This is a genomic window from Buttiauxella agrestis (assembly GCF_900446255.1).
In the GTDB taxonomy this organism is placed as follows: domain Bacteria; phylum Pseudomonadota; class Gammaproteobacteria; order Enterobacterales; family Enterobacteriaceae; genus Buttiauxella; species Buttiauxella agrestis.
On record NZ_UIGI01000001.1, the window covers coordinates 975,795 to 1,033,465 of the forward strand.

Annotated in this window: 43 protein-coding genes and 3 pseudogenes (2 of these 46 cut by a window edge); 37 read left to right on the forward strand and 9 right to left on the reverse strand. The window is 51.6% G+C overall.

What is annotated here, in order from left to right; genetic code table 11:
* The 3 genes in view from DY231_RS04695 to DY231_RS04705 are tightly spaced (each overlapping or abutting the next) and all read left to right on the forward strand, a layout consistent with a single transcriptional unit that may run on beyond the window.
* Positions 1-163: the 3' end of a toxin-activating lysine-acyltransferase gene (locus DY231_RS04695; RefSeq protein ID WP_115627459.1), read on the forward strand. Its footprint begins 383 nt before the window's first position; the window shows 163 of its 546 coding nt (coding positions 384-546); the start codon falls outside the window, past its left edge; its stop codon occupies positions 161-163.
* The gene (locus DY231_RS04700) at positions 160-9,765 is read left to right on the forward strand and encodes a hemagglutinin repeat-containing protein (RefSeq protein WP_115627460.1); all 9,606 of its coding nucleotides are present in this window, start codon (positions 160-162) and stop codon (positions 9,763-9,765) included. The genes DY231_RS04695 and DY231_RS04700 overlap by 4 nt, the downstream gene beginning before the upstream one ends.
* Complete coding sequence (locus tag DY231_RS04705) at positions 9,762-10,067, forward strand: hypothetical protein (RefSeq protein ID WP_115627461.1); 306 nt, start codon at positions 9,762-9,764, stop codon at positions 10,065-10,067. The genes DY231_RS04700 and DY231_RS04705 overlap by 4 nt, the downstream gene beginning before the upstream one ends.
* Here the strand turns inward: DY231_RS04705 and DY231_RS25305 are convergent.
* Positions 10,053-10,238, reverse strand: a pseudogene (locus DY231_RS25305) (hypothetical protein); the annotation flags it as partial. The gene DY231_RS04705 and the pseudogene DY231_RS25305 sit on opposite strands and share 15 nt — an antisense overlap.
* 145 nt (positions 10,239-10,383) lie before the next feature.
* Here DY231_RS25305 and DY231_RS25585 point away from each other — a divergent pair.
* The 4 genes and pseudogenes from DY231_RS25585 to DY231_RS04730 all read left to right on the forward strand — a co-directional run.
* Positions 10,384-10,590, forward strand: a pseudogene (locus DY231_RS25585) (DUF6862 domain-containing protein); the annotation flags it as partial.
* A 189-nt stretch (positions 10,591-10,779) separates the two neighbouring features.
* Positions 10,780-11,358, forward strand: coding sequence for an Ail/Lom family outer membrane beta-barrel protein (locus tag DY231_RS04720; RefSeq protein WP_115627462.1), 579 nt, complete (start codon positions 10,780-10,782; stop codon positions 11,356-11,358).
* Positions 11,359-11,442: 84 nt separating this feature from the next.
* Entirely contained in the window at positions 11,443-11,967 is a 525-nt protein-coding gene (locus DY231_RS04725) for a hypothetical protein (protein ID WP_147295628.1), read from the forward strand.
* A 442-nt stretch (positions 11,968-12,409) separates the two neighbouring features.
* Positions 12,410-13,090, forward strand: a complete 681-nt coding sequence (locus DY231_RS04730) for a hypothetical protein (protein WP_115627464.1) — start codon at positions 12,410-12,412, stop codon at positions 13,088-13,090.
* A gap of 82 nt (positions 13,091-13,172) precedes the next feature.
* Here DY231_RS04730 and DY231_RS25340 read toward each other — a convergent pair.
* Positions 13,173-13,305, reverse strand: a pseudogene (locus tag DY231_RS25340) (IS256 family transposase); the annotation flags it as partial.
* A 433-nt stretch (positions 13,306-13,738) separates the two neighbouring features.
* Between DY231_RS25340 and DY231_RS04735 the strand changes: the two are divergent.
* From DY231_RS04735 to DY231_RS04750, 4 genes are all read left to right on the forward strand, one after another.
* Positions 13,739-15,100 (forward strand): MFS transporter, encoded by a 1,362-nt coding sequence (locus DY231_RS04735; protein ID WP_115627465.1) that lies wholly within the window; start codon positions 13,739-13,741, stop codon positions 15,098-15,100.
* The gene (locus DY231_RS04740; protein ID WP_115627466.1) at positions 15,097-16,437 is read left to right on the forward strand and encodes an enolase C-terminal domain-like protein; all 1,341 of its coding nucleotides are present in this window, start codon (positions 15,097-15,099) and stop codon (positions 16,435-16,437) included. Before DY231_RS04735 ends, DY231_RS04740 begins: the two co-directional genes overlap by 4 nt.
* A 28-nt stretch (positions 16,438-16,465) precedes the next feature.
* The gene (gene gudD, locus DY231_RS04745; protein WP_115627467.1) at positions 16,466-17,800 is read left to right on the forward strand and encodes a glucarate dehydratase; all 1,335 of its coding nucleotides are present in this window, start codon (positions 16,466-16,468) and stop codon (positions 17,798-17,800) included.
* Between the two features lie 71 nt (positions 17,801-17,871).
* The gene (locus tag DY231_RS04750; protein WP_115627468.1) at positions 17,872-19,023 is read left to right on the forward strand and encodes a glycerate kinase; all 1,152 of its coding nucleotides are present in this window, start codon (positions 17,872-17,874) and stop codon (positions 19,021-19,023) included.
* Between the two features lie 75 nt (positions 19,024-19,098).
* On the opposite strand, the gene barA is transcribed toward DY231_RS04750, so the two are convergent.
* Entirely contained in the window at positions 19,099-21,858 is a 2,760-nt protein-coding gene (gene barA, locus DY231_RS04755) for a two-component sensor histidine kinase BarA (RefSeq protein WP_115627469.1), read from the reverse strand.
* 60 nt (positions 21,859-21,918) lie between these two features.
* Between barA and rlmD the strand changes: the two genes are divergently transcribed.
* The 6 genes from rlmD (at position 21,919) to adhP (ending at position 30,831) form a co-directional block, all read left to right on the forward strand.
* On the forward strand, positions 21,919-23,244 hold the full coding sequence (gene rlmD / locus DY231_RS04760; RefSeq protein ID WP_115627470.1) for a 23S rRNA (uracil(1939)-C(5))-methyltransferase RlmD: 1,326 nt from the start codon (positions 21,919-21,921) through the stop codon (positions 23,242-23,244).
* A gap of 57 nt (positions 23,245-23,301) precedes the next feature.
* Positions 23,302-25,530 carry a GTP diphosphokinase gene (relA, locus tag DY231_RS04765; RefSeq protein WP_115627471.1) on the forward strand — a complete coding sequence of 743 codons (2,229 nt, stop codon included), beginning with the start codon at positions 23,302-23,304 and terminating at the stop codon, positions 25,528-25,530.
* Positions 25,531-25,598: 68 nt separating this feature from the next.
* Positions 25,599-26,390 (forward strand): nucleoside triphosphate pyrophosphohydrolase, encoded by a 792-nt coding sequence (mazG, locus tag DY231_RS04770; protein WP_115627472.1) that lies wholly within the window; start codon positions 25,599-25,601, stop codon positions 26,388-26,390.
* A 225-nt stretch (positions 26,391-26,615) separates the two neighbouring features.
* Positions 26,616-28,256, forward strand: coding sequence for a glutamine hydrolyzing CTP synthase (pyrG, locus tag DY231_RS04775; protein WP_034497987.1), 1,641 nt, complete (start codon positions 26,616-26,618; stop codon positions 28,254-28,256).
* An 83-nt stretch (positions 28,257-28,339) separates the two neighbouring features.
* On the forward strand, positions 28,340-29,644 hold the full coding sequence (gene eno / locus DY231_RS04780) for a phosphopyruvate hydratase (RefSeq protein ID WP_034497984.1): 1,305 nt from the start codon (positions 28,340-28,342) through the stop codon (positions 29,642-29,644).
* 170 nt (positions 29,645-29,814) lie between these two features.
* The gene (gene adhP / locus DY231_RS04785; protein WP_115627473.1) at positions 29,815-30,831 is read left to right on the forward strand and encodes an alcohol dehydrogenase AdhP; all 1,017 of its coding nucleotides are present in this window, start codon (positions 29,815-29,817) and stop codon (positions 30,829-30,831) included.
* 43 nt (positions 30,832-30,874) lie between these two features.
* On the opposite strand, the gene DY231_RS04790 is transcribed toward adhP, so the two are convergent.
* From DY231_RS04790 to DY231_RS04800, 3 genes are read right to left on the reverse strand one after another with little or no spacing between them, the layout of a single operon-like run.
* Positions 30,875-31,987 (reverse strand): M20 family metallopeptidase, encoded by a 1,113-nt coding sequence (locus DY231_RS04790; RefSeq protein ID WP_115627474.1) that lies wholly within the window; start codon positions 31,985-31,987, stop codon positions 30,875-30,877.
* A 3-nt stretch (positions 31,988-31,990) separates the two neighbouring features.
* The gene (locus DY231_RS04795; RefSeq protein ID WP_115627475.1) at positions 31,991-32,458 is read right to left on the reverse strand and encodes a YjiG family protein; all 468 of its coding nucleotides are present in this window, start codon (positions 32,456-32,458) and stop codon (positions 31,991-31,993) included.
* Positions 32,451-33,164, reverse strand: coding sequence for a nucleoside recognition domain-containing protein (locus tag DY231_RS04800; RefSeq protein ID WP_115627476.1), 714 nt, complete (start codon positions 33,162-33,164; stop codon positions 32,451-32,453). Before DY231_RS04800 ends, DY231_RS04795 begins: the two co-directional genes overlap by 8 nt.
* A 272-nt stretch (positions 33,165-33,436) precedes the next feature.
* Here DY231_RS04800 and queE point away from each other — a divergent pair, with 272 nt between their 5' ends.
* The gene (queE, locus tag DY231_RS04805) at positions 33,437-34,108 is read left to right on the forward strand and encodes a 7-carboxy-7-deazaguanine synthase QueE (protein ID WP_115627477.1); all 672 of its coding nucleotides are present in this window, start codon (positions 33,437-33,439) and stop codon (positions 34,106-34,108) included.
* 70 nt (positions 34,109-34,178) lie between these two features.
* Here the strand turns inward: queE and queD are convergent, their stop codons facing one another.
* Positions 34,179-34,541 carry a 6-carboxytetrahydropterin synthase QueD gene (queD, locus tag DY231_RS04810; protein WP_172588727.1) on the reverse strand — a complete coding sequence of 121 codons (363 nt, stop codon included), beginning with the start codon at positions 34,539-34,541 and terminating at the stop codon, positions 34,179-34,181.
* 300 nt (positions 34,542-34,841) lie between these two features.
* Between queD and cysJ the strand changes: the two genes are divergently transcribed.
* From cysJ to DY231_RS04850, 7 genes are all read left to right on the forward strand, one after another.
* Complete coding sequence (cysJ, locus tag DY231_RS04815; RefSeq protein ID WP_115627478.1) at positions 34,842-36,647, forward strand: NADPH-dependent assimilatory sulfite reductase flavoprotein subunit; 1,806 nt, start codon at positions 34,842-34,844, stop codon at positions 36,645-36,647.
* A complete protein-coding gene (gene cysI, locus DY231_RS04820; protein WP_115627479.1) occupies positions 36,647-38,359 on the forward strand; it encodes an assimilatory sulfite reductase (NADPH) hemoprotein subunit in 1,713 nt (570 codons plus the stop codon). Before cysJ ends, cysI begins: the two co-directional genes overlap by 1 nt.
* A 111-nt stretch (positions 38,360-38,470) precedes the next feature.
* Entirely contained in the window at positions 38,471-39,202 is a 732-nt protein-coding gene (gene cysH, locus DY231_RS04830; protein WP_115627480.1) for a phosphoadenosine phosphosulfate reductase, read from the forward strand.
* A 368-nt stretch (positions 39,203-39,570) separates the two neighbouring features.
* A complete protein-coding gene (gene manD / locus DY231_RS04835) occupies positions 39,571-40,788 on the forward strand; it encodes a D-mannonate dehydratase ManD (RefSeq protein ID WP_115627481.1) in 1,218 nt (405 codons plus the stop codon).
* Positions 40,789-40,853: 65 nt separating this feature from the next.
* Positions 40,854-42,587: a sodium:solute symporter family transporter gene (locus DY231_RS04840; RefSeq protein WP_256682702.1), complete on the forward strand. Its 1,734-nt coding sequence runs from the start codon at positions 40,854-40,856 to the stop codon at positions 42,585-42,587.
* A 95-nt stretch (positions 42,588-42,682) separates the two neighbouring features.
* The gene (locus DY231_RS04845; RefSeq protein ID WP_115627483.1) at positions 42,683-43,459 is read left to right on the forward strand and encodes an SDR family NAD(P)-dependent oxidoreductase; all 777 of its coding nucleotides are present in this window, start codon (positions 42,683-42,685) and stop codon (positions 43,457-43,459) included.
* A gap of 112 nt (positions 43,460-43,571) precedes the next feature.
* Positions 43,572-44,267, forward strand: a complete 696-nt coding sequence (locus tag DY231_RS04850) for a FadR/GntR family transcriptional regulator (RefSeq protein ID WP_115627484.1) — start codon at positions 43,572-43,574, stop codon at positions 44,265-44,267.
* On the opposite strand, the gene DY231_RS04855 is transcribed toward DY231_RS04850, so the two are convergent.
* Together DY231_RS04855 and DY231_RS04860 are read right to left on the reverse strand one after the other, a co-directional pair.
* Positions 44,262-46,370 carry a heparinase II/III domain-containing protein gene (locus DY231_RS04855; RefSeq protein ID WP_115627485.1) on the reverse strand — a complete coding sequence of 703 codons (2,109 nt, stop codon included), beginning with the start codon at positions 46,368-46,370 and terminating at the stop codon, positions 44,262-44,264. The two genes, DY231_RS04850 and DY231_RS04855, sit on opposite strands and share 6 nt — an antisense overlap.
* 163 nt (positions 46,371-46,533) lie before the next feature.
* Positions 46,534-47,574 (reverse strand): aminopeptidase, encoded by a 1,041-nt coding sequence (locus tag DY231_RS04860; protein ID WP_115627486.1) that lies wholly within the window; start codon positions 47,572-47,574, stop codon positions 46,534-46,536.
* A gap of 268 nt (positions 47,575-47,842) precedes the next feature.
* Here DY231_RS04860 and cysD point away from each other — a divergent pair, with 268 nt between their 5' ends.
* The 12 genes from cysD to rpoS all read left to right on the forward strand — a co-directional run.
* On the forward strand, positions 47,843-48,751 hold the full coding sequence (cysD, locus tag DY231_RS04865) for a sulfate adenylyltransferase subunit CysD (RefSeq protein WP_034497961.1): 909 nt from the start codon (positions 47,843-47,845) through the stop codon (positions 48,749-48,751).
* Between the two features lie 11 nt (positions 48,752-48,762).
* The gene (cysN, locus tag DY231_RS04870; RefSeq protein WP_115627487.1) at positions 48,763-50,190 is read left to right on the forward strand and encodes a sulfate adenylyltransferase subunit CysN; all 1,428 of its coding nucleotides are present in this window, start codon (positions 48,763-48,765) and stop codon (positions 50,188-50,190) included.
* Positions 50,190-50,795 carry an adenylyl-sulfate kinase gene (cysC, locus tag DY231_RS04875; RefSeq protein ID WP_115627488.1) on the forward strand — a complete coding sequence of 202 codons (606 nt, stop codon included), beginning with the start codon at positions 50,190-50,192 and terminating at the stop codon, positions 50,793-50,795. The genes cysN and cysC overlap by 1 nt, the downstream gene beginning before the upstream one ends.
* 51 nt (positions 50,796-50,846) lie before the next feature.
* Complete coding sequence (locus DY231_RS04880; RefSeq protein ID WP_115627489.1) at positions 50,847-51,170, forward strand: DUF3561 family protein; 324 nt, start codon at positions 50,847-50,849, stop codon at positions 51,168-51,170.
* 183 nt (positions 51,171-51,353) lie between these two features.
* Positions 51,354-51,668, forward strand: coding sequence for a cell division protein FtsB (gene ftsB / locus DY231_RS04885; RefSeq protein ID WP_034497953.1), 315 nt, complete (start codon positions 51,354-51,356; stop codon positions 51,666-51,668).
* Between the two features lie 20 nt (positions 51,669-51,688).
* Positions 51,689-52,399, forward strand: coding sequence for a 2-C-methyl-D-erythritol 4-phosphate cytidylyltransferase (gene ispD, locus DY231_RS04890; protein ID WP_115627490.1), 711 nt, complete (start codon positions 51,689-51,691; stop codon positions 52,397-52,399).
* Positions 52,399-52,878 (forward strand): 2-C-methyl-D-erythritol 2,4-cyclodiphosphate synthase, encoded by a 480-nt coding sequence (gene ispF, locus DY231_RS04895; protein WP_034497950.1) that lies wholly within the window; start codon positions 52,399-52,401, stop codon positions 52,876-52,878. The genes ispD and ispF overlap by 1 nt, the downstream gene beginning before the upstream one ends.
* On the forward strand, positions 52,878-53,924 hold the full coding sequence (gene truD, locus DY231_RS04900) for a tRNA pseudouridine(13) synthase TruD (protein WP_370511279.1): 1,047 nt from the start codon (positions 52,878-52,880) through the stop codon (positions 53,922-53,924). Before ispF ends, truD begins: the two co-directional genes overlap by 1 nt.
* A gap of 113 nt (positions 53,925-54,037) precedes the next feature.
* Positions 54,038-54,799, forward strand: coding sequence for a 5'/3'-nucleotidase SurE (gene surE / locus DY231_RS04905; RefSeq protein ID WP_034497946.1), 762 nt, complete (start codon positions 54,038-54,040; stop codon positions 54,797-54,799).
* A complete protein-coding gene (locus tag DY231_RS04910; RefSeq protein WP_115627492.1) occupies positions 54,793-55,419 on the forward strand; it encodes a protein-L-isoaspartate(D-aspartate) O-methyltransferase in 627 nt (208 codons plus the stop codon). Before surE ends, DY231_RS04910 begins: the two co-directional genes overlap by 7 nt.
* A 132-nt stretch (positions 55,420-55,551) precedes the next feature.
* Positions 55,552-56,688, forward strand: coding sequence for a murein hydrolase activator NlpD (nlpD, locus tag DY231_RS04915; protein ID WP_115627493.1), 1,137 nt, complete (start codon positions 55,552-55,554; stop codon positions 56,686-56,688).
* Positions 56,689-56,767: 79 nt separating this feature from the next.
* Positions 56,768-57,671: the 5' portion of an RNA polymerase sigma factor RpoS gene (gene rpoS / locus DY231_RS04920; RefSeq protein ID WP_115627494.1), read on the forward strand. Its footprint extends 89 nt past the window's final position; the window shows 904 of its 993 coding nt (coding positions 1-904); it begins with the start codon at positions 56,768-56,770; its stop codon lies beyond the right edge, outside the window.

Here is a 57,671-nt window from a genome sequence, read left to right on the forward strand (position 1 = left end):
GGAAAACTGCATGCGTGCGCTTTATCACCGTGGTGTTACCCGGGGTAAATGCGTCAAAAATTTTCGCGGCGATAAAGTCAGCCAGCAACAGGCATACGACTGGCGTGCCGCTCACCCACTTTCAGCTCCCGTTAAAGAACTCACTGCAAGGATGCAACCATGAACAAGAACCTTTATCGCATCGTCTTTAACAAAGCGCGTGGCATGTTGATGGTGGTGGCAGATATCGCGAAATCCGGCCGAGCTTCGTCATCGCCTTCTTCTGGTGTTGGACACACGCTTTCTCAGCGCATAAGCAAAATTTCTTTGCTTAATTTCAGTCTGTTACTGGCGCTGGGGTGTGTCAGTTTTACCAGCCAGGCGGGTATTGTTGCTGACGGAAGTGCTGCTGGTAATCAGCAACCGACGATTATAAACAGCGCCAATGGTACGCCGCAGGTCAATATTCAGACGCCAAATAATCAGGGCGTTTCTCACAATAAATACAGCCAGTTCGATGTGGATTCAAAAGGCGTCATCCTTAATAACTCACACAACGCGACGCAGACCCAGCTTGGCGGCATGGTGAATGGCAATCCGTGGCTGGCGAAAAGCGAAGCCAAAATCATCCTTAACGAGGTGAATTCCCGCAACCCGAGTCAGCTTAACGGCGTGCTTGAAGTCGCCGGTAAAAAGGCGCAAATCGTTATTGCCAACCCGGCGGGCATCACCTGCGACGGCTGCGGCTTTATCAATGCTAATCGCACCACGCTCACCACCGGTACGCCGCAATTTAATAACGGGCAAATTAGCGGATACGACGTCAACCAGGGCGAGATCGTGATTCAGGGGCGCGGCATGGATAGTACCGGTCAGGACAGCACCGATATTATCGCCCGCGCTGTGAAAGTGAACGCCGGGGTCTGGGCTAACGAGCTGAATGTCACCGCTGGTCGCAATTTGATTGATGCGGCGCACCAGAGCATCAATTCCAAAGTCACTGATGGAAGCGCACGCCCGAAACTGGCGGTGGACGTGGCACAACTCGGTGGCATGTACGCCGGTAAAATTCGCCTTATCGGCACCGAAACGGGTGTCGGCGTCCGTAACGCAGGCACGATAGGGGCTTCGGCGGGCAGCGTGATAATGACTGCTGATGGGCGTATCGAAAACAGCGGAACCATTAATAGTGCTCAGGACTTAACGATAAGCTCATCAGGCGGTATTCAGAACAGCGGAACTCAGTACGCCTCGGGCAACACTCGCCTGACGACACAAGCCGATGTCACCAACAGCGGCACTCTGGCGGCGGCGGGTGAAACGACACTCATCGCAGGCAGCCTCAATAGCACCAACACAGGTGTTTTAGCCGCAGGCTTGAACAGCGACGGCAAGCTCGGTAGCTCTGGCAACCTGACGTTAAGCACCTCCGGCACCCTCAGCGCTCATGGTCAGAACCTTGCTGCCAGCAACCTTAATGCGCAAGGCAGCTCCGTCGATTTAAGCCAAAGCCAGACCTGGGGCAGCCAAATCATGGCGACGGCGACAACCGGCAATCTCAGCACTGCGCAGGGGAATATCGCGGCCGCGCAAACACTCACGCTGAATACTAACGGCATGCTGACCAACGACGGCGGTAAGCTGGAAGCCGATCGTTTACTGCTCGGCGGCAGTTCGTTGTCGAACCAGAATGGGGTTATCAATCAGCTTGGCGAGCAGGATTTGACGCTGGGGCAAAGCGACGCCATTAACAATACCTCCGGCACCATTGCCAGCAACGGCACGAACCTCACGTTGAACACCGCGAAACTCACTAACAATGAAGGGGTGATCATTCATGCGGGAAGCGGAAAGCTCACGCTCAACGCGGCTGATTTAGAGGCGACTTCAGGCACGCTTGCCACCAATGGTGCATTGTCGCTAACCGGTAAAAAAGTGGTGCTCGATAGCGCGACGACTCAGGCCGATAACATCACGCTGACTGCGGACACCCTTTCGCATCGCTCAGGAAATATGGCGCAAACCGGCAGCGGCAATATGGTGGTGACGGTAGCGAGTGGGCTTGATAACACGGGCGGTAGCATCGCATCAAACGGTGATTTCGCGCTCAAAACCGGTAGTCTCATTAATCAACAAGGGCAACTGCTTTCCGCAGGCCACGCGCTGACATTAACTAGCGCGGGCGCAGTCGATAACCATAGCGGGTTTATTGCCGCAGACGGTGCGCTGGAATTAAACAGTAGCCAGCTCAACAACAATAGCGGATTAATTCAGAGCGGCAGCCTGCTTACATTGGACACCCATGGTGGCGAGCTTCTCAACCAGAATAGCGGTGAGCAGGGCGGTATTGTCAGTATGGGCGATTTGTCGTTAAAAAGCGGCAACGTCGATAACCAGCAAGGGACCGTTTACAGCGCAGGCCTGGCAACACTCAACACGGGAAACTGGAACAATACAGCCGGGCAACTGGTGGGTATCAGCTCACTGAATTTCAGCGGTAACCAACTGCTAAATGACCACGGCGGCTTGATTCAAAGCGGCGGGAAAATAACCCTCGACACCCATGGTGCGGCGCTGAGCAACACGCAAAGCGGCGATGCCGGAGGCATCATCAGCCAGGGTGATTTGCACATCAACGCGGGTGATGTCAGCAACCAGACTGGCACCGTCTACAGCGCCGGTAACCTCCTGGTTAACTCGGGGAGCTGGAATAACACGGCCGGGCAACTGGCAGGCGTTGGTTCGCTGAGTTATAGCGGTGCGGCGTTGCTCAATGATAGCGGCGGCACTATTCAGAGCGGCTCAGAGATGCTGCTCGACACGCACGGTGCAGCATTCAGCAACACTCAAAACGGCATTATTTCCGCCCAGGGTGATTTGCGCATCAATTCAGGTGATGTGAATAACCAGTCAGGCTCGGTTTATAGCGCAGGCAATGCCGTGCTCTCTACTGGAAGCTGGAACAACACATCCGGGCTTCTGGCGGGCGTCGGCTCGCTGAGTTTTAGCGGCAATGCGCTGCTAAACGATAACAGCGGTGCCGTGCAAAGCGGTGGCGATCTGGCTGTGGATACCCACGGTGCCGTCCTCAGTAACACTAACAGCGGCGACACGGGCGGCATCACCAGCCAGGGCAATATGCAGCTTCGCGTCGGCAATCTGGACAACGCTCTTGGTGCGATTATCAGCAACCAACATCTGGCATTGAATGCAGACGATGTGAATAACGAATCGGGATTGTTGGTTACGTTAAACGGGATTGAAGCATCAACCCGCAAGCTCAACAACCACAACGGAGCCATCCAGTCGGGTGCCGGATTCAACTGGAATACTCACGGTAACACGCTTGATAACTCCCATGGACTAATCAGCGCGCAGTACGTTTTCACTCTGCTTGCAGGGGATGTGAATAACCAGCAAGGGCTACTGACATCGGGTGGCGACTTCACTCTGGCAGCAGGCCAACTGGATAACCGCAACGGGCAGATTGCCGGGAAAAATGATCTGGCGCTGACCACTACCGGCATTGAAAACCAGCACGGTGCGATTCAGGCGCTGGGTGATATGGCACTTAATGCGGCCCATGCGGTTATCGACAACACCGAAGGGCTAATCCAGAGCGCACAACAGGTGCTGATGAACGCCGCGCAGGTAGTGAACCAGAACACCCACAGCAGCGACCAATCGCTGGGTATTCAGGGCGGGAATATCACCGTCAATGCCGACACTCTCAATAACCAATACGGCGACATGTTGGCGAACGAGGATTTGACTCTGAACCTCGCGGGAGATTTGGATAACAGCCATGGCCTGATGACGGCGATGGAGCAGGCACAAATCCGCGCCGCAGCCGTTCTCAACACCCTGGGGGATATCGAAGCGGGTCAGGGAATGGGTGTCATCAGTCACAGCCTGACGGGCGATGGCAAATTGCTCTCGCTGGGCGATATGTCGCTGAATCTTGACAGCGATTTCACCAACACCGCCACGATTCAGGCCAATGGTAATCTGGATTTCACCACCACCGGCAACGTCATCAACCAGAACTTAATGCAGGCGGGGGACACCTTCACGCTGAATGCCGCATCGCTTAATAACACCGCTGACGGGGAAATGAGCGCGGGTACGCTGGATTTACGCGTCGCAGGTACGCTCAACAACCGCGGCTTGCTGGACGGTTACGACACTCACCTGAGCGCTCAGACACTTTATAACACTGGCACTGGGCGCATCTACGGCGACTGGCTGGCGATTGATGCTCGCACGCTTAACAACAGAGCTGAAAATGGCACCGCCGCCACGATTGCGGCGCGTCAGCAACTGGATCTGGGCGTCGGAACGTTGAACAACAGCGACCATGCGTTGATATACAGCGACGGGGATTTATTCCTTGGCGGAAGTCTTAACAGCGACTGGCTTGCAACAGGCATGGCGGGCGTGGTGAACAACCACAGCGCGACTATTGAATCCGCGGGCAACATGACCCTCAACGTTGCCACGCTCAACAACATCAATGACCATTTTACGACTGAAAATGTTGTGGTTTCACAAGAGCATATCTCCGAGTATCTGGTTGATTATCTTGGCGGCCAGACCTTCAACGATAACGACTACAACATCAGCATGTACAAGGATGAGACCTGGATCATCTGTATTGAAGGGGTGTTTTGTGGCGATAGTTCTCATGGCGATAAATTCACCCATTTAGACTACACCCGCACCATCACCGAAGACCGGGTTCTGGAAAGCGATCCCGGGCAGATTATTGCGGGCGGTAATCTGACTATTAACGCCAGTGACGTTCTTAACGATAAGAGTCAGATAGTCGCGGGTGGTGGACTGAGCATTAACGCCGCTAACCTCAATAATGTGGAAGTCAGCGGTGAGCATAAAATCATCGACGAAGGCACGGCCACACGCTACACGCGCAAACAGCACAAGGGGGGCGACTCACCAAGAGTCAGCACTTCCGATTATGTGCCACCGGCGATCATCCAGGAAATTAGCCTTAATGCCAGCACCGTTGCTGACCACAGCCAGATCGCAGGCAGCGGCCTGACGGTTGACGGCCATCAGGATACCTCGGTTATCGCCAGCATACAGGGCGCTGGGAATCTCGGCATCACCGACATTGCCGGGCCTGATGGCGCAGGCTTTATCTCCACCGGCCCGGTGGGCGGGGTGACTATTCCTTCCGCAGGAAACCTATCTCCAGGAAAAACCTTTGAAGTCGCCCAGACAGGCAGCAATGAAGTTATCCGCATCGTCGGGCCAAACACCCGAATTCCGGATAACAGCCTGTTTAAATCGCACCCTGAGAGCAACAGCCCGTATCTTGTTGAAACAGACCCGCGCTTCACGAATCAGAAGCAATGGCTGGGCTCTGATTACATGATGAAGGCGTTTATCACCGATCCGAACAATATCCAAAAGCGACTGGGCGACGGTTTCTATGAGCAACGGCTGATACGTGAACAGGTCGTGGCGCTGACCGGCCAGCGCTATCTGGGCGGCACCTCAAGCGACGAAGAGCAGTACAAAATGCTGATGGATAACGGCATCGCCTTCGGCCAGAAATGGGGCCTGAAACCAGGCGTGGCGCTAACGCCAGAGCAAATGAGCGCCCTGACCACCGATATCGTCTGGATGGTGACGCAGACTGTCAAAATGCCAGACGGCAGCACGCAACAGGTGCTGGTGCCGCAGGTGTACGCGAAGGTGAAACCGGGCGATCTGGACGGCAGCGGCGCGCTGCTTGCAGGTAAAAACGTCAACCTGAATCTGAGCGGCGATTTGACCAATAGCGGGCGTATCAGCGCGAAAGACAGCACGCAGATACTGGCGAACAACATCAATAACCTCGGCGGCATCATCAGCGGTAATGATGTGGCACTCCAGGCGCGAACCGATATCAACAACGTCGGTGGCACCGTCAAAGGTGGCGATAGCCTGCTGGCGATTGCGGGTCGCGATATCAACGTCACCACGACCACCCGCAGCGCCACCAGTGCGAATGGCGACTTTGGCCGCACCAGCATTGACCGTGTCGGCAGCATTTCCGTCAGCAATGACGGCGGCTTCCTGGGCATGCAGGCCGGGCGCGATATCAATCTGACTGGCGCACAGGTGACGAACAGCGGCAGCGATAGCCAGACCACGATAGTGGCGGGCAATAATCTGAATCTGAACACCGTCACTGCGGGCAGCCACGACAACCTGAGCTGGGGTAAAAACGACACTCTGAGCCGTTCGCAAAGTGCGGAAATGGGCACTTCGATTCAGGGAGCAGGCAATGTGGCGATGGGTGCGGGTCACGACGTGAATATCACGGCGGGCAACATTTCAGCGGACCAGCAACTGACCGTGCAGGCCGGCAACGATCTGAATATCGTCAACGGAACGGCTAGCGATAGCTTCGACCAGTACACGAAGCAGACGGGCAGCAGCAGTATGGCGTCTAAAAAAACCACCGTGGACCGCAACAGCTACAGCAACCAGACGGCAGTGGGCAGCCAGCTTGACGGCGACAGCGTGACGCTTTCTGCCGGACACGACATGCTGATTCAGGGCAGCAACGTGGCGGGCTCGCAGGACGTAAACCTGATTGCCGGTAACAATCTGACTGTGACGGCGGCGACAGAACAGCACGACGAACTGCATCTGCATCAGGAGAAAAAATCGGGCTTAAGTGGCACCGGTGGCATCGGCATCAGCTATGGCACGAATGATCTGAAAACGACCGACACCAGCACCAGCCTGACCAGCGCAGGCAGCACCGTGGGCAGTATCAACGGCAACGTGAACATGGTGGCGGGCAACGGGCTGACCATCAAAGGTTCGGATGTGGTGGCGGGTAACAACATTGCGCTGCAGGGTAAGCAGGTCGATATCCTGGCGGCAGATAACGACAGCAGTACAAAACACACCGTCGAGCAAAGCAGCAGCGGCCTGACCCTGGCGCTGTCTGGCGCGGTGGGGAGTGCCATAAACCAGGCAGTGACCAGCGCGAACACGGCGAATAAAGAAAGCGACAGCAACGGACGTATGGCTGCACTCGACGGTATGAAAGCGGCGCTCTCCGGTGCGCAGGCGTATCAGGCCAGCGAACTGGCGCAGGCGAACGGCACGGAAGGCAGCATGATTGGCGTCAACCTCTCTTACGGCAGCCAGTCGTCGAAATCCGAACAGACGCAGACTAACCACGACAGCCAGGGCAGCACCATTCAGGCGGGCAACAACCTGAGCATTAACGCCACCGGCACGGACATTAACGTGCAGGGCAGCCAGATAAAAGCGGGCAATGACATTACCCTCGATGCGGCACGTGATGTGAACCTGGTGTCTGCGGAAAACACTCATCAGCTTGACGGCAAAAACGAAAGCCACGGCGGCTCGGTAGGCGTGGGGATTAACTTTGGCAGCGGTGCCAACGGTATCTCGGTGAACGCCAGCGTCAACAAAGGCAAAGGGAGCGAAACCGGCAACGGCACCACGCACACTGAAACCACGGTTGATGCGGGCAACCATCTGACCATCAACAGCGGGCGCGACACGACGCTGACCGGTGCGCAGGTGAGCGGTGATAAAGTCACGCTGGACGTGGGCCGTAACCTGACGCTTTCCAGCGAACAGGACTCTGACAAATACGACTCGAAGCAACAAAATGCCAGCGCGGGCGGCAGCGTCAGCATGGCCGGCGGCAGTGGCTCGGTGAACGTCAGCAAAGACAAAATGCACAGCGATTACAACGCGGTGCAGGAGCAGACCGGCATCTTCGCGGGCAGCGACGGGTTCGACATCACCGTGGGCGAGCACACCCAGCTTAACGGCGCGGTCATCAGCAGCACCGCCAGTGAAGACAAAAACCGCCTCGACACCGGCACGCTGGGCTTCAGCAATATCGACAACCACGCCGAGTTTAACGTGGAGCACCAGAGCGCGGGTATCAGCAGTAGCGGCAGTATCGGAGGCCAGTTCCTCGGCAATATGGCGAATGGCCTGCTGGTGGGGGCGAACAGCGAAGGCAGCGCAGACTCCACGACGCATGCGGCTATCTCCGGTGGCACGATTGTTATCCGCGACCAGGATAAACAGACGCAGAATGTGGACGACCTGAGCCGCGATGTGGCCAACGCCAATCCGGGGCTGGACGTTATCTTCGATAAAGAGAAAGAGCAGCGGCGTTTGCAGGAAATCCAGGCGATAGGGGAGATAGGCAGCCAGGTAGCCGATGTGGTGCGGACGCAGGGGCAGATAGAAGCCACCAAAGCGGCTAACGAAAAGATGAAGAACGTTAGCGACACTGAACGTGCCGCTGCGAAAGAAGACTGGATGAAAGCGAATCCAGGTAAAACCCCGGAAGATAAAGACATCAATAATCAGGTTTACCAGAACGCTTACAACGATGCGTTCAGTAAATCGGGTTACGGCACGGGCGGCTCCATACAGCAGGGAGTCCAGGCTGCTACCGCCGCTATTCAGGGACTGGCGGGGGGCGATATGGCGAAAGCGCTGGCAGGAGGTGCTGCGCCATATATTGCTGAACTGGTGAAAAACAGCACATCAGACGATGCTTCACGCGTTATCGCTCATGCTGTGGTGAATGCCGCACTGGCGGAGATTCAGGGGAAAAATGCCGCGGCGGGAGCGGCAGGAGCCGCAACGGCTGAGCTGGCGGGGATAATCGCCACCAGTGTGTATGGCAAAGATGTCAGCCAGTTGAGCGAGTCTGAAAAACAGGCCGTCTCAGCGCTGGCGACGGTTGCCTCAGGCCTGGCGGGGGGGCTTGCCGGAGACAGTTCGGCAGATGCGATGGCGGGGGCGATTGCCGGGAAGACGACGGTTGAGAATAACTATCTGAGTGTGTCGGAGAAGACAGAGCTTGAGATAGCGAAGCAGAAACTTAACAGCAACGACCCGGCAGAACGTGAAAAAGCGCAGCAAACTATCAATGCGTTGCGTGAGAAGGATATTGCCAGCGACCAGAAAGTGATCGAGTCCTGTGGCAATGGTGCGGCAGCAAGCGCAGCCTGTGGCGCGGCAAGACTGGAAGTTATTGCTGCTAAAGAGGAATATGAAACCGGGCCGTATAACTCAAAAATAAGCCAGCAATATGCGGATGCTTACGGCCAGATCGTGAACCTGCTGGATGTCACTAGCGTTGATGCGCAGAACCAACAGCAAGTGAAAGATGCTATGGTGAATTATGCAATGGCGCAACTTGGGGTTGACAAAGCCACTGCTACGGCGTACATCGAAACCTACGATGGGATGAAGATCGTTGCAGCGTCAGTAACACCTATTTTGGGAACCGCAGCAGCAAATAAACTAAGTTCTTTGACTAATAAAATTGTTTCGGCTGAAGCATCTCAATCAGCACAAATAATAAAGTCTTATGGGCCGCATGAATCTGGTCCGTTGGGAAACCCAAATGATCAACGTGCGCCAGCTTCGACATTCAGAAGTGGTTCATATACTGAGAAAGTTGCAGAAACAGATATTTATCTATACCGGGATTATGGTGGTTCAGCAAAAGTTGATGGTCGTTATTGGACACCAGAACCATCCAAAGGACCATTACAATCTCAGCTAGATAGCGCGGTTCTCCCTGAGTGGGGAAACACGTTCCAAAATCAAGCCGTTATAAAAATACCTAAAGGTACGACGTACTACGAAGGTGCAGCAGCAGCCCAAACGGGTACTCAAGGGACAAATCCAACACTACATGGCGGTGGTACTCAAATATTTTTACCTACTCCGCAAAATGACTGGATCATAAAAAAATGAAGTCGTATGAAATAGTTGAACAATGGGTAAGTAAGAGAAGTTCATTTTACTTCTTTCTGCCAGATGGTCCCTATGGAAGACCTTTTGATAATCAGTATTTGGTTGAAAGAATAGAAGAAACTTCAGATGGTTTTAAAATATTCCTTTCGGATAACCTGATGCTTCACTTTATTGGAAACACAAAGATCGAGGATGAGGGATGCAATCTGTTAATTAAAAAATTTAATCAATGCATCTTTAAAAATAATGGGGATGACACAAATAAATATGATCATGGTGAAGTGGTTTTAAGTGGCTTCTAAATGATGAATCCCAACCCTTGCGGTTGGGATTTTTTTATCTACCAGCCAGCTCTTAGCCCCACTTTCCCACTTCCCGACAGGCGGTCGTATTGCGGAGATCATCGCAATAAATTCAGGGAACTGCTGCTTACGGCCTGAAAGCTTACAGACCTTCAACGTCTGCATGATCTCTGGCTCTGGCGGCGCGGGTAACGGGGTGCAAAAGTGCGCGTCGTGGCTTCGTCATCCGTACATCAGAATGCACTGGGAAAAATTGGTTGTAACCAGCTAACTATAAAGGGAAAAGTGGTGTTCGCTGGGTGACTTCGCAACGGATAAAGTTGTTGTTGAGAATAACTATCTGAGTGTGTCTGAAAAGACAGAGCTTGAGGTGGCGAAGCTTGAACTCAACAGCAAAGACCCAGCAGAACGTGAAAAAGCGCAGCAAACTATCAATGATCTGCGTGAGAAGGATATTGCCGGCGACCAGAAAGTCATTGATGCGTGTGGTAACGGAAATGCCGGAAGTGCAGCGTGTGCGGCTGAAACGGGTGGGCATTTTCGTTGCGTGTACCGAATTTTGATGCTGGTGCACCCAAGTTATAGCCGTGCTGCGCTTAGGAAATAACAATTTCCAAAATACGTTCGATCCGGTACGGGAAAATAAAGTAGTAACCCGACCCTCTGGTCTCGGAGGGTTTTTAATCATTAATATTAAGGATGATCTATCTCTATGAAACACAAAATTTTAACTGCTGTTATTTTATCTGCATTGGGGACAATATCTGCTGCACATGCAGATACCCAAAGTATCACTGCGGGATATGCGCAGGCTAAAGCTCAGGATTTTAAAAATATCAATGGCATGAATTTAAAATATCGCTATGAGTGGGCGTCACCAGTAAGTATCATGACTTCGTTCTCATTTATGACTGGCTCGGATAATTACGCATATAACGTAGGGCGAGATATTGTTGATAACAGTGCCAATGTGAAATATTACTCTCTGGCTGCTGGTCCAGCCTGGCGTATTAATGAATTATTCAGTGTTTATGGTCTTCTGGGCGCAAGCTACAGCAAAGTGAAATACAACTATAACTGGAAGAATTACGAAGGTGGCAATACTTACGAAGATATGGGGCGCTATAGTGGAAAAAATGATTCCACGTCCCTGGTATATAGTGCAGGTGTTCAGATAAATCCACTGCCTAATTTCGTTATAGATGTCGCTTATGAAGGTTCTAATCTGGACGATGGCGCGAGCGATCATTCACTGAATGGCTTTAATGTTGGTGTGGGTTATCGGTTCTAATATCACTTTAATAGTTGAGCGGGTTACCCTCCCGCTCATCCTAAATATATGCTGAATAAATTATATTATGGTTGAATTTAACTCATGAAAATAATTTCATTAACTCACGCATTACAGCGACCGGGTGCTAGCAATACATTTTTTAAACTCTTATGCCTGCTTTTATTGTCTCTTACACTCTTTGCATGTACAGGTCTCAATTATTTATATCCTAAGTTTACAAGTTACACAGGATCTGATTCAGCGATAGTGTATGTTAAAGATGATGGGTTTAATTATTCAATATATATCTTTGTGTTAACCGAAGATAATTGTTTCGAAAAGAAAGAAAGAAGGCTGCTGACAAGAAATATGATGATGAAAGGCTCAGGGACTGATATTTATGAATATAAAGTTCAGGCCGGTAAATACTATGTCATCGGTTACCAAGAGCCCCGTGCCTTCCACTATCGCACATTCATTCCGGATCTGAATAGTCGTTATAAAATATCGTCTGGCGATATTTCTAAACTCCCTTTTGATGGGGGGGAGAAAGAACCAGAGCAAGTTAAAGGCTGGAATATAAAAAACATATGCAAGGATATGTTTGGTTACCGTCATGTAGATTAAATATACCTCTTCTAATAACCCAAAAAGAGTAATTAAGAAGGATGTGGAAAAAGTTGATTGGGTTACAGTAAAGTTAAATACAACTATAACTGGAAGGATTTTGAAGGGGGAAATACCATGTAAAGATATGGTTCGTTAGAGTGTGAAGAATGATTCATCGTCACTAGTGTATATTTCTGGAATTCAGATAAATCCAGTGAAAAAATATAGTTATCGAGGTTACTTATGAAGGCTCTGACTTAAATGACAGCAGCAGCGACCATTCTGCAAGTGGATTTAATATTGGTGTAGGTTACCGTTTCTGGTTGCTGATGCTTTGCATCAAAAGACGAAATGCTTTTACTTCAAAGGTAGGTAATAGCATGCTTACCGATAAATAATAACTTTATCTCAAAAAACAGAATTTATATTGTATTTGTTTGACTTATTAAAAGGATGTTATATGAAAAAAATAATTATCGTTCTTCTCACCGCTACAATTAATCTTACTGGTTGCAGTATGTTTCCTAATGCAGGGCCTCTTGCAGGGAAAGATATTACGGAAGTAAATCAGTCTATTTTAGATGGTGAAACAACCGTTTTAGAATTACGCGCTGTATATGGTGATAAGCTAACAGTTGAAAAAACGCCTCAGGGTAAAGCAGTCATGAACTGGTATAAAACCTGGAGTTCCGGAATTACTCAAGACTCAACTGTACTGAGTGTGTTAACGGATAAGAATATTGTAGTTAAACATGTTGTATTGCGATATAAAACAAAAACTGACTATAGCTTCGTAAGTGAATTGACGGATGCGGAATTAAAATTATTCATCGAACAGGGTAAAACAACTCGCAAGGAAGTTGAATCAAAATTCGGTTATCCGAACGATAACTCCTTTGATGATAAAGGGAATCAGATTCTGATGTATGTTTATTTTGATTCCAGTAGAAGTCAATATGGCTGGATACCGAATGTTGGTGGTTTTATAGAAGCATTAGCAGGCACTAAGGATACCAAAGTGACTCTTTTGTCAGTGTCATTGGATGATCAAGATAAAGTTGTATCTTACCAATTGAAAACGACAAATTATCATCAGGGCATTGGGCTTCTGAATTCATCATCTGTAGAAGAAGTAAAATAATAAACGCAAAAATTTCTGTGAAGAGTGGTTGAAGATGCGATCAGTTTTAGCCCTTTAACTAACTGGCCGCAGCTTCCAGTCTTTAAAGGTGATCGCTCCGGCGATCACCGAACTCGATAATAAAACGATTCATTACCAGTCGCCCGATCTGGATCAGCAGATTCAATTTTTTTCGGCATATCCTTGATCACCAGATAAATGATTTCACGCATTGAGACTTTTAAGTTTCTTTTTACCCATAATTTCCAGTTGCCGTTAATGAAGCGAAACTTACAAAAATAGGAAATTAGACAATTTTAATTACAGTCTCATATATCCGACTTGTTTTTATTTTAATAGAAATGACTATTTACCCTGACTGAATCTCCTCCACCTCACAAATCCCCCACATTTATCAGGTTTGTTTCAAAAATCGTGAACCATCCCCCAGAACGTTGGACAGACGCCATAAATTGCTCACAAAACGCGCGGTAAACCTGTGTCTTTGCACGATGAGACGTTGGCACTCGCTTCATATACTTTCCCTCGGCAAATAATAAACCGCAGATTCAGCGTCACATAAAATACTGCGGATAGCCGATACCTCATTCTGATGCCCTACAAGTGCAGAATGAACTGTAGCCAAAAGCTATGATTCAGGAGTGCAATATGAATACGATTAGCCAGACGGCGAGCGTGGCCGAGAAACGAACCAACGCTCGCTATTGGATAGTAGTAATGCTCTTTATCGTCACCTCATTTAACTATGGTGACCGCGCCACGTTATCGATTGCCGGTTCGGAAATGGCAAAGGATATCGGCCTCGACCCCATTGGCATGGGGTATGTGTTTTCCGCATTCTCCTGGGCTTATGTTATCGGGCAAATCCCTGGCGGCTGGTTGCTTGATAAATTCGGCTCGAAACGCGTTTACTTCTGGTCCATCTTTATCTGGTCGATGTTTACCTTGCTGCAAGGTTTCGTCGATATCTTCAATGGTTTTGGCATCATCATTGCGCTGTTTACTTTGCGCTTCCTGGTGGGTCTGGCCGAAGCACCTTCCTTCCCCGGCAACAGCCGAATCGTCGCTGCGTGGTTCCCGGCACAGGAACGCGGCACGGCGGTTTCTATATTTAACTCCGCACAGTACTTTGCCACCGTGATCTTCGCGCCAATCATGGGATGGCTGACGCACGAAGTGGGCTGGTCGCATGTGTTCTTCTTTATGGGCGGGCTGGGCATCATTATTAGCTTCGTGTGGCTCAAAGTGATTCATGAGCCGAACAACCATCCTGGCGTAAACCAAAAAGAACTGGAATACATCGAAGCGGGCGGCGCGCTGATCAACATGGATCAGAAGAAGCCCAAAGAACATATCCCAATGGCACAGAAGTGGGGTCAGATCAAACAGTTGATCGGATCACGCATGATGGTTGGGATCTATATCGGCCAGTACTGCATCAATGCTTTAACCTACTTCTTTATTACCTGGTTCCCGGTTTATCTGGTGCAGGAAAAGGGCATGTCGATTCTGAAAGCCGGTTTTGTTGCCTCAGTACCCGCTGTGTGTGGATTTGTGGGTGGCGTGCTCGGGGGTGTGATTTCAGACTGGTTGATGCGCCGCACCGGTTCGTTAAACATCGCTCGTAAAACGCCAATTGTGCTCGGGATGTTGCTCTCAGTCAGCATGGTGTTCTGTAACTACGTTGAGTCCGAAATGATGGTTATCGGCTTTATGGCGATGGCATTCTTCGGCAAAGGTATCGGTGCGCTGGGTTGGGCGGTGATGGCAGATACCGCGCCGAAAGAGATCAGCGGTTTGAGCGGTGGCTTGTTCAATATGTTCGGCAACGTCTCCGGCATCGTGACGCCAATCGCTATCGGCTACATCGTCGGCACATCCGGGTCGTTTAACGGCGCGCTGATTTACGTTGGCGTTCACGCGATTGTCGCGGTGCTGAGTTACCTGGTGATTGTCGGTGATATCAAACGTGTCGAACTCAAACCTGTCACTGCGGGGCAATCATCATGAATACTCAGGCAAGCCCGCTGATTACGGATATGAAAGTCATTCCGGTGGCGGGCCATGACAGCATGCTGCTCAACATTGGCGGCGCGCACGGTGCCTTTTTCACGCGCAACATTGTGGTTCTTACCGATAGCGCCGGGCATACTGGAGTGGGCGAAGCGCCCGGCGGAGAAGTGATTTATCAGACGCTGGTCGACGCGATCCCGCATGTCGTCGGTCAGGAAATTGCACGCATGAATCGCGTGGTGCAGAACGTCCACAAAGGTAATCAGTCGGCGGATTTCGATACCTTCGGCAAAGGTGCGTGGACTTTCGAGCTGCGCGTTAATGCGGTGGCGGCTCTTGAGGCGGCATTGCTTGATTTGCTCGGCAAAGCGCTGAACGTCCCGGTTTGCGAATTGTTAGGGCCGGGCAAACAGCGCGATGAAGTCACCGTTTTAGGCTATTTGTTTTACATCGGCGATCGTAACAAAACCGATTTGCCGTATCTGGATGGCAAAAATGCGCGTCACGACTGGTATGAACTACGCCACCAGCAGGCGCTGAACAGCGAGTCTATTGTGCGTCTCGCCGAAGCCGCGCAAGACCGTTATGGCTTCAAAGACTTCAAACTTAAAGGCGGCGTGTTACCTGGCGAGCAGGAACTTGAAGCCGCACGCCAGCTGAAAAAACGCTTCCCGGACGCACGAATAACCGTAGATCCGAACGGCGCATGGCTGCTCGATGAAGCTATCGCGTTGTGCAAAGGCATGGGTGATGTGCTGACGTATGCCGAAGACCCCTGCGGCGCGGAACAAGGCTATTCCGGCCGCGAAGTGATGGCGGAATTCCGCCGCGCGACGGGCTTACCGGTGGCGACCAATATGATTGCCACCAACTGGCGCGAAATGAGCCATGCCATCATGCTTAATGCAGTGGATATACCGCTTGCCGACCCGCATTTCTGGACGCTCAGCGGTGCGGTTCGCGTGGCGCAGATGTGCGACGATTGGGGTCTGACGTGGGGCTGCCACTCTAATAATCATTTCGACATATCACTGGCGATGTTCACCCATGTGGGCGCTGCGGCTCCGGGCAAACCGACCGCCATCGACACGCACTGGATTTGGCAGGAAGGCGATCAGCGCCTGACTCAATCACCGCTGCAAATCGTCAACGGTAAAATCGCGGTGCCGGAAGCACCTGGCCTTGGCGTGGAACTTGACTGGGAACAGGTGCAAAAATCCCATGAGGTGTATAAATCCCTTCCGGGCGGCTCGCGCAATGACGCAACGGCCATGCAATATCTGGTGCCGGGCTGGAAGTTTGATCGCAAATGTCCGGCATTTGGCCGCAATTAACTCATCTTGACGAAAAGGAACGAATAACATGACAACTTCTACCCCGATAGTCACCGCGATGCAGGTTATTCCGGTTGCGGGCCACGACAGCATGTTGATGAACCTGAGTGGCGCACACTCGCCATTCTTCACCCGCAATATTGTGATTATCAAAGATAACTCCGGCCACACTGGCGTGGGTGAAATTCCGGGTGGGGAAAAGATCCGTCAGACGCTGGAAGATGCATCGCAACTGGTGATTGGCAAAACGCTCGGTGAATACAAAAATATCCTGAACCTGGTGCGTGCTGAATTTGCCGATCGCGATTCCGGCGGCCGGGGTTTGCAGACCTTTGATTTGCGCACCACCATTCATGTCGTAACCGGCATTGAATCGGCCATGTTAGATTTGCTCGGTCAGCATCTCGGTGTGAACGTGGCCTCTTTGCTGGGCGACGGACAGCAGCGCAGCGAAGTCGAAATGCTGGGTTATCTGTTCTTCGTGGGCAATCGCAAACAGACTCCGTTGCCTTATCAGAGCCAGCCCGATGAGAAATGCGACTGGTATCGCATTCGCCATGACGAAGCCATGACACCGGATGCGGTCGTGCGCCTGGCAGAAGCGGCATACGAGAAATATGGCTTTAACGATTTCAAACTTAAAGGCGGCGTATTAGCCGGGAGCGAAGAGGCCGAAGCGGTGACGGCGCTGGCAAAACGTTTCCCACAAGCCCGTGTGACGCTGGACCCGAACGGAGCCTGGTCGCTGGATGAAGCGATTAGCATCGGTAAGCAACTGCGCGGTGTTCTGGCCTATGCGGAAGATCCGTGTGGCGCGGAACAAGGCTATTCTGGTCGTGAAATTATGGCGGAATTCCGTCGTGCCACAGGCTTGCCAACGGCGACCAATATGATTGCCACCGACTGGCGTCAAATGGGCCACACGCTTTCTCTGCAATCGGTCGATATCCCACTGGCTGACCCACATTTCTGGACCATGCAAGGCTCGGTGCGCGTCGCACAAATGTGCCATGAATTTGGCCTGACCTGGGGTTCGCATTCTAATAACCACTTCGACATTTCACTGGCGATGTTCACCCATGTTGCAGCGGCAGCACCGGGCAACGTCACCGCAATCGACACTCACTGGATCTGGCAGGAAGGCAACCAGCGCCTGACCAAACAACCGTTTGAAATTAAAGGCGGCATGGTGCAAGTCCCGAAAACACCGGGCCTGGGCGTTGAACTGGATATGGATCAAGTGATGAAAGCGCATGAGCTTTACCAGCAACATGGGCTTGGCGCGCGCGATGATGCCACGGCGATGCAGTACTTAATTCCAGAATGGACGTTTAATAATAAGCGCCCTTGCATGGTTCGTTAGGCTATACAAAACCTTCTGAAACCGCGTTGGTCGGATACGCGTTGCGACATCCGACATTAAATGGACGGCATATGAAAATTGTCATCGCACCAGATTCTTACAAAGAGAGCCTCAGTGCTCTCGAGGTGGCGACACAGATTGAAGCCGGGTTTCGGGAGGTGTTCCCGAATGCCCATTATGTGAAATTGCCCGTCGCTGATGGAGGTGAGGGCACCGTAGAAGCGATGGTTGCTGCAACAAACGGTGAAATCATTGAGGTGAATGTCACCGGGCCGTTGGGCGACCCGATTCAGGCGTTTTATGGAATTTCAGGCGACCAGAAGCAAGCCTTTATCGAAATGGCGGCGGCGAGTGGCCTGGAGCAAGTGCCAACCGAATTACGCAACCCGCTCAATACCACGTCGTGGGGAACCGGCGAGCTAATACGCTGCGCGTTGGATAGCGGTGTAAAAAGCATTTTGATTGGGATAGGCGGCAGTGCGACCAACGACGGCGGCATTGGTATGGTGCAGGCGCTGGGGGCGCGTTTGCTCGACAGCGACGGCGAGCCGCTAGGACTGGGCGGCCGGGAAGTTGCGCGACTGGCGTCCATCGACATTTCCGGGCTGGATAAACGGTTGCAGGATTGTCGCATTGAAGTCGCGTGTGATGTCACTAATCTGCTCACCGGTAAAGAAGGGGCCTCGGCGGTATTTGGCCCACAAAAAGGTGCGACGCCTGCGATTGTCCGCGAGCTTGATCTGGCGCTGGAACACTATGCAAAAATCATTGCCCGCGACCTCAATGTTGATGTGCTGGAGCTTTCCGGCGGCGGTGCTGCGGGTGGTATGGGCGCGGCACTTTATGCGTTCTGTCATGCGCAGTTGCGCCAGGGGATAGAGATAGTCACCGAAGCGTTAAAACTCGATGAAATAGTGCGTGACGCAGACCTGGTGATTACCGGAGAAGGGCGCATCGACAGCCAGTCAATCCACGGAAAAGTGCCGATTGGCGTGGCGAAAATAGCCAGGCGCTACAACATTCCCGTCATTGGTATTGCCGGGAGTTTAACGGCGGATGTCGGCGTGGTGCATGAACATGGTCTGGATGCGGTATTTAGTGTGCTGTATAGCATCTGCACGCTGGAAGATGCGCTGAAAAATGCCGGGGAAAACTTGCGAATGGCTTCACGCAATATCGCCGCCACCCTGGCTATAGGCGGTGGATGTCGCTTCAAAAGTTAAGGCGGGGGCGCTGCGCTTGCCCGCCCTACGAAAGGCTTCCTGGTCGGATAAGCGGAAGCGTCATCCGACATTAAATTAGCTGAGCATCCGCTGGGCTTCTTTCGAAACGTTATTCATTTCATCAAGCAACTCAAGAAGCTCCGGCTCCAGGTCTTCGGGCTTCACCCCACAGCGCAACTCATGCTCTAACTGGCGGCACAAGCTTTTCAACTTTGGTACGCCGCTGTAGCTGCAACTGCCGTGAAGCTTATGAATGATATCCACTAACCCTTCCGGGTTTTCCCCTACCAATTGCTCTTCAACTTTGTTACGAACTTCAGGCAGGAAAGCTAACAGCATTTGCAGCATGTCACGCGCCAGATCCGGCTTATTCGCCGCCTGTTGCAACGCAAGCGCCCAGTCCAGCGTCTGGTTTTGCGGGCTGTTTGGCACGGTCGTTTCAACGTTCGCCACTGAGGCTGGAGCGGTAATCGCACCCGGTTGATAGCGCATCAGCAGGCTATACAATTTTTTCTCTTCGATAGGTTTGGCGAGATAGTCGTTCATCCCGGCGCTTAACAATTTCTCTTTTTGCCCTGCCATAGCGTGTGCGGTGACGGCGATAACCGGGGTTTGCTGGTGGTGTGGCATTTGGCGAATCAGTTCACAGGCACGTATACCGTCCATTTCCGGCATCTGAATATCCATCAAAATAATGTCTATCTGCATCTGTTTCGCACGTTCAATTGCTTGCGCCCCGCTGCCACACAGTTCGACACTCTGAACATGATCTTCAAGCAACGCACCAATCAACTTAAGGTTTGCCGGGTTGTCATCCACGGCCATTACCGTCAACGGTAATTTTTTATTCTCAAGGCTATCGACGAGTGCCGGATTCGCATTAAAAGTGTGCTCGGCCAGTAACGGCAGCAAACGTGTCGAGGTAACAGGTTTCAGCAAGCAACCAGCAACACCTTCTTTTTTCAGCGATTCCGCATCGACCTGGCAATGGCTTGGGAGCGCCAGAATCAGGCAGTCGGTCATGGTGACGGCTTTAGCCAGTTTTGGATTGGCAATGGAAAGGGAATCGCGGAACGCCACCGGCAAACCAAACAACATAATGTCGTAGTGGGCTTCGGCGAGAGTCATAAACGTCGGGCTGTAAATCACCTCAAGCGGCGTATTCGCCAGAATATTGAGCGTGCTTTGCGCGGCAGTGGCATTTTGCTCGATATACGCAATGCGCTTACCTGCGAGGTTTTCGGTGGAGTAACCGTCCAGAACTGCGTTGGAATTGAGATCCAGGTTGATGTAGAACCAGAAGGTAGAGCCTTGATTTGGCTGGCTATGGAATGAAATATCGCCACCCATTTCGCTCACTAGTTTCTGCGTAATCACTAACCCAAGGCCAGTGCCGCCGTGGCGACGTGAAATACTCGCATCCGCCTGACGAAACGCCTGGAATAAACGCGACTGTTCCTGCTCGGGGATACCGATGCCGGTGTCGTGAATACGCATTTCTACCTGGACTTTATTGTTGCCCTGCGAGCGTTTTTCGACCACCAGATCGATATTCCCGCTTTCGGTAAATTTAATCGCATTCCCCACCAGATTCGTCACCACCTGCTGCAAACGCAGCGGGTCGCCAATCACGTTATCCGGTACATCATTCTTAATGTGGAGTGTCAGCTCCAGACCTTTGTCATGTGCCGAATGCGCCAGCAACGTCACCACTTCGTCGAGCGTATTGCGCAGCGGGAAGGGAATACTTTCGAGGATCAATTTGCCCGCTTCCAGCTTCGAGAAGTCGAGCACGTCGTTGATAATCGTCAGTAAGTTATTCGCTGAACGTTCAATGGTATGCAAGTGATCGCGCTGCGTGGCGTTCAGATCGGTTTTTAGCGTCAGACGGGTAAAACCAATCACGCCATTTAACGGGGTGCGCAGTTCGTGAGACATATTCGCGAGGAATTCAGACTTAATACGTGCCGCTTCCTGGGCGCGTTTCTTCGCCAAATCCAGCTCCACGTTCTGGATTTCCATCTGCTCCAGCGTTTCGCGCAAGTCAGATGTCGCCTGGTCAATATTGTGCTGCATCTCTTCGTGATAAGCGGTTAGCGACATCGCCATCGAATTGATACCATTTTTCAGCATATCTAATTCGCCGAGCATAAAACCTTCCACCCGGCTGTCGAGCTGCCCGCGCCTGATTCGGTCAACGGTATTCACCATATTGCGAATCGGGCCGGTGACATCGCGCATCAGGCGATAAGCAAACAGCATGGCGATACCGACGCAGAACAACATCATCAGCGTCGAGATAAAAATTTCCCGGTATTGCTGCAAACGTACGGATTTCAGATCAAGTTCAATCGCGACATAGCCAAGCGTGTTTCCTGCGGGCTTGGCGTCAGTGACTTCTGATTCATCGGGTGAATAGCTCTCAGAAATAATCGGCGTGCGCAGGATAATGGAATCGCCATAGCGCGTGATGCTCAAGCTGTGCGGCGGTTTTTCGTTGTTCGGCAACTTGAGTGCGGACGCATTGAGCTGATAATTAGAGGTGACAAACAGTTTATTGTTTTCATCGAAAACCGAAATTGCCCGCACAATATCAGAATGGCGGCGGTGCAGAACGCTGACCAACTGGCGAATCGACTCGCGGCTGTGGAAGCTCATACCGTATTCACTCGCAACCGCCAGCGGCTCGATGATATTGGCGCCGGAATCTTCTAACTGACGCTGCAAGTCATTGTAACGATGGACGACAAAAAAGATGCTGAGCAATAAACCGATCATTAATGTCGGCGCCAGAATCAGGATCATCATGCGTGCGCGCAGGCTGTAGTTGGTCATGGGGTTCCGATATGGGACAATTGAAGCAATAGTTAATATTTTGAGAGAGCATTCTGGCTCATGGCGCAATTCTACTCTGCAAAGCGACGGGTTACGACTCGTCAGATCATAACCGTGACGGTTAACGACCTTGACCCGTTTGGCCAAGGCGTCGCACGCCACAACGGTAAGGCGCTTTTTATCCAGGGCGCACTGCCTGGTGAACAGGTCGACATTACCATTACTGAAGATAAACGTAACTTTGCTCAGGCTAAAGTTAAGCGGCGTTTAAATGATAGCCCGCAACGCGCGACACCGCGTTGCCCGCATTTTGGTGTCTGTGGCGGCTGCCAGCAGCAACACGCCAGCATCGAGCTGCAACAACAAGCCAAATCCAGGGCGCTGGCCCGCATGATGGGCAAGCGTGAAAACCCTGCGGTAGTGGACGAAATAATTTCTGGAACACCATGGGGTTATCGCCGTCGTGCGCGTTTGGGGTTGAATTACCTGGCGAAAACACAGACGTTGCAAATGGGGTTTCGTAAATCTCAGGACAGCGAACTGGTGAATATCCAGCGTTGCCCGGTTTTGGTGCCCCAGCTTGAAGCGCTGCTGGTGCCGTTGCACGAATGTTTAGCCAGTTTAAAAGCCGTTCGCCGTTTAGGGCATGTTGAATTGGTTCATGCCGATAATGGCCCGTTGATGGTGCTGCGTCATTTAGATGCTCTGAATGATGATGACAGGCAAAAACTGGAACGCTTTTCGCATTCTCATGGCGTCGATCTGTTTTTCGCGCCCGACAGTGAGACACTCACGGCCCTGGGTGACGTTCAGCCCAGCTATCATTCAGACGGTCTACGCTTAACGTTCAGCCCGCGTGATTTCATTCAGGTCAATGATGGCGTGAATCAGCAAATGGTGACGCGTGCTATTGAATGGCTGGATATTAAGCCAACCGACCGCGTGCTGGATCTGTTCTGTGGAATGGGAAACTTTACGCTCCCGCTCGCCACGCGCGCTGAAAGTGTCGTTGGGGTGGAAGGCGTTGCTGCGCTGGTAGCAAAAGCTGAATATAATGCAGAATGTAATTCGCTGAAAAATGTCACATTCTTCCATGAAAATCTGGAAGAAGATGTGACTCGTCAGCCCTGGGCTGCCCAGGGTTTTGACAAAATATTGCTCGACCCCGCACGCGCGGGTGCGCCGGGTGTCATGCAGCATGTGATTTCACTTGCGCCAACGCGAGTGGTCTATGTTTCATGTAATCCGACCACGCTTGCCCGCGATAGCGAGGCATTGCTGGCCGCAGGCTACCAACTGCGCCAACTGGCAATGCTGGATATGTTCCCGCACACAGGGCACCTGGAATCAATGGCGCTGTTTGAGCGGTTAGATCAGGTCGAGTGATTTGATACATACCCGATAAAGTTCAAGGCGTAGGGTATACACCGAAGAGGATGGACAATGGTTGCGGTAAGAAGTGCACATCTCAATAAAGCTGGCGAATTTGCGCCCGACAGATGGATTGCGAGCCTCGGGATCACTAACCAGCAGTCATGTGAACGCTTAGCCGAAACCTGGCGGTATTGCGAGCAACAGACGAAAGGCCACCCGAACGCAGAGCTGCTGTTGTGGCGCGGCGTCGAGATGGTGGAAATTCTGTCGATGTTGAGTATGGACAACGACACCCTACGTGCCGCTTTGCTGTTCCCGTTGGCAGATGCAGGTGTCGTGACCGAAGAAGTGATGCGCGAAAGCATTGATAACCAGGTTGTGACGCTGATTCATGGTGTGCGCGACATGGCGGCTATTCGCCAACTGAAAGCGGCCCACACCGATTCCGTTTCTGCTGAACAAGTCGATAACGTTCGTCGCATGTTGCTGGCGATGGTCGATGATTTCCGCTGCGTGGTCATCAAACTTGCCGAACGCATCGCGCACCTTCGTGAAGTGAAGGACGCGCCGGAAGACGAACGCGTACTGGCGGCAAAAGAGTGCACCAATATTTATGCACCTCTCGCCAACCGCCTCGGTATCGGTCAACTCAAGTGGGAACTGGAAGATTACTGCTTCCGTTACCTGCATCCTGATGAATACAAACGTATTGCTAAATTGCTGCACGAGCGTCGAATAGACCGTGAGCATTACATCGACGAATTCGTTAGTGCGCTGCGTAAATCGATGAAAGAAGAGGGTGTTAAGGCTGAAGTGTATGGCCGCCCGAAACACATCTACAGCATCTGGCGCAAGATGCAGAAGAAATCCCTCGCCTTTGACGAGTTGTTTGACGTGCGTGCGGTGCGCGTGGTGGCTGAACGTTTGCAGGATTGCTACGCAGCGCTCGGTATCGTGCACACGCATTACCGCCATATGCCCGATGAGTTTGACGACTATGTTGCCAACCCCAAACCGAACGGTTATCAGTCGATTCATACCGTAGTATTGGGACCAAACGGCAAAACCATTGAAATTCAGATCCGCACTAAGCAGATGCATGAAGAGTCGGAACTGGGTGTGGCGGCGCACTGGAAATACAAAGAAGGCAATGCCAAGAGCGGTAGTTCAGGTCATGAAGATCGCATCGCGTGGCTGCGTAAACTGATCGCCTGGCAAGAAGAAATGGCGGACTCCGGCGAGTTGCTGGACGAAGTGCGCAGTCAGGTATTCGACGATCGCGTGTATGTGTTTACGCCGAAAGGCGACGTGGTGGATTTACCGGCGGGTTCTACGCCGCTGGACTTTGCCTACCATATTCATAGCGATGTTGGGCATCGTTGTATTGGCGCGAAAATCGGTGGGCGCATCGTACCGTTTACCTATCAGTTGCAAATGGGCGATCAAATTGAAGTCATCACCCAGAAGCAGCCGAATCCAAGCCGTGACTGGTTAAATCCGAACCTCGGTTACATCACCACCAGCCGCGGGCGTGCCAAAATCCACAACTGGTTCCGTAAACAAGATCGCGACAAAAACATTCTGGCCGGGCGTCAGATCCTTGATGATGAAATTGAACATCTGGGTATCAGCCTGAAAGAGGCCGAAAAGTCACTGTTGCCGCGCTACAACTTCAATGACATCGAAGAGTTGCTGGCGGCCATTGGCGGCGGGGATATTCGTCTTAACCAGATGAGTAACTACCTGCAAGCGCAGTTTAATAAGCCAACGGCGGCTGAACAGGATGAGCAAGCCCTTCGCCAGCTCGAGAAGAAATCCTACGCGCCACAATCGCGCAGCAAAGATAACGGGCGTGTGGTGGTGGAAGGCGTTGGCAACCTGATGCACCACATTGCGCGTTGCTGCCAGCCGATTCCGGGTGATGAGATTGTTGGTTTTATTACTCAGGGGCGCGGAATTTCTATTCACCGTGCCGACTGCGACCAGCTTGCGGAACTGCAATCACACGCGCCAGAACGTATCGTTGATGCGGTGTGGGGCGAAAGCTACTCCAGCGGTTATTCGCTGGTGGTGCGTGTTACCGCCAATGACCGCAGCGGCTTGTTGCGCGATATCACAACCATTCTGGCGAATGAAAAGGTGAACGTATTGGGCGTTGCGAGCCGCAGCGACACCAAACAGCAACTGGCGACCATCGATATGAATATCGAAATCTACAACCTGCAAGTGCTGGGCCGGGTATTGGGCAAACTGAATCAGGTGCCTGATATTATCGACGCGAAGCGCTTGCACGGCTGATTTATTGCCCCTCACCCGCCTCTTTCTTCACGGAAAGGGGCGGGTTGTTTTATTCACAAGGATCCAAAATGAATCAAATTACCCGCCTTCTGGGCATTATGAAGCGTCTGCGTGACCCAGAAACAGGCTGCCCATGGGACCGTGAGCAAACCTTCGCCACCATCGCGCCTTACACGCTGGAAGAAACCTACGAAGTGCTTGATGCCATCAACCGCGAAGATTTTGACGATTTACGCGGTGAGCTGGGTGATTTGCTGTTCCAGGTCGTGTTTTACGCGCAAATGGCCCAGGAAGAAGGACGCTTTGATTTCGACGATATCTGCAAAGCTATCAGCGACAAACTCGAACGCCGCCACCCGCACATTTTTGCCGACGGCACCGCCGGAAACAGTGCCGAAGTGTTAGAGCGTTGGGAACAAATCAAAAGTGATGAGCGTGCGGAAAAAGCGCAGCATTCGGCGTTAGACGATATTCCTCACGCGTTACCTGCATTGATGCGCGCGCATAAAATCCAGAAACGTTGTTCGACGGTGGGTTTTGACTGGACCACGCTTGGCCCGGTTTTAGACAAAGTCTATGAAGAAATCGATGAAGTGATGCATGAGGCAAAACAAGCCGTCGTTGACGAAGCAAAACTGGAAGAAGAAGTCGGTGATTTATTGTTCGCCACCGTCAATTTAGCACGCCATTTAGGCACCAAAGCTGAGACGGCATTACAAAAAGCCAACCTGAAGTTTGAGCGTCGTTTCCGCGAAGTGGAAAGGATTATTGCTGACAGGGGCCTGACAATGACCGGAGTTGACCTGGAAATCATGGAACAAGTCTGGCAGCAGGTTAAACGCCAGGAAACTGAAATTTAACGCGTTTTTGTGGTCAAGCGCTTTTTATGGCAATTCCAATTTAACAAGCGCTTGATTTACGTCAAAAACATTTATGCCAAACGGGCTATTTTCATTGCCCTGACAAAGCGCGAGGTCAGGGCTTTGCAGACAGAATGAAAGTTTGTGGCGCCGATACTGTTCGGGTATACTACTTTCCCGTCCTGGTACTTCCATCGTCTTTAAACCTAACTCTTCAGGTTCAGCATGACAACGAACTATATTTTTGTGACCGGCGGGGTCGTTTCCTCTCTGGGTAAAGGCATTGCCGCAGCCTCCCTCGCAGCTATTCTCGAAGCCCGTGGCCTCAACGTATCCATCATGAAACTCGATCCGTACATCAACGTCGATCCGGGTACCATGAGCCCTATTCAACATGGGGAAGTGTTCGTTACAGAAGACGGCGCTGAAACCGACCTTGATTTAGGTCACTACGAGCGTTTCATTCGCAACAAAATGACACGTCGTAACAACTTCACCACTGGCCGTATTTACTCAGAAGTTCTGCGTAAAGAGCGCCGTGGCGACTATCTGGGCGCGACTGTTCAGGTTATTCCACACATCACGAACGCAATCAAAGAACGCATCCTTGAAGGTGGCGAAGGCTACGATGTCGTGCTGGTTGAAATCGGCGGTACTGTAGGCGATATCGAATCCCTGCCGTTCCTCGAAGCGATTCGTCAGATGGCGGTTGAAGTGGGTCGTGAGCACACTCTGTATATGCACCTGACTCTGGTGCCATACATGGCTGCTGCCGGTGAAGTGAAAACTAAACCGACTCAACACTCCGTAAAAGAACTGCTTTCTATCGGTATTCAGCCAGATGTGCTGATCTGCCGCTCTGACCGCGTTGTTCCGGCTAACGAACGTGCAAAAATTGCATTGTTCTGTAACGTCCCGGAGAAAGCGGTTATTTCTCTAAAAGATGTCGATTCCATCTATAAAATTCCAGGTCTGTTGAAATCACAGGGTCTGGACGATTATATTTGTAAACGATTCAGCTTGAACGTTCCTGAAGCTAACTTGTCCGAATGGGAACAAGTTATTTATGAAGAAGCGAATCCGACAAGCGAAGTCACAATTGGTATGGTCGGCAAGTACATTGAACTGCCAGATGCCTACAAATCTGTGATTGAAGCATTGAAACACGGTGGTTTGAAAAATCGTCTGACCGTTAACATCAAGCTGATTGACTCGCAGGATGTTGAAACTCGCGGTGCTGAAGAAGTGCTGAAGGGATTGGATGCTATCCTTATCCCTGGCGGTTTCGGTTACCGTGGTGTGGAAGGCAAAATCGCCACCGCGCGTTATGCTCGTGAGCAAAACATTCCATATCTGGGTATTTGCTTAGGTATGCAGGTTGCGCTGATTGAGTTCGCACGGAACGTTGCAGGTATGGCTAACGCCAACTCAACTGAATTTGTGCCAGACTGTAAATACCCGGTGGTCGCCTTAATCACCGAGTGGCGCGACGAAGAAGGTAACGTTGAAGTTCGTACTGAAAAGAGCGACTTAGGCGGCACCATGCGTCTTGGTGGCCAGCAGTGTCAGTTGACCGATGGTAGTCTGGTGCGCCAGATGTACGGTGAACCGACAATTACTGAGCGCCATCGCCATCGTTATGAAGTCAACAACATGTTGTTGAAGCAAATTGAAGCAGCAGGTCTGCGCGTTGCGGGCCGTTCCGGTGATGACCAACTGGTAGAAATCATCGAAGTGCCAAATCATCCGTGGTTTGTTGCTTGCCAGTTCCACCCGGAATTTACTTCTACTCCGCGTGATGGGCACCCACTGTTTGCAGGCTTTGTTAAAGCTGCCGGTGAGTTCCAGAAGCGTCAGGCGAAGTAAGAGATAGTTAGAACGACAACGCGCGAATGTTTCGCGCGTTGTTTGTCTGGAGTTTTAGTTTAACTTGTACTGAGGAAAATCTAATGTCCAAAATCGTTAAAGTCATCGGTCGTGAAATCATCGACTCCCGTGGTAACCCGACTGTTGAAGCTGAAGTTCATCTGGAAGGCGGTTTCGTAGGTATGGCTGCTGCACCATCAGGTGCTTCAACTGGTTCCCGCGAAGCGCTGGAACTGCGCGATGGCGACAAATCTCGCTTCCTGGGCAAAGGCGTTCTGAAAGCCGTTGCTGCAGTTAACGGCCCGATCGCTGCGGCTGTAATTGGTAAAGATGCGAAAGACCAGGCTAACATCGATAAGATCATGATCGACCTGGACGGTACCGAAAACAAATCCAACTTCGGCGCTAACGCAATCCTGGCTGTTTCTCTTGCTGCTGCTAAAGCTGCTGCTGCCTCTAAAGGCCTGCCGCTGTACGCACACATCGCTGAACTGAACGGCACCCCAGGCAAGTTCTCTATGCCTCTGCCAATGATGAACATCATCAACGGTGGCGAGCACGCTGATAACAACGTTGATATCCAAGAGTTCATGATTCAACCAGTTGGCGCGAAAACTCTGAAAGAAGCCATCCGTATGGGTTCTGAAGTTTTCCACACCCTGGCTAAAGTTCTGAAATCTAAAGGTATGGGTACTGCTGTTGGTGACGAAGGTGGCTATGCGCCAAACCTGGGTTCCAACGCTGAAGCACTGGCTGTAATCGCTGAAGCGGTTAAAGCTGCAGGCTACGAGCTGGGTAAAGACGTTACTCTGGCTATGGACTGTGCTGCTTCTGAATTCTACAAAGACGGTAAATACGTTCTGGCTGGCGAAGGCAACAAAGCTTTCACCTCTGAAGAATTCACCCACTTCCTGGAAGACCTGACCAAACAGTACCCAATCGTTTCTATCGAAGACGGTCTGGACGAGTCTGATTGGGATGGTTTCGCATACCAGACCAAAGTAATGGGCGACAAACTTCAGCTGGTTGGTGATGACCTGTTCGTTACTAACACCAAAATCCTGAAAAGAGGTATCGACAACGGTATCGCTAACTCCATTCTGATCAAATTCAACCAGATCGGTTCTCTGACCGAAACTCTGGCTGCGATCAAAATGGCGAAAGATGCTGGCTACACTGCAGTTATCTCTCACCGTTCAGGCGAAACTGAAGACGCTACCATCGCTGACCTGGCTGTTGGTACTGCTGCAGGCCAGATCAAAACTGGTTCTATGAGCCGTTCTGACCGTGTTGCTAAGTACAACCAGCTGATTCGTATCGAAGAAGCTCTGGCTGCTGCGGGCACACCAGCTCCGTTCAACGGTTTGAAAGAAGTTAAAGGTCAGTAATTCGTTACTGCTTTAAATTCTGATTAAAAAACCCGCTTCGGCGGGTTTTTTTGTGCGGATTTTTCGCCAAACCTGAGCCACTCTCGCATAAACCGGGAATGCAGTTTGCGGTTGCCAGTGCTCTCGACCAGGATTAGTGGGTTATTTCACTCACAGGTCAGGAGACCGCCATGAAAGCTGCAGTTGTTAACAAAGACCACTCTGTCGGCATCATAGATAAACCCGTTCGTGCCCTGAAACACGGCGAGGCATTACTGACAATGGAGTGTTGCGGTGTTTGCCACACCGATTTGCATGTGAAAAACGGAGACTTTGGTGATGTAACCGGCATTACGCTGGGTCATGAAGGGATCGGGGTGGTGAAGTCCATCGGCCCCGGCGTCACGTCGCTGAAAGTGGGAGATCGTGCGAGTGTTGCCTGGTTCTTCCGTGGATGCGGCAATTGCGAATATTGTAATACCGGTAACGAAACGCTGTGCCGTAGCGTAACGAATGCGGGATATACCGCTGACGGCGGTATGGCTGAAGAGTGCATTGTAGTTGCCGATTACGCAGTAAAAGTCCCTGACGGCCTCGAATCCGCCGCAGCCAGTAGCGTCACCTGCGCGGGCGTGACTACTTACAAAGCGGTGAAGGTTTCCCATGTTCAACCCGGTCAGTGGATTGCGATTTACGGCCTGGGTGGCCTTGGCAACCTCGCGCTGCAATATGCGAAGAACGTCTTTAATGCCAAAGTCATTGCCATTGATGTGAATGACGCGCAGCTCGATTTTGCTAAAGAGTGCGGAGCAGATTTAGTCATCAACTCGCGCAACGAAGATGCGGCCAAAGTTATTCAGGAGAAAGTGGGCGGTGCTCATGCGGCGGTCGTCACCGCTGTAGCAAAAGCAGCGTTCAATTCGGCGGTCGATGCGGTTCGAGCTGGTGCTCGTATCGTTGCGGTCGGCCTGCCATCTGAGTCCATGAGCCTGAATATTCCGCGACTGGTGCTTGATGGTATTGAAGTCGTCGGTTCTCTGGTGGGAACCCGCATGGATTTGACTGAAGCCTTCCAGTTTGCCGCCGAAGGTAAAGTTGTGCCAAAAGTGACGATGCGTCCGCTTGAAGATATCAATGCTATTTTCAAGGAAATGGAAGAGGGCAAAATCAAAGGCCGTATGGTTATTGATTTTAAAACTAAGAAATAAGCGTTGTCCTGGTTGGCCGGGGATTTCCCCCGGCCATGTAATTTTAAAGCGACTGAATTACCCGCTTAAGCAGACGAATTCTCGGCTCAATGCTGTCTATCTCCAGGTATTCTGACGCGCTGTGGAACCCCGCGCCAATCGGGCCGAAACCATCCAGTGAAGGGATGCCCAGCGCTGCGGTATGGTTAGCATCAGAACCGCCGCCAACAGATTTCCAGCGCACTTCGACTCCTTCAGCAACACCCGCTTGCTCGACAATTCGCATTAACTCTTCGGTATCAGCCGTCGGTGCCATCGCAGGTTTGTGCGCTTGTTGGTGAACGCTCGTTTTCACATCACGCTCAAATTCACGCTGGCCATAAGCCTGGATTGCAGCATGGACTCGCGCATATTCATCGTTGTCCTGGAAGCGGACATCAACAATCATCTCCGCATGATCCGGCACGATGTTTGCCCCCACACCACCTGAAATCACGCCGGTATTGATGGTCGTGCCTTTAGCCATATCTGCCAGTTCGCTGATTTCCAGCACCGCGCGTGCCAGCGCTTTGATCGCGGAGCGGCCCGCTTCCGGGTCGTTACCCGCATGCGCTGCCACACCTTTAAACGTTAACTTATAACCCGCGATGCCTTTACGCGCTTTAACCAGCGAACCGTCTGCCCTTGCGGCTTCACACACCAGCACACAGCGGCTGTGTTTTGCTAGTTCACCAATCCAGTGATGCGAATGCGCCGATCCTGTTTCTTCATCCGGGTTCATTGCCACGCCAATAGACAAACGCTCAAGCGTTGTTTTATCCATCTCACGTAATGCCCAGAGAATGTTCAGCAGGCCGCTTTTCATATCTGAAACGCCTGGACCGTAAGCACGATTGCCTTCGATGCTGAATGGGCGCTCGGCCACGGTTCCAACCGGGAAGACGGTGTCCATATGCCCGACCAGCAGCACATCATAATGTTCAGCGTCTGGCTTATTGGTGGCAAATAAACCCGGGCCAACTTTTTCGCCGAGAGCGATTCGGTCGCAATGCCAGTTTTCGTTGTGATACCACTGTTGAATGATGCGGCTGACTTCCTCAACGCCATCAATCGTTGCCGTTCCACAGTCGATATTGACCAGTTTTTTCAGTTCTTGAAGGTACTGTTTCAAATCCATGTCTTACTCCAGAATCATCAGTCGCATAATTAACATGGCGCCAAATGCGTTCAGCACCGAAATTGCGATCATTAAGGGAATACGTTTTGCCGGAATGCCAACCACGCCAAGGATGCGGCCAGCATATTGCACTTGAGAGCCCATCAGATAAATGGCAGGGGCGAGAATGGCAAGATGAGCACCGGTGAGAATGCCTTTTTCAAACAAAGTGATAGCAACACCGATTGCGCCACCCATCGACATCCAGCCACCGATGAGAACCGCAGCCGCTTCGCCAGGCAGGCCAAAAACTTTCATCAACGGGCCAAATATCCAGGCCAGGCCGTTCAGTGCACCAGTGATTTGTAGAGCGTAAATAATAATGAATGCCATCAGCACGTTAGGAAGGGTGCTGGTGGTCGCGATATTCCAGCCTTTGCGGGCACCCGCGACGAACACATCGGTGATCATCGTCTTAGCGGTATCAGCCATGTTGCACCTCCACACTCTGTTTGCGCTCTGTGACGTTAAGAATCAGGCGCATCACATTCGCCCCAACGATTTTCATGATGAACATCACCGCGACGCACAGGCCGATGGATGCTGGAACAGCACTCGTTCCGTCAATGGCAATCAGCGTAAACAGCACGGCACCGGAGGAGAAAAAGTTGGTTATCATGGCGCCCGCAGAAAACTGGAACATAGTGAAGATCGTTTTTTCTTTGTCGGTTATCTGCCCTTCATCGGCTAACACGCGAGTGAGCGAGGCGCCTACATCGGTACTTTGCAGACTGCCAATCAGCGCAAGGCCGGTGGAACCTGGAATACCGAGAAGTGGGCGTAACAGAGGTGTCAGCAATTTACGAGCAGCATTCAGTGCACCGTAATGCTCAAGTACGTTTATCATCCCCAGCGCAAACATCACCGCTGGAATCAGGCCAAAGGCGAACAGGAAACCGTCCATTGCGCCATGCCCACCCTTACCGCGAAAAGCACTTTTGGCCGCGTCGACCGCGTCTCCCGAAAGATTGACATCGGTGACGACTTTGCCAAACGCACCGTTTAGTGTGGTGAAGTCGAAGACTCCGTACCACTCCTTGCCACCCAACAGCCCAGAAAAGAACACCATTGCGAACAGCAACGCAATATAGGCGCCGGGCCCCACGCGTTGGTCACCTGAATGAACCGAACTTTCCATATATCATTTCCTTATGTCATTGATGGGGTCAATACGCAGGCGATGCTAAGTGTGTTGCGGGCAGCGGAATATGACAGGGATCAAGCCGTCAGGCATAGAGAGAAGAGAAGGGTAATTGTTGTGATGACAAGCACAATAACCTTGTTGGTTGACAGGTTATTGAGTCGACTTAGGGACTTATTTCAGAACAAATGCCGCAGCAGCCGCGTTGCGCATGACCTCAACCGTGACTTCTGCGATAATTACTCTTTACACCTATTTCTGAGAAGACTATGCAGTATCCGATTAACGAGATGTTCCAGACCCTGCAAGGGGAGGGCTATTTTACTGGTGTGCCCGCCATTTTTATTCGCCTGCAAGGCTGCCCGGTGGGTTGCGCGTGGTGCGATACCAAACACACCTGGGATAAACTCGCGGATCGTGAAGTCTCTCTGTTTAGCATTCTGGCTAAAACCAAAGAAAGCGATAAATGGGGCAGCGCAACTGCGGAAGATCTGTTGGCTATTTTCCAGCGTCAGGATTACACCGCACGCCACGTGGTGATTACCGGTGGCGAACCGTGCATTCACGATCTCACGCCGCTGACCTCACTGTTTGAACACCACGGTTATAGTTGCCAGATAGAAACCAGCGGCACGCACGAAGTGCGTTGTACTGCGGGAACCTGGGTTACGGTCTCTCCGAAAGTGAATATGCGTGGCGGTTACGATGTGCTTTCTCAGGCGCTAGAACGCGCGGACGAAATCAAGCATCCGGTTGGGCGCATGCGCGATATTGAAGCGCTGGATGAATTGCTGGCAACGCTGGTGGATGACAAAAAACGGGTGATTGCGCTTCAGCCTATCAGCCAGAAAGAAGACGCCACGCGTCTGTGCATTGAAACATGTATTGCCCGCAACTGGCGGCTTTCGATGCAAACGCACAAGTATTTGAATATTGCGTAGAAATTGGTGGATGACGCTTGCGCTTATCCACCCTATAAATACTAAAAAGGCACCCTTCGGTGCCTTTCTTTTAACCTTTATACACGCACCCGGCGGTACAGGTTTCTTTCACCATCACCGCGCTTAACAGCGGTACGATTGGCTTCATCTCATCCCAAATCCATTTCGCCAGCACTTCGCTGGTCGGATTCTCAAGACCGGGAATATCATTCAGATAGTAATGATCCAGACGATCATAAGTCGGTTTAAACGCCGCTTTCAGTTCTGAAAAATCCATAATCCAGCCGGTATAAGGATCAACCTCGCCGGTGATTTCCAGACGCACCATAAAAGAATGGCCGTGCAGGCGACCGCATTTGTGGCCTTCCGGCACATGCGGCAGGTGGTGAGCGGCTTCGAAGGTAAAATCTTTAAACAGGGTGGTGGTCATTATTACTTTCTCTGTAGGGCGAAAAACCGCCGCATAGTACCGGAATCCACTATTTTGCGCATTAATTTAAATCATGCCCCAGGCGTAAATCCCTGTATGTCTGCTTCTTTTCTATTTTATCTTTTATTTTTCATGGGGTTAGATAACCACTTTTAACGTTATGAATTACCCATAAAAGCGGTTAGTCATTTTGGTTATTTGTTATTTCTATCCCTTCTTTAATTGTTACTATCGCTCTGGTTAACCTTACCTTATTGCCGTTTATTCTTGAAAACGGACCTTTGCTACTGGAACCCAATACGCATGACGACTCAGGCCCCACCGACCGCTTTGCTGCCGCTGACACCGGAGCAACTGGCACGCCTCCAGGCGGCGACAACCGATTTTTCGCAGACTCAACTGGCCTGGTTATCGGGCTATTTCTGGGGAATGATTAATCAACAACCGGGTGCTGTTACCACCGCTCAGGCACCTGCGGCGCAAATTCCGGTGATTACGTTGATTTCTGCATCCCAAACCGGTAACGCACGTCGCGTGAGCGAACAATTACGCGACGATTTGCTGGCAGCAAAACTGAACGTCAATCTGGTTAACGCGGGCGACTACAAATTCAAACAAATTGCCCAGGAAAAACTGCTGATTGTTGTTACCTCAACCCAGGGTGAAGGTGAGCCGCCTGAAGAAGCGGTGGCGTTGCATAAATTCCTGTTCTCGAAAAAAGCACCAAAACTCCCGGATACGGCATTTGCCGTCTTTAGTCTGGGTGACACCTCTTATGAATTCTTCTGCCAGTCCGGTAAAGACTTTGATACCAAACTGGCGGAACTGGGCGGCGAACGCCTGCTTGACCGTGTCGATACCGATGTCGAATTCCAGCCAGCAGCCGCGCAGTGGCGGGCAAAAATTGTTGAAGTGCTGAAATCCCGTGTCCCGGCGGAAACTCCGGCGCAAGCAGCAGTGACAGCAACGGGCGTGGTCAACGAAGTTTTCTCAAGCCCTTACACTAAAGAAGCGCCACTGGCTGCATCGCTTACGGTTAACCAGAAAATCACCGGCCGCGATTCTGAAAAAGACGTGCGCCATTTCGAAATTGATTTGGGTGATTCCGGTCTGCGTTACCAGCCGGGCGATGCGCTGGGTGTCTGGTATCAAAACGATCCAGCCCTGGTGAAAGAGCTGGTCGAACTGTTATGGCTCAAAGGCGATGAAAGCGTCACCATCGATGGCAAAACGCTGCCGCTGAGTGAAGCGCTGGAATGGCATTTCGAGTTGACGATTAACACCGTCAATATCGTTGAGAAATATGCGCAGGTTACGCGCAATGCCGCATTGCTGGATTTGGTTGGCGATAAAACCAAGCTGCAACACTTTGCTCAGAACACGCCAATCGCGGATATGGTGCGTTACGCTCCGGCTGAATTAACCGCCGAGCAACTGATTGATTTATTGCGCCCGCTGACGCCGCGTCTGTACTCCATTGCTTCTTCTCAGGCAGAAGCGGAAAGCGAAGTGCACATTACGGTTGGCGTGGTGCGTTATGACATCGAAGGCCGTGCGCGCACTGGTGGTGCTTCTGGCTTCCTGGCTGACCGACTGGAAGAAGACGGTGAAGTGCGTGTGTTCATCGAACATAACGACAACTTCCGCCTGCCAGCCAACCCGGAAACCCCGGTGATTATGATTGGCCCAGGCACCGGTATCGCACCGTTCCGCGCCTTCATGCAGCAGCGTGAAAACGACGGGGCAAGCGGTAAGAACTGGCTGTTCTTCGGCAACCCGCACTTTACTGATGATTTCCTGTATCAGGTTGAATGGCAGCGCTACGTCAAAGACGGCCTGCTAACCAATATCAGTCTCGCCTGGTCGCGCGACCAGGAACATAAAATATACGTACAAGATAAACTGCGCGAAAAAGGCGCGGAACTGTGGAACTGGATTAACGAAGGTGCCCACATTTACGTCTGCGGCGATGCAAATCGCATGGCAAAAGACGTGGAGCTTGCATTACTGGAAGTGGTAGCCGAGTTCGGTGGCATGGACCTCGAAACGGCAGATGAATTTTTAAGTGAGCTGCGCGTTGAGCGCCGTTATCAGCGAGATGTCTACTAATGAGCGAAAAACACCCAGGACCATTAGTGGTCGAAGGCAAATTGAGCGATGCCGAGCGCCTGAAACGCGAAAGCAATTACCTGCGCGGCACCATTAAAGAAGATTTGCAGGACGGGCTGACCGGCGGCTTCAGAGGCGACAACTTCCTGCTCATTCGCTTCCACGGTATGTATCAGCAAGATGACCGCGATATTCGTGCAGAACGTGCGGAGCAAAAGCTTGAGCCACGCCACGCCATGATGCTGCGCTGCCGTCTGCCGGGCGGGATTATTACCACCGAACAGTGGCGTGCGATTGATAAATTTGCCGAAGATAAAACCATTTACGGCAGCATTCGTCTGACCAACCGTCAGACTTTCCAGTTTCACGGCATTCTGAAAAAGAACGTGAAACCGGCTCACGAAATGCTGCATGAAGTCGGGCTGGACGCGCTGGCTACCGCCAACGACGTCAACCGTAACGTGCTCTGTACGTCTAACCCGGTGGAGTCTGAACTGCACCAGGAAGCGTACGAATGGGCGAAAAAACTCTCTGAGCATTTGCTGCCACGCACTCGTGCTTACGCTGAGATCTGGTGGGATCAAGAGAAAGTCGCGACCACTGACGAAGAGCCGATCCTCGGTGAAACGTACCTGCCGCGTAAGTTCAAAACCACGGTCGTGGTGCCGCCGCAGAACGATGTCGATCTTCATGCCAACGACATGAACTTCATCGCGATCGCCAAAGACGGCAAACTGGTGGGCTTCAACCTGCTGGTGGGCGGTGGCTTGTCAATTGAACACGGTAATAAAGCGACTTATGCACGTACTGCGAGCGAGTTTGGTTACATTCCGCTTGAGCACACGCTGGCCGTTGCCGAAGCCGTTGTCACTACACAACGCGACTGGGGCAACCGTACCGACCGTAAAAATGCCAAAACCAAATACACTCTTGAACGCGTCGGCGTTGACGTGTTTAAAGCCGAAGTTGAACGTCGCGCAGGCATTACGTTCGAGCCGATTCGCCCGTATGAATTTACCGGGCGTGGCGATCGTATTGGCTGGGTAAAAGGTATCGACGACAAATGGCACCTGACGCTGTTTATCGAAAATGGCCGCATCCTGGATTATCCGGGTCGCCCATTGAAAACCGGCTTGATGGAGATCGCGAAGATCCACAAAGGCGATTTCCGCCTGACCGCCAACCAGAACCTGATCGTGGCGGGCGTTCCGGCAAGCGAGAAAGCGGCAATCGAGAAAATTGCCAAAGAAAGTGGCCTGATGAACGCGGTGAAACCACAGCGTGAAAACTCGATGGCCTGCGTATCCTTCCCGACTTGTCCGCTGGCGATGGCAGAAGCTGAACGCTTCCTGCCGCAGTTTGTGACTAAAGTAGAAGAAGTGCTGGAGAAACACCACGTGCCGGATGAACACATCGTCACGCGTGTTACCGGCTGCCCGAACGGCTGTGGCCGCGCGTTACTGGCTGAAATCGGCCTGGTAGGGAAAGCGCCAGGGCGTTACAACCTGCATATCGGTGGCAACCGTATCGGCACACGTATCCCGCGCATGTACCGCGAAAATATCACCGAACCGGAAATTCTGGCCTCTATTGATGAACTGGTGGGGCGCTGGTCGAAAGAGCGCGAAGCTGACGAAGGCTTTGGCGATTTCACCATCCGTGCGGGGATTATTCGCCCGGTGTTAGATCCGGCTCGGGACTTGTGGGACTAGCCATTTTAATGTCGGATGACGCTCATGCTTATCCGACCGACGAAAGGCTCTTGTAGGGTGGATAAGCCGCAGGCGCCATCCACCATGATTCAAGCAACAAGCGAGGAACTTATGGCCGCACTCGATTTAAAAGCGCTGAATGAATTGCCAAAAGTTGAGCGTGTGATGGCGCTGGCCGAGGTCAACAGCCAGCTAGAAAAACTCACGGCGCAGCAGCGTGTTACCTGGTCGCTGGAGAATCTGCCGGGCGAGTTTGTGCTCTCCTCTAGCTTTGGTATTCAGGCGGCGGTGAGTCTGCATCTGGTCACTCAGCAGTTTCCGGATATTCCGGTTATCCTCACCGATACCGGCTATCTGTTCCCGGAAACTTACCAGTTTATTGATGAGCTGACCGACAAGCTGAAGCTGAACCTGAAAGTCTACAGCGCGAAGGAAAGTGCGGCGTGGCAAGAAGCGCGTTACGGCAAATTGTGGGAGCAGGGCGTTGAAGGCATTGAGAAATACAATGACATCAACAAAGTGGAGCCGATGAACCGTGCGCTGCGTGAGCTAAACGGGCAAACCTGGTTTGCTGGCCTGCGCCGCGAGCAATCGGGCAGTCGTGCAAACTTACCGGTGCTGGCGATTCAACGCGAAGTATTTAAAATTCTGCCGATTATCGACTGGGATAACCGCCAGGTTTACCAGTACCTCACCGCCAACGGTTTGAAATATCACCCGTTGTGGGATCAAGGCTATCTTTCAGTAGGCGACACCCACACTACGCGGAAATGGGAAGAAGGTATGGCAGAAGAGGAAACTCGCTTCTTCGGTCTGAAACGTGAGTGCGGCTTGCACGAGTAACCCACCGAAAGCACAATAATCCAGAAGCCCTTCGCATAATGCAGAAGGGCTTTTTTATGATCAGAGCACATTATTATTTTTATTAGTCATACTAATAGATTCAGGACACTTCACTAATCCCCTCGCAACGACAAATTCAGCATTCTTACTGGTTCAAATATCAGCCATAACAATCAATATGTTAGTGAAGTCCACTTCAGATTTATTCATAAATAGCGCTAATATTTACCATCTGGCAACAAATAACCACTCATTTGGTAACTTAAAAACTACGACATTGTTCACACAATAGTCAGTTTATAAATACTATAGTACGACAAATAGAGCGATTTATTCCCCTGCCTTTTCTCAACCCTACGAGAGTTGCTATGAAGATCGAACGTATAAAAGTGCTGGTGAGTCGGCCTGGACGAAATTTTGTTACGGTAAAAATTGAAACGGACGAAGGGATTTATGGTGTGGGTGATGCCACATTGAATGGCAGGGAAATGGCCGTCGCAGCGTATCTGGAAGAGCATATTGCTCCGTGTCTTATCGGCAAAGATCCGCGCAATATTGAAGATATCTGGCAGTACCTTTATCGCGGGGCGTACTGGCGCAAGGGGCCTGTGACGATGACGGCGATCGGCGCAGTCGATATGGCGTTGTGGGATATTCTGGGCAAACACGCGGGGCTGCCGGTCTGGCAACTGCTGGGTGGGAAAAGCCGCCAGGGTGTGACGGTGTATGTTCATGCCAACGGCGAAAGCATCGATGAAGTGCTGGATAACACAGCGAATTTTATTGAACAAGGCTATAAAGCTATTCGTCTGCAATGCGCCATTCCTTCCACTAAAGGCACTTATGGCACGCTGGAAGGGAAGAAAAATTACTACGAGTTGCAGGGTAATCGCCCGTTACCGCCGGAGCAGCCGTGGTCTACGCGCAAATATATGAATTTTATACCCGAGTTGTTTAAAGCAGCTCGCGAGCGTTTCGGCTATGGCATTGATCTGTTGCATGACGTTCATAGCCGTCTGACGCCAATAGAAGCGGCGCGCCTCGGGAAACTGCTCGAGCCATATGACTTACTGTTTTTAGAAGATACCGTCACGGCAGAAAACCCGGCGGGCTATCAAATTATTCGCCAGCACACCACGACGCCGCTGGCAGTGGGTGAAATATTTAATACTATCTGGGATGCAAAAGAGTTAATCGAAACGCAATCGATAGATTATATCCGCACCGCAGTTTCTCATGGTGGCGGAATAACACCGATGCGTAAACTCAGTGCTTTTGCTGACCTTTATCACGTGCGCATGGCACCGCACGGTGCACCGGATTTATCACCTATATCCACAATGGCTCATTTGCACCTTAATAGTTGGGCACCTAATTTTGGTATCCAGGAATTTGTTGGTTTTGGCACTCCAGAATTAAACAGCATCTTTAAATACGAACTGCCCCTCAAGGATGGAATGCTATTAGTTTCTGATAAACCAGGTTTGGGAATAGATATAGATGAAGCCGCCATGGGGAATTACCCCTATGTCAGATCTTATCTTCCTGTTAGCCGCCTCGAAGACGGAACGCTCTGGAACTGGTAATTCTCTGACCTAAGGGTACGATTATGATCTATGATACCGCTGTAATCTGTGGTTATTTCATCTTAATGGTGTTGATCAGTTTTATATTTAAAAAAATGGCCAGTAAATCCTCCAGTGATTATTTCCGTGGAGGCGGTCGCATGTTGTGGTGGATGGTGGGGGCGACGGCGTTTATGACGCAGTTTAGCGCCTGGACATTTACCGGAGCCGCCGGGAAAGCGTTTAGTGATGGCTTTATGGTGGCAGCCATATTCCTTGGAAATACCATCGCATACGGAATTTCCTGGCTATGGTTTGCTAAACGTTTCCGCCAGGTGCGCGTTGATACGGCTACTGAAGTGATTCGTCATCGCTTTGGTTCGCAGAATGAACACTTCTTCACATGGGTGATCATCCCACTGAGTATTCTGAGCGGCGCGGTAATGATGAACGCGCTGGCGATATTTGTTAGCACCGTTTTTAACTGGGATCTTTCGGTCACGATTTGGGTAACCGGTATTGTGGTATTAATGATCTCATTATTAAGCGGAGCCTGGGGCGTTGTTGCTTCTGACTTTGTGCAAACATTAATTGTTGCGGTTATTTCTGTTGCCTGTGCCATTGTCGCATTGGTTAATGTTGGTGGGCCGGTAAATATGGTCACTCACTTCCCTTCGGGCTTTATTATGGGGCCGAATATGAACTATGGAGTGGTGATATTAGGCTCGGTTATCTTCTTTATTGTAAAACAGCTTCAGAATATAAATAACATGCAGGACTCTTACCGTTTCCTGAATGCCAAAGACTCAAAGAATGCCCAAAAGGCGGCTTTCTTTGCCATGATATTAATGGCCGTGGGGACGCTGATTTGGTTTATTCCGCCGTGGGTTTCTGCAAGCCTTTATCCAGATGCCACTGCGCAATATGCCGCACTCGGCAACAAAGCCTCGGACACTATTTATTTGAGCTTTGTTGAACGAGCGATGCCTGCGGGAACCGTTGGTTTGCTGGTCGCGGGTTTATTTGCCGCAACCATGTCAACCATGGACCCGGCTTTGAACCGTAACAGCGGTATTTTCGTGCGCAGCTTCTGGGTGCCGGTGGTTTGCCGTAATAAAAAGATCAGTGACCGTGCGGAGCTGTTTGCCGGGAAAATGTTCTGTATTGTGAATGGCTTGCTGGTGATTATTGTTTCGCTGTTCTTCAGTCATCTTGAAGGCATGAGTTTGTTTGACCTGATGATGTCGGTTTCAACACTTGCTCAGGCTCCGCTGCTGGTGCCGCTGTTCTTCGGCATGTTTATCAAGCGCACGCCGAGCTGGGCGGCGTGGGGAACGGTGGTATTCGGTATCTTCGTATCGTGGCTGTGTATGGATGTACTGACCTCGAAAGCGCTCGGCCAGTTGCTGGGAATTGAGTTTACCAAACGCGAACTGAGCGAAATCAACGTCATCATTAACATCGTTGCGCATTTGGTGCTCACAGGAGGGTTCTTTATCTGCACCAAATTGTTCTATCGTGAAACGTCATATTCCGCGAAAGAGCAGCAGCAGATTGAAACCTTCTTCAAGAACATCGAAACCGAAGTGGTGGAAGACTCTCAGCAGAGTGAGTTTGATCGCCTGCAACGTGAAAAGATCGGCTTTATCACGATGTTGATGAGCGGCGGTATGGTGCTGATGGTGTTGATTCCAAACCCGTTGTGGGGACGATTGCTGTTCCTGGGTTGTGCGGCGGCGATATTCCTCGTGGGGTATTTGCTGCGCCTGAGTTGCCGGGTTGTGCAGGAATCCCCGCAACAAGCGAAACATACGCTCTGACTCGCAAAAGCGCCTTTTACCGGGCGCTTTTCTTTTGCATAGCCCGGATGGGTTGGTAGTATTTGTAATACTAAATGACAAATAGAGGTGATCCGATGTTTTCTGATTTACGGAATAAACGTGTATTAGTGACTGGCGCTTCGGCAGGCGTGGGTTTGGCTGCGGCAGAGGCATTTTTACGCTGCGGCGCAAAAGTGGGTATTAATGGCCGCCGTTCAGCGCAGGAGATGGAACCGCAGCTTGCCAGGCTTCGCACTTTAGGTGGCGAAGTTTGCTATTTCCCGGCGGACTTATCCCAGTCAGGTGCCTGTCAGCAACTGGTTAGCGCTTTTGTCGAACAATTTGGTGGCCTCGATGTGCTTATCAATAACGCCGGGGGTTTAGGCGGGCGCGCAGGCCTTGAGAGCATCGACGATGAATTCTATGACCGCATCATGGACTTGAACGCGCGCTCGGCATTAATGATGACCAAATATGCGATTCCCCACCTGCGCGAATCGGCAAAAATCAGCGGTGAAACCGCCTCGGTCATCAGCACCGGTTCGATTGCAGGGCGCGAAGGCGGCGGCATTGGTGCAGGAATTTACGCAGCGTCAAAAGCCTGGTTGCACGATATTCATCGCAACTGGGTGAAAGAGTTCACCAAAGATCATATCCGCTTCAATATTGTCTCGCCGGGCACCATTGATACCGCGTTCCATGAGGATAAACCGCAGGAGTTGCGTGACAAGATTGCCGGGTCGATTGCGATGGGGCGCTTTGGGCGCAGTGAAGAGGTGGCTCCGAGCTTCCTGTTCTTTGCATCTCATAAAATGAGCGGCTACATTACCGGCCAGATTTTAGATGTAAATGGCGGCCAGATGGCCCCTTAAAGGTATCCGCCATACTTCGGGTTGTAGCGGTACTGGCTGCAACTCGAATTATTTTGGCTACACGGTTTAGTGATACACTCATTTCCTTCCCTTTTTCAGGTATGACAAAAGCATGCAATTCACAACCATTGCTACTACGCAACGCGGTCTGGATGGACTTATTGCCAGCGACATCGCCCGCAAGATTCTTTCCGGGCAACTTTTGCCGGGGGATATTTTGCCCAGCGAAGTGGAGCTTTGCGAGCAGCTCGGTGTGAGCCGCACGGCATTGCGTGAGGCGCTCAAACTAGTGTCATCGAAAGGGATGCTTGAGTCTCGCCCGAAAGTGGGAACTCGTGTTCGTCCGCGTAATAACTGGAACATCCTGGATGTTCAGTTGCTCGAATGGATGAACGGCATGGAAGGCACGCTGGAGATGTATCACCAGTTTCTCGAGTTCCGCCGCGTTATTGAGCCGCATGCGACACGCCTTGCCGCTTTGAATGCCACCAGCGAGCAGCGTATTGAGCTTTCTCGAGTACATGAAGAAATGTGCGCCGTGGCGAAGGACTTCGATCCCGATCGTTGGGTCGATGTGGACACGCGCTTCCACCGTGCGATTTTCCTGGCGTCCGGAAACTGCTTTTATGCCCCGTTTGGTAATGTGCTAACCACCGTGTTTAAGTGGTTTATTAGCCATTCGTCAAAAGAGGGCGGCATGTGTCTGGAAGACCATCACCGCATCTATCGCGCGATTATGATTGGCGACGGTGACGCCGCCTTTGAAGCCTCTTTAGCGTTGATGATGGCAAGTAAACATCGCTTATAAAGGCTGCACCGAGAACTGCCCACATCCTGGGCGGTTATCAACGCAGATTTCCAGCGCTTCACCTTCCACAAAATAAACCGCCACTTTAGTCTGGGCGGCAATCTCGTGCTCCAGCACTTCAATACGTTTTACCTGCCCGCGCGCATTGCGCGAGGTTTCGCTGGCTTCATCAAAATAGCCGTGGCTTTCAATGGCGGTGGCAAATAGCATGTTGTCGCCATGAGTACGCCACAACCACGCTGGTTCAACACGTAAATTAAACTGCGGATCGCCAGCACCGGTCTGAGCAATAATCAGCTCGCCGCCCTGGGGTAACGCGCCCGTTGCGCTGTAAAAAGACTCGCCATCAAGCCAGGTCAGTTGCCCATTTTCACCTGCCGGAATCACTCCGCGAGCGCAATCCCATAAATGCTGATAGCCGTGTTGCTCGCCTAATGGCTGCCATTTTGTAGCGTAATTCAGTGGCATAGAGGTGTTGATCAGCTGCCCGCGCCCGTGCAGGCAATAATCATACTGATGGTTATCGCTGCTGCTTAGACTGAATAGGTCGAGCACCAATGGTTTTTCGCACTGCGGCACATTGAGTAATAACACCGTGCGCTGCTGACTGACGCCGGGCCAGCCGTCGTCATAGCGCGCACTCATCCCCTGGCCATGCGGGTTATCGGTATTAAAGAAGTGCGTTTCGCCATGGTGCAAGGCGGCCTGGTTTTTATCGAAATTATGCTGGCAGCCTTCATCAACCACCACCGTGTTGTGGGCCACGGTTTGTTTGCAGTAGCTGTTGTTTTCGGGAATGTAGCGCCCGCCAAATTTCGGTTCGATATTGACCCAGCGACCGAAACCGTAATCACGTAAAAACTCGCGACCTCGATTAAACAGGCTCAGGTGCAAGCCGTCGAAATGGCCGTGGTTTAACGCCGAATGCATTCCGGCAATATTGCCGTGACCGCCCCAGTACAGCTGCGCCATATTGTCATCTTGCTGATTATCTCGCACACGCAACACGCCGATGGCTCCACGCTCACCGTGCTTGCCATCACGAACTAACTGGCTTGGCCAGGGTGACGGCTGGGCTGGCGAGTTTTCCAGGTGCTCGCAAAGCGATAAAGCCCCAAGCCCCGGCCAAACGCAGGATTGCCAACGGGCCAACTCAGCCAGACGGGCATCCTCCCCATAATGCTGCCAGCACAAGCTGACGGCGATAACGGCTCCTTCATCGCGCAAGTCCATGGCTTTTGAGGCGTCATTTAAAGCCGGTAGCGTACCGTCGGGGAAGGCCAGCGCAAACAAGGTGTAGCAAGCGCGCTGAATAATACGCTGGTTATATTCCCAGATATTCAGTTCCGGCTGGCGACGAGAGATGGCTTCGGCGAGCAGGAGGAGAGGGCGCAGAGCAAAGCGCTGGTAATAAAGTCCTTCTATATAGTAACCGTCGCATGAAAAGAGTTGGTTAAGCTGCGCGAAGAAACCCCCAGTTTCGCTATCTCGCGCCAGGCCATACAGCGAATCCAGCACCCATTCGTCATCACCTAGCACATACCCGCAAATCGCGACGGCCGCGACCGACCACATCCCATGGTTATGCACAATATCGAAGGTTGCAGCATGAGTATGTGTGGCGTCGTGCGCCATCAAACGTAGCAAATTGCTTTCAATATGTTGGATTTGCTCTGGGGTCGATTCAGTTTTTACACAGTGCCAGGCTTCAGCGGCATACAGCAAAAACATATGTTCGTTAAGTGTCTGGTGGAATAAACGCCCCGGCGGATTGGTGTCGTGGCTGATGGCATCACCCAACTGCGGGTAGCGATCGGCATAGACGCAGAGAATCTGAATCACCCGTTCTTTGTAACGCGCATCCTGAGTAATGAGCCACAAACGCCCCGCCAGATTCATCATCTGGTAATTCAGTTTGTGCTGAGTGTGTTCCGGCCCGCCACCTTCCCCATGCCCGGGAACCGACAGCGGCGCATTCAGCCATTGTTCAACTTGCTGTTGCTGGAGACGCAGGGTTTCACCCAGCAGAGTATTACGCGTCAAATGGGCGCGTAGCGCTGCGGCATCGTCGTTATCAATAAATAGCGGGGACCAGGTGGACATAGCCTTCTCTCTGACACTTATTAGTATGACTATTTAAGTTTCGGATACCGGGTTATGTCCAGAATGAAAGGCGAAATGAGTCGGGCGGGTCACAAAATTGTGTTTTTATTAGTCATACTAAATGGCCGGGGTTCGTGGCTCCGGCCCTTTTAAATTTGCAGGGTTATTGCTTCGCTTTCGCCAACTCTTTTACCAGCGGCAACAGCACGCGTACCACATCATGACTGCGTTTTTCGATACGATGCGGGAGCCATTTATCCAGGTACTGTTGGTTATCAATCAGGGCGTTATGCCAACTGGTTCCATCCGGGAAGGCTTTGCTCTTCGGGCGTTGCTGATAACCATCTTTTTTGCCCAGCGACCAGTTCGTTGCTTCAACATAAAGCACCGGAATTCCAGCCTCGTCAAAGACGTTGGTATCGCTGCAACAGCCGGTGCCTTTTGGATAAGCAGCATTCAGCCCCGGATTCGTAGTGGCCTGAACGCCAAACTTATGTGCCAGTTTTAACGCCCGATCGCGCGTTAATTTGCTGACCGCAGTCGGCGTTGATTTCCCGCTATTGAAGTAGAGTTTGTCGCCGACAATTAAGTTATCGAGATTGATCACCAGCAGCGTGTTTTTCTTCTCACGGGCCGTCATGCGTTTGAGTATATCTTCCGCGCCCAGCGTGCCAATTTCTTCACCGCTGGTGGCGATAAAACGAATGCCATAACGGGTTGGGATCTCTTTCATGCGGGCAGCAAGTTCGAGCATCACACCTAAACCAGACGCGTTGTCATCCACACCTTGAAGTGTTAATCCGCCAAGATTGTTATTCACATCGTTATCGCTGAGCGGAGAATAGGTATCGAGATGCGCCATAATGATGATTTGCTGCGGATCAACACCCTCGCGGGCAGCAATGACCGAACTGGCGCTCACGTTATGCCAACTCTGATGACCGTCTTTGGTGGTGTAAAGATAGCGGGTATTAAAGCGGCGAATATCGCTTTGGTAGCCAAGCTGGCTAAATTGCTGCTTGAGGTAATCCGCCGCTAACATTTCCGAAGGACTGCCCGTCATGCGCCCTGGGAATACCGTCGCAATGTGGCGTGTTTGTTGACTGGCCATTTCGCCAATTGGCGAGTGACTTGCTAATGCTGGCAAAGTACAGCAAATGCTTAGCGCCAGGCTGGTCAGCGAGTGGCGCAATGCGGAAAACATAGTGGGTCCCTTTCAAAGAGAAAAATTTTTGCCCGCGTAGTATGAAACTGTGATGGGCGTTACACAATTTCAATTGCTCTGAAAGCCGCATTATCTCGTGGGTAAAGCACATTTTGTGATTTGCATTTCCACGGCGTTATTCCTTTGTGGAACTACTCATTCCAATTCGTAATTTCATAACAAATAAACCTCAGCCGTATAGTCCCCTAATGAATTTTTAAACGGTGGGCCATGACCCTCCGTACTAAACCTCGGTTAAGGGAAGGTTATGGACCAGAAACGACTTACTCACTTACGGCAACTGGAGGCGGAAAGCATCCATATCATCCGTGAGGTCGCCGCCGAATTTGCTAATCCGGTGATGATGTATTCCATCGGCAAAGACTCCTCGGTGATGTTGCATTTGGCCCGTAAAGCCTTCTACCCAGGCACGCTTCCATTCCCGCTGCTGCATGTTGATACCGGCTGGAAATTCCGCGAGATGTACGATTTCCGTGACCGCACCGCGAAGAACTACGGTTTTGAGCTGCTGGTGCATAAAAATCCGGAAGGCGTGGCGATGGGGATTAACCCGTTCGTGCACGGTAGCGCTAAACATACCGACATCATGAAAACCGAAGGGCTGAAACAGGCGCTGAGTAAGTACGGGTTTGATGCCGCCTTTGGCGGCGCGCGTCGTGATGAAGAGAAATCTCGTGCGAAAGAACGTATCTATTCTTTCCGTGACCGTTTCCACCGCTGGGATCCTAAAAACCAGCGTCCTGAACTATGGCACAACTACAACGGCCAGATTAACAAAGGCGAGAGCATTCGCGTGTTCCCACTTTCTAACTGGACCGAGCTGGATATCTGGCAGTACATCTTCCTGGAAAATATCGAAATCGTTCCGCTGTATCTGGCCGCACCGCGCCCTGTGCTTGAGCGTGATGGCATGCTGTTGATGGTGGATGATGACCGCATCGATTTACAACCTGGCGAAGTGATTGAGCAGAAAATGGTGCGCTTCCGTACCCTGGGCTGCTGGCCGCTGACCGGTGCCGTTGAGTCCGAAGCGCAGACGCTGCCGGAAATCATCGAAGAGATGCTGGTTTCGACCACCAGTGAACGTCAAGGGCGGGCAATTGACCGCGACCAGGCAGGCTCCATGGAGCTTAAAAAACGCCAGGGTTATTTCTAAGGAGCCGCCAGATGAACACCACTATTGCACAACAAATTGCGGATGAAGGCGGCGTTGAAGCCTATCTGCACGCGCAACAACATAAAAGCCTGCTGCGTTTCCTGACCTGCGGCAGCGTCGATGACGGCAAAAGTACCCTGATTGGCCGCCTGCTGCATGACACTCGCCAGATTTATGAAGATCAACTTTCTTCCCTGCATACCGACAGCAAACGTCACGGTACGCAGGGTGAAAAACTGGATCTGGCCTTGTTGGTGGATGGTCTGCAAGCCGAGCGCGAGCAGGGCATTACTATCGACGTGGCATACCGTTATTTCTCGACGGAAAAACGTAAGTTTATTATTGCCGATACGCCGGGGCATGAGCAGTACACCCGTAATATGGCGACCGGAGCATCCACCTGTGAGCTGGCGATCCTGTTGATCGATGCACGCAAAAGCGTGCTGGATCAAACGCGTCGCCACAGTTTTATCTCCACGCTGCTGGGGATCAAACATCTGGTGGTCGCGGTGAACAAAATGGATCTGGTGGATTACAGCGAAGAAAGATTTGAGCAGATCAAACAGGATTATCTGACTTTTGCTGAACAGCTTCCGGCGGATCTGGATATTCGTTTTGTACCGCTTTCGGCCCTCGAAGGCGACAACGTGGCGACCCAAAGTGCCAGCATGCCGTGGTATACCGGTCCTACTCTGCTTGAGCTGCTCGAAACGGTAGAAGTGAAACGTATCGTGGAGCAACAGCCAATGCGTTTCCCGGTTCAGTATGTGAACCGCCCGAATCTCGATTTCCGTGGTTATGCCGGGACGCTGGCTTCAGGCATTGTTAACGTCGGGCAGCGGGTAAAAGTTCTGCCATCGGGCGTTGAGTCAACCATTGCGCGAATCGTCACTTTTGATGGAGATTTGCAACAAGCCGCTGCGGGCGAAGCGATTACGCTGGTGCTGAAAGATGAAATCGACATCAGCCGCGGGGATTTGCTGGTGGATGCTGCCGACGCACAGCCTGCAGTACAGACAGCGAAAGTCGATGTGGTGTGGATGGCGGAGCAACCGCTGGTGCCGGGCCAAAGCTATGACATCAAAGTGGCCGGGAAGAAAACCCGCGCTCGCGTGGATAACATTCATTATCAGGTTGAAATTAACAGCCTGACCCAGCGCGTGGTGGATACCCTGCCGCTCAACGGTATCGGTCTGGTGGATTTGACCTTTGACGAACCGTTGGTACTGGATAAATACCAGGAAAACCCGGTGACTGGCGGGCTGATTTTCATCGACCGATTGACCAACGTGACGGTGGGTGCCGGAATGGTGCGTGAGCCGCAAGAAGAGGTGTATCAGGAACCTTCTGCGTTTAGCGCGTTTGAGCTGGAACTGAATGCGCTGGTTCGTCGTCATTTCCCACACTGGGGCGCACGTGATTTGCTGGGAGGCAAATAATGGCTGAGCACGACGAAAACGTCGTCTGGCATGCGCATCCGGTAACGGTTGAGCAGCGTGAGAAACTTCATCAGCACCGGGGCGCGGTGCTGTGGTTTACCGGGCTTTCCGGCTCGGGTAAATCGACCATTGCAGGTGCGCTGGAAGAGGCGTTACACAAACTTGGCGTCAGCACTTATTTGCTGGATGGCGATAATGTGCGCCACGGTCTGTGCAGCGATCTGGGCTTTAGTGATGCAGATCGTAAAGAAAACATCCGCCGCGTGGGTGAAGTTGCCAGGCTAATGGCCGATGCGGGGCTGGTGGTGCTGACCGCGTTTATTTCACCTCATCGAGCAGAACGCCAGATGGTGCGCGAGCTTGTCGGGGAAGGGCGGTTTATTGAAGTGTTTGTTGATACACCACTTTCTATTTGCGAAGCGCGTGACCCGAAAGGTTTGTACAAAAAAGCCCGTGCTGATGAGTTGCGTAATTTTACTGGAATTGACTCGGTTTACGAGGCTCCAGAGAACCCGGAAATACACTTAGGCGGCGAACAATTAGTAACAAATTTGATTGCGCAATTATTAGACCTGTTGCGGCGTGACGTTATTATCAAAACCTAAGACATTGCCAGGATTGTTTCGTACCTGGCTTGCAGGGTTTATGGATTCGTTATGCGCAATAGTACCAATATCGCTATTACATCGGCTGAAGCAAGCCCTGGCACCGAAGAGACGACCTGGTCATTGGCCGGGGCGTTTATCGGTTTTTTGTCGTGGCTATTGGCGCTGGGCATTCCGTTCCTGGTTTACGGCCCTAACACCCTGTTTTTCTTCCTCTATACTTGGCCATTCTTCCTTGCGCTCCTCCCTGTTGCGGTGGTGGTAGGGATTGCCTTGTACTCTTTGTTGCGCGGACGCGTGGTATATAGCTGCGCGGCGACGGTGCTGGCCGTGGCACTCATGTTCGGCATTCTATTCTTGTGGCTGATGGGTTAGCCGTAAATATTTACCAAACCGTAACAGACTATTTATGACCGCAAGTTCGCTAACTCGCCTCCAAACGCGCATGTTGCCGCTATCTGTGATAAATTCTGCCGCAAATACGAGGGGCCATTTTGGGCCCAGAGCGAAGCTCGATAAAATTTTGTGCGATGATTGTGCCGTTTTTCAGGGGGCAGGATGGGTAAACTAACGTTGCTGTTACTGGCTTTGTTGGTCTGGTTGCAGTATTCGCTGTGGTTTGGAAAAAACGGCGTACATGATTACACGCGTGTGAACGACGATGTTACCGCTCAGCAGGCGACGAACGCCAAGCTCAAGGCGCGTAACGATCAGCTGTTCGCTGAAATTGACGATCTTAATGGCGGCCAGGAAGCCATTGAAGAGCGTGCGCGTAACGAACTCAGCATGACCAAACCGGGTGAAACTTTCTACCGCCTGGTACCCGATAGCTCTAAGCGCTTAGGCAACACTGCCGGGCAGAACAATCGATAATCAAGCGTAAGTGAATCTACATGGCAGACTCCTCCCCGGACGTAATTGCCGTGGTGCCGGCAGCAGGTATCGGCAGCCGCATGCAAACGGAATGTCCTAAGCAATATTTAAAAATCGGCAATAAAACTATTCTTGAACACGCGGTGGCAAGCCTGATGGCCCATCCACGCGTGGCTCATGTCATTATCGCCATTAGCCCAACCGACAACTGGTTTGCCTCTTTGCCTCTTGCTTCACACCCAGATGTGACGGTCATTGAGGGCGGAGCGCAACGTGCTGATTCCGTGCTTGCCGGGCTAAACGTGGTGCAGGGCGCACAATGGGTGCTGGTACATGATGCGGCGCGCCCATGCTTGCATCAGGATGATTTAGCGCGTTTATTAGCGATAACGGAAACCAGCAAAATTGGCGGTATTCTGGCTGCACCCGTGCGCGACACCATGAAACGCGGCGAGCCGGGTAAAAACCTGATAGCCCATACCGTCGATCGCGAAGACCTCTGGCATGCTTTAACGCCACAACTGTTCCCGCTGGAATTGCTGCGAACCTGCTTGCAGCGCGCACTCGATGAACATGCCTCGATTACAGATGAAGCCTCAGCGCTTGAGTATTGTGGCTTCCATCCCGAATTAATTAGCGCCCGCGCCGATAATATAAAAGTGACTCGTCCTGAAGACCTGGCGTTGGCGGAGTTTTACCTCACGCGGTTAACCCAAACGGAGACTGAATAATGCGTATTGGACATGGTTTTGATGTACACGCCTTTGGTGGAGAAGGCCCGATTATCATTGGTGGCGTACGTGTACCGTTCGAAAAGGGGCTGCTCGCTCACTCTGATGGTGATGTCGCGCTGCACGCATTAACAGATGCTTTGTTGGGGGCGGCGGCTTTAGGGGATATCGGTAAATTATTCCCGGATACTGACCCGGCGTTTAAAGGCGCTGATAGCCGCGAGTTGCTGCGTGAAGCGTGGCGTCGCATTCAGGCTAAAGGTTTCACCCTGGGTAACGTCGATGTGACCATCATTGCGCAGGCGCCAAAAATGGCACCACATATCCCCCAGATGCGCGTGTTTATTGCCGAAGATCTCGGTTGCCATATGGATGATGTGAACGTGAAAGCCACCACCACCGAAAAGCTGGGCTTTACCGGTCGTGGCGAAGGTATTGCGTGTGAAGCGGTCGCTCTGCTGCATAAGGCGCGTAAATAATGGATATGCAGAATCTGACCTGGCTGCACGGCAAGCCACAAGGCACCGGGTTAATCAAAGCCAGTCCAGAGGACTTCGTGGTTATCGAAGACCTGGGTTTTGGGCCGGATGGCGACGGCGAGCAACTACTGTTACGCATCCTGAAAAATGGCTGTAACACACGCTTTGTTGCTGATGCGCTGGCGAAATATCTGAAGGTTCCCGCCCGTGAAGTGAGCTTTGCCGGGCAGAAAGACAAGCATGCAGTAACCGAGCAATGGTTCTGCGTACGTCTGCCGGGTAAAGAAATGCCGGTTATGAGCGGGTTTGAGCTTGAAGGCTGCAAGGTGCTGGAATTTGCCCGCCATCGCCGTAAACTGCGCCTCGGTGCTTTGAAAGGTAACAACTTCACGCTGGTGCTGCGCGACGTGAGTGACCGCGCGGAGCTTGAACAGCGCCTGAATAAGATTCTGCACCAGGGCGTGCCGAACTACTTTGGCAGCCAGCGTTTTGGTATTGCAGGTAATAACCTGCATCAGGCCCTGCGTTGGGCGCAAAGCAATGCGCCAATCCGTGACCGCAATAAACGCAGCTTTTATCTTTCAGCAGCTCGCAGCGCCATGTTTAACCAGATTGTTAGCGAAAGGCTGAAAAAACCGGACTTCAACCAGGTTATCGATGGCGACGCTTTGCAACTCGCCGGGCGTGGGAGCTGGTTTGTCGCAACGCCTGAAGAGATGCCAGAGCTGCAAAGCCGTGTTGATGCGGGTGAATTGCTGATTACCGCGCCACTGCCAGGTGACGGAGCCTGGGGTTCGCAAAACGCAGCACTTGCTTTTGAGCAAGAGTGTGTGGCACAGGAAACTGATTTACAGTCACTGTTGGTACGTGAGCGTGTAGAAGCGGCGCGTCGCGCCATGTTGGTCATGCCGAAAGAGTTAAGCTGGGACTGGTGGGATGATATCACCGTTGAGCTGAAATTCTGGCTGCCAGCCGGGAGTTTCGCGACAAGCGTAGTGCGTGAACTAATGAACGCGCCGGGCGGTTATGCTGATATTGCCGAATAGTAATCCTGGACAGTTCTTTGTTGTGAATGTTACAAAAACAGCAACAATTTCATGACGGCTGCACTAAAATCAGCTAACTGGGATAAAACAATAAGAAGCTTTGTAAATTCACTATGAGAATACTTTTGAGTAACGATGACGGGGTCAACGCGCCGGGCATTCAAGTTCTGGCTGCCCGACTAAGGGAATTTGCTCAAGTGCAGGTTGTTGCCCCTGACCGTAATCGCAGTGGGGCTTCAAACTCACTGACGCTCGAATCTTCATTACGAACTTTCACGCTGGCAAACGGTGATATTTCTGTGCAAATGGGCACGCCGACTGACTGTGTCTATCTCGGCGTGAATGCTTTGATGCGTCCCGCACCTGAAGTGGTGGTTTCCGGTATTAACGCGGGGCCAAACCTGGGCGATGACGTTATCTATTCCGGCACCGTTGCGGCGGCGATGGAAGGGCGACATTTGGGCATTCCGGCGCTGGCTGTTTCGCTTAATGGCCATGAGCACTATGAAACGGCCGCTGCCGTGACATGCACAATTTTGCGTGCGCTAATGCGTGAGCCGCTGCGTACCGGGCGCATTTTAAATATTAATGTGCCGGACTTGCCGCTTGATCAAATCAAGGGCATTCGTGTGACTCGCTGTGGCAGCCGTCACCCTTCAGATAAAGTCATTCCGCAAGAAGATCCTCGTGGAAATACGCTGTATTGGATTGGGCCTCCGGGCGATAAATTCGATGCAGGCCCGGATACCGATTTTGCCGCTGTTGATGAAGGCTATGTTTCGGTAACGCCATTGCATGTTGACCTGACTGCCCATAGCGCTCGCGAGGTCGTCAGCCACTGGTTGAACAAATCAGGAGTGGATGAGCAATGGTAAGCAAACGCGTACAAGCCCTTCTCGCACAGCTGCGTAATCAAGGCATAACGGATGAAAAAGTTCTGAATGCGATTGCGTCGGTGCCGCGAGAAAAATTTGTCGATGAAGCGTTTGAACACAAAGCCTGGGAAAATACGGCATTACCGATTGGTTCAGGCCAAACCATCTCACAACCCTACATGGTTGCAAGAATGACCGAGTTGCTGGAGTTAACTCCTGAGTCGCGTGTGCTGGAAATCGGCACTGGTTCCGGGTATCAAACGGCTATTCTGGCGCATCTGGTGCATCATGTTTGTTCAGTTGAACGCATCAAAGGCCTGCAATGGCACGCAAGGCGACGTTTAAAGCAGCTCGATCTGCACAATATCTCGACCCGTCATGGTGATGGCTGGCAGGGCTGGCATGCGCGAAGCCCATTTGACGCTATTATTGTTACGGCTGCACCGCCAGAGATCCCTGCTGAGTTATTGTCTCAGCTGGACGAAGGTGGTGTTTTAGTTCTCCCGGTTGGCGAAGACAGACAGTATCTGAAGCGCGTTCGCCGACTTGGTGGGGAATTTGTCATTGATACGGTAGAAGCCGTTCGTTTTGTACCCTTAGTGAAGGGTGAACTGGCATAACCCGGAAATATCTTGCTTTTTTTCTAAGGTTTTTGGCGTAACGTTACGCGCAGCGAGATTTTGATAACTGGCCGTAAGCGCCGGTTCTGCCGTATTTTCATACATAAGCATATGATTGTTTTTGGGGGATTAATGAGCGCGGGAAGCCCAACTTTTACTTTACGCCGTATTGCAGCGTTATCGCTGGTGAGCCTGTGGCTAGCTGGATGTACCAGCAATAACAGCCAGGCGCCTATCAGTTCTGTAGGCGGCAACAGCAATGCCAGCAGCAGTTCTTCCGGTGGCATGCTGGTAACCCAGCCACCGAAAATGTCCACCCAAAGCCAGACTCCACAAATTCAGCCGGTGCAGCAGCAACCGACGATCCAGCCGATGCAAACGCAGCCGCAGCCGGTGGTTTCAACGCCAGTGCAAACTCAAAACGGCCACATCGTTTATAACCGCAAATATGGCGATATCCCTAAAGGTAGCTATACCGGCGGCAGCACTTATACCGTTAAACGTGGCGACACGCTTTTCTACATCGCGTGGATTACCGGGAACGATTTCCGTGATTTAGCCCAGCGCAACAGTATACCGGCACCGTATGGCCTGAACGTGGGTCAAACGCTACAAATCGGGAACGCTTCGGGTACGCCAATCACCGGTGGCAATGCCGTGACTACGGCAGATGCCAGCGCACAAGGCGTTGCGCCTACGCCTGTGCAAAATAGCACCACAGTGGTTGCTTCTAAACCTGTAATTACGTATTCTGAGGATTCAGGTGAACAGAGTGCTAACAAAATGTTGCCGAATAATAAAGGGACTGCGACAACTGTCACAGCACCGGTTACGGCACCTGTGGTTAGCTCTACGACTACTGTACCAACTGCCAGCAGCACGTCCGATAGCGCGCCAATTTCGACCTGGCGTTGGCCGACTGAAGGCAAGGTTATTGAGAACTTCTCTGCTACCGAAGGTGGCAATAAAGGGATCGATATCGCAGGCAGCAAAGGCCAGGCTGTTGTTGCTACCGCCTCCGGGCGTGTGGTTTATGCCGGTAACGCGCTGCGTGGTTACGGTAATCTAATCATCATTAAACATAACGATGATTACCTGAGTGCCTACGCCCATAACGATACAATGCTGGTCCGGGAACAACAAGAAATCACGGCGGGGCAGAAGATAGCTACCATGGGTAGCACCGGAACCAGTTCAACACGTTTACATTTTGAAATTCGTTACAAGGGGAAATCCGTCAACCCGCTGCGTTACTTGCCGCAGCGATAAGCCGGCGAAGTACTTAACTGCAGATCTGTATTTATGCACATAAGTATTTTGCCCAGGGATCACGGGTAGGAGCCACCTTATGAGTCAGAATACGCTGAAAGTTAACGAGTTAAATGAAGACGCGGAATATGATGAGAATGGAGTTGAGGTCTTTGACGAAAAAGTCCTCGTAGAAGAGGAACCCAGTGATAACGACATTGCCGAAGAGGAGTTGTTGTCACAGGGGGCCACTCAGCGTGTGCTTGACGCGACTCAGCTTTATCTTGGGGAGATTGGTTATTCCCCATTATTGACAGCCGAAGAAGAGGTGTATTTTGCCCGCCGCGCTCTGCGTGGTGATATCGCTTCCCGCCGTCGCATGATTGAAAGTAACTTGCGTCTGGTGGTTAAGATTGCCCGTCGTTATAGCAATCGCGGTCTGGCTCTGCTGGACTTGATTGAAGAGGGTAATCTGGGGCTGATTCGTGCCGTTGAGAAATTTGACCCAGAACGTGGGTTCCGTTTTTCAACGTATGCAACATGGTGGATTCGTCAGACCATCGAACGGGCAATCATGAACCAAACCCGTACGATTCGTTTGCCGATTCATATCGTGAAAGAGCTGAACGTTTATCTGCGTACTGCTCGCGAACTCTCTCACAAGCTTGACCATGAGCCGAGTGCGGAAGAGATTGCCGAGCAACTGGATAAACCGGTTGATGATGTTAGCCGTATGCTGCGTCTCAACGAGCGCATTACTTCAGTCGACACCCCGTTGGGTGGCGATTCTGAAAAAGCGCTGCTGGATATTCTGGCTGACGAAAAAGACAACGGCCCGGAAGACACCACACAAGACGACGATATGAAACAAAGTATCGTTAAGTGGTTGTTTGAACTGAACGCCAAACAGCGTGAAGTGCTGGCTCGTCGTTTTGGACTGCTAGGCTATGAAGCTGCAACACTGGAAGATGTGGGCCGTGAAATCGGCCTGACTCGTGAACGTG

Bases quoted from the DNA above. Each gene is read 5' to 3' on its own strand.
- DY231_RS04910 (WP_115627492.1), top strand. From the start codon at position 54,793: ATGGTAAGCAAACGCGTACAAGCCCTTCTCGCACAGCTGCGTAATCAA.
- mazG (WP_115627472.1), top strand. From the start codon at position 25,599: ATGAATCAAATTACCCGCCTTCTGGGCATTATGAAGCGTCTGCGTGAC.
- cysC (WP_115627488.1), top strand. From the start codon at position 50,190: ATGGCTGAGCACGACGAAAACGTCGTCTGGCATGCGCATCCGGTAACG.
- cysD (WP_034497961.1), top strand. From the start codon at position 47,843: ATGGACCAGAAACGACTTACTCACTTACGGCAACTGGAGGCGGAAAGC.
- ispF (WP_034497950.1), top strand. From the start codon at position 52,399: ATGCGTATTGGACATGGTTTTGATGTACACGCCTTTGGTGGAGAAGGC.
- DY231_RS04720 (WP_115627462.1), top strand. From the start codon at position 10,780: ATGAAACACAAAATTTTAACTGCTGTTATTTTATCTGCATTGGGGACA.
- surE (WP_034497946.1), top strand. From the start codon at position 54,038: ATGAGAATACTTTTGAGTAACGATGACGGGGTCAACGCGCCGGGCATT.
- DY231_RS04840 (WP_256682702.1), top strand. From the start codon at position 40,854: ATGGTGTTGATCAGTTTTATATTTAAAAAAATGGCCAGTAAATCCTCC.
- cysH (WP_115627480.1), top strand. From the start codon at position 38,471: ATGGCCGCACTCGATTTAAAAGCGCTGAATGAATTGCCAAAAGTTGAG.
- DY231_RS04790 (WP_115627474.1), bottom strand. From the start codon at position 31,987: ATGGATTTGAAACAGTACCTTCAAGAACTGAAAAAACTGGTCAATATC.
- DY231_RS04725 (WP_147295628.1), top strand. From the start codon at position 11,443: ATGAAAATAATTTCATTAACTCACGCATTACAGCGACCGGGTGCTAGC.
- queE (WP_115627477.1), top strand. From the start codon at position 33,437: ATGCAGTATCCGATTAACGAGATGTTCCAGACCCTGCAAGGGGAGGGC.
- gudD (WP_115627467.1), top strand. From the start codon at position 16,466: ATGACAACTTCTACCCCGATAGTCACCGCGATGCAGGTTATTCCGGTT.
- DY231_RS04880 (WP_115627489.1), top strand. From the start codon at position 50,847: ATGCGCAATAGTACCAATATCGCTATTACATCGGCTGAAGCAAGCCCT.
- DY231_RS04845 (WP_115627483.1), top strand. From the start codon at position 42,683: ATGTTTTCTGATTTACGGAATAAACGTGTATTAGTGACTGGCGCTTCG.
- truD (WP_370511279.1), top strand. From the start codon at position 52,878: ATGGATATGCAGAATCTGACCTGGCTGCACGGCAAGCCACAAGGCACC.
- DY231_RS04860 (WP_115627486.1), bottom strand. From the start codon at position 47,574: ATGTTTTCCGCATTGCGCCACTCGCTGACCAGCCTGGCGCTAAGCATT.
- DY231_RS04740 (WP_115627466.1), top strand. From the start codon at position 15,097: ATGAATACTCAGGCAAGCCCGCTGATTACGGATATGAAAGTCATTCCG.
- rlmD (WP_115627470.1), top strand. From the start codon at position 21,919: ATGGCGCAATTCTACTCTGCAAAGCGACGGGTTACGACTCGTCAGATC.
- manD (WP_115627481.1), top strand. From the start codon at position 39,571: ATGAAGATCGAACGTATAAAAGTGCTGGTGAGTCGGCCTGGACGAAAT.
- DY231_RS04735 (WP_115627465.1), top strand. From the start codon at position 13,739: ATGAATACGATTAGCCAGACGGCGAGCGTGGCCGAGAAACGAACCAAC.
- cysI (WP_115627479.1), top strand. From the start codon at position 36,647: ATGAGCGAAAAACACCCAGGACCATTAGTGGTCGAAGGCAAATTGAGC.
- barA (WP_115627469.1), bottom strand. From the start codon at position 21,858: ATGACCAACTACAGCCTGCGCGCACGCATGATGATCCTGATTCTGGCG.
- DY231_RS04850 (WP_115627484.1), top strand. From the start codon at position 43,572: ATGCAATTCACAACCATTGCTACTACGCAACGCGGTCTGGATGGACTT.
- pyrG (WP_034497987.1), top strand. From the start codon at position 26,616: ATGACAACGAACTATATTTTTGTGACCGGCGGGGTCGTTTCCTCTCTG.
- ftsB (WP_034497953.1), top strand. From the start codon at position 51,354: ATGGGTAAACTAACGTTGCTGTTACTGGCTTTGTTGGTCTGGTTGCAG.
- DY231_RS04795 (WP_115627475.1), bottom strand. From the start codon at position 32,458: ATGGCTGATACCGCTAAGACGATGATCACCGATGTGTTCGTCGCGGGT.
- relA (WP_115627471.1), top strand. From the start codon at position 23,302: ATGGTTGCGGTAAGAAGTGCACATCTCAATAAAGCTGGCGAATTTGCG.
- eno (WP_034497984.1), top strand. From the start codon at position 28,340: ATGTCCAAAATCGTTAAAGTCATCGGTCGTGAAATCATCGACTCCCGT.
- DY231_RS04855 (WP_115627485.1), bottom strand. From the start codon at position 46,370: ATGTCCACCTGGTCCCCGCTATTTATTGATAACGACGATGCCGCAGCG.
- cysN (WP_115627487.1), top strand. From the start codon at position 48,763: ATGAACACCACTATTGCACAACAAATTGCGGATGAAGGCGGCGTTGAA.
- nlpD (WP_115627493.1), top strand. From the start codon at position 55,552: ATGAGCGCGGGAAGCCCAACTTTTACTTTACGCCGTATTGCAGCGTTA.
- DY231_RS04700 (WP_115627460.1), top strand. From the start codon at position 160: ATGAACAAGAACCTTTATCGCATCGTCTTTAACAAAGCGCGTGGCATG.
- DY231_RS04800 (WP_115627476.1), bottom strand. From the start codon at position 33,164: ATGGAAAGTTCGGTTCATTCAGGTGACCAACGCGTGGGGCCCGGCGCC.
- cysJ (WP_115627478.1), top strand. From the start codon at position 34,842: ATGACGACTCAGGCCCCACCGACCGCTTTGCTGCCGCTGACACCGGAG.
- DY231_RS04730 (WP_115627464.1), top strand. From the start codon at position 12,410: ATGAAAAAAATAATTATCGTTCTTCTCACCGCTACAATTAATCTTACT.
- DY231_RS04750 (WP_115627468.1), top strand. From the start codon at position 17,872: ATGAAAATTGTCATCGCACCAGATTCTTACAAAGAGAGCCTCAGTGCT.
- ispD (WP_115627490.1), top strand. From the start codon at position 51,689: ATGGCAGACTCCTCCCCGGACGTAATTGCCGTGGTGCCGGCAGCAGGT.
- DY231_RS04705 (WP_115627461.1), top strand. From the start codon at position 9,762: ATGAAGTCGTATGAAATAGTTGAACAATGGGTAAGTAAGAGAAGTTCA.
- adhP (WP_115627473.1), top strand. From the start codon at position 29,815: ATGAAAGCTGCAGTTGTTAACAAAGACCACTCTGTCGGCATCATAGAT.